Here is a 57,671-nt window from a genome sequence, read left to right as displayed (position 1 = left end):
CACGAGCCCGACCAGCCGGGCGCGCTCGCCGCGCAGCTGCGTGGGCCGCTCGTACCCGAGCACGTCGAGGGCGGTGAGCACGGACTGGCGGGTGGCCTCCGAGACGCCCGGCTTGCCGTTGAGCACCCGGCTGACCGTTGCCTCGCTGACCCCCACCTTCTTCGCCACTTGAGCAAGTCGTCGCGTCATGCGCGCAAGAGTAGCGCAAGAAATGCAAGTCGCTTGCGGGGAGGTGGGGCGCCCCCGGGAGTACCCCGGAGGCGCCCCGCCTCCCGTCTTCGCACCGCCGGGCTACGGCAGTTGGTTGATCCTGAACGTCGAGGTCGTGTTCCGTACGTCCACGGCGTTGTCGCTCGTCTTCAGGTTGTGGATGGTGACCTCACCGACCGCCGGACCCTGCCCCGCCTCGGGCATCTCGTTCGCCCAGAGCCCGAAGCCGGACTTGGCGTCGAAGGCGTCGCCGCTCTTCTTCGCCCCGGTGATGGTGATGTCCTTCAGGACGGTGTCCTTGATCGGGTTGACCGGCTGGCCGCTGACGTACTGCGTCTGGAACATGATGCCGCTGTAGGTCGGATCGACGATGTCGACGTTGTTGATCCTGATGCCCTGGAACACCTTCGAGGCCGAGAACAGCCAGATCCCGGGGAACGTCTGCGCGCCCCAGAAATGGCCGCCGGACCGGACGATCGAAACGTTCTCGAAGGTGGTCGGATCGGTGCCGAATCCGTTCATCGGGTACCCGAAGTCCAGCGAGCTGACGGTGACGCCCGAGTAGACGAGGGTGTCGGCGATGTGGATGTTGCGGAAGGTGTTGTCGTAGCCGCCGTAGACGGCGACACCGGCCGCGCGCCAGGTCAGGATCGCGGTCAGGTTCTCGTACAGGTTGTCCTTCATGTCCGCGCCGCCCGCGTCGATCGCGGAGAACAGCGCGAAGCTGTCGTCACCCGTGGACCGCGCCTCGTTGTTGGACACGAGGTTGTCCGTGCTGCCGTTGGTCATGTTGATGCCGTCGGCGAACGTGTCGCGGATCCGGGCGTTCTTGATGGTGATGCGGTCCGTGTTCGCGCCCCAGTAGAGGCACACGGTGTGCTCGTTCCAGACGTTGTCGATGGTGATGTCGGTGACGTTGGAGAAGTCGAACACCTTGCCGGGGCCGTCGATGCGCGAGGTGTAGTTGCCGAAGTAGGCGAATCCCGCGAAGGAAGAGCCCTTGGCGCTGGCCTCCGCGCGCCAGCCGACGTCCGTGTTGTCCTGCGTGGCCGGTGCGCGGAAGCGGGTGAACCAGGGTCCGGCGCCGAGCACCTGGACGGCCTTGCCGTACACCTGGAACTTGCTCGCCGTCTCGTACTCCCCCGGCGGCAGGTAGACGCCGACGAGCTTGCCGGTGGTGTCCATGCGGACCTTGTCCAGGGCGTTCTGCACGTCCTGGTGGGTGAATCCGGCGGGGACGGTGTACGTCGCCGGATCCGGGTTGGGTGTGACGACGGCCTGCTCCAGGCTGACGAAGTCGATCGCGTAGCTGGTGGTGTTGGCCGCGTCCTTCTGGAGGCGGATCCTGCTGCCCGCGGGGACGGTCTCGCCCAGCAGCAGGTTGGCCTCGTCGTAGATGTGCCGCGGGGCTCCCGAGCCCGGGGAGTTGCCCGGGGAGGCCTCGGCTCCGTACAGCCAGGCGTACTTCGAGGTCAGCGGCAGGGCCTTCTTGAAGGTGCCGTTGACGTAGACGTCGATGGTGGAGTCGATGCCGCCGCCGCCCGGGGCGTCCGGGATGGAGAAGCGGGTGACCAGGGTGTTGGTGGCGGCGCGGGTGGTGAACTCGACGTACTCGCCCGTCGCGTCGAGGTTGACGGCCTTGCGGCCGGAGGCCTCGCCCGCGATGTCGCCGATGGTGCGGTTGGGGCCGACGACGGTGGCTCCGCCGCCGACCGCCGCGTCCTCCGCCTCGTACATGTCGAAGGGCATGTTCGCCCCGCGGCCCACGAAGAAGGGCCTGGTGGAGGTGTTGTTCGCGCGCTTGACCGGCAGTTCGTTGGCGTCGTCGGCGAGGACCGCCTTGACCGTGTACTTGCCGTTCGCGGCCGGCCAGCCGCCGAGCGCGATCGGGGCGGTCGAGGCGCCGGGTGCCAGAGCGCCGCTGAAGGAGCCGGTGAGCGTACGGACGGTGGCGCCGGCCGCGTCCTGGAGGGTGAGCGTGACGCCGTGCGCGCCGGAGGCGGCCGCGACGGTGCCCTGGTTGCGGACGGTGACGGTGAAGTCGACCGGCTGCCCCGCGGACGGGGCGCTCGGGGACCAGCTCACGGCGGAGGCGACCAGGTCGGAGCTGTCGACCGGACGGACCACCAGCGGGGAGCCGGTGAAGGCGTTGTTGGTGTCGTTCTGCTCGATGACCGTGTTCGCCTCGTCGACGATCGCGCTCAGCGGGTAGGTGCCGGCGTCACGCGCGCCGATGCCGGCGGTGACGGTGGCCGTGGCGCCCGCGGCCAGGGCGGGCACGTTCGCCGTGCCCACCGGGCTGCCGCCGAGCTTGAAGGTGACGGCCGTGGCGGCCGCCGGGGCCGGGCCGCTGTTGCGGACGGTGGCGGACAGCGTGACGGAGTCCGATTCGACGGGGGCCGCCGGGGTGGCGCTCAGGCCGGTGACCTCCAGGTCCGGGTTGGGCGCGGGGACGCCGATGACCTGGAACTCGGCGATCTGGCCGTTGGAGGCCCCGGTGTTGGAGGTGAAGCGGAGCTGCACGTCCGCGACGCGGGCGTGCACCGGGATGGTGACGGTGTTGGCGCCGGACGCCGGGTTGAAGACGTAGTCCTTGGCGGCGACCAGGCCCGTTGCACCCGGGGCGCTCTGCTCCCGGCCCAGGACCTGGATGTTCTGGGTGCGGGTGCCCCAGCTGCTGTCCGGGTTGAGTTTGAGGACCAGCCGGTCGACGTCGGCGTTGGCGCCGAGCTTGACCGTGAGGGCGCTCGGGTAGGCCCCGGCCGCGCCCTCCCAGTAGGTGGAGGTGCTGTTGTCGTTGGCGTTCTCGGCGACGAAGGTGTGGATCACGGAGGAGCCGGTGATCGGCTTGCCGACGGCCAGGTTGGAGCCGCCGCCTCCGGTGCCGTTGCGGGTCACGGTGTTGCTGTCGCCGGAGCGGTTGCCCGCCGCGTCCTTGGCGCGCACGAAGTAGCTGACGGTGGCGTCGGCCGGCTGCGTGTCGGTGTACGTGGTGGCGCTGCCGGCCACCGTCGTGCGCAGCACGTTGTTCGCGTACACCTCGTAGCCCGTGACGCCGATGTTGTCGGTGGAGGCCTGCCAGGCCAGCTTGACCTGGCCGGCGGCCGGCTCGGTGAAGGTCAGGGCGGCCGGGGCGGTGGGTGCCTGGGTGTCCCCGGTGTCCGCGGCGCGGGTCACGCTGTTGCTGTCGGGCGACTGGTTGCCGGCCGCGTCCCGGGCCCGGACGCGGTAGGTGACGCTGGTGCCGGTGGGCTGGGTGTCGGTGTAGGTGGTGACGTCGCCGGCCACGGTGGTGCGCAGCTGGTCGTTCGCGTACACGTCGTAGCCGGTGACGGCCGTGTTGTCGGTGGCGGCCTTCCAGGTGAGCCTGATCTGGCCGGTGGCGGGCTCGGTGTAGGCGAGCTCGGCGGGGGCGGTCGGGGGCTGGGTGTCCCCGGTCTGCGGGCCGTAGATCTCCAGCTCGGACACCTGTCCGCCGGGCTGTACGGAGTTCGCCGAGATCAGGACCCGCAGGTGGCGGGTGGTGGCGGCGTCGAAGGTGATGGTCACGGCGTTGGCGCTCGCCGGGTCGAACGCGTACGTCTTCGACGCGGTCAGGTCGGTGAAGTCGGTGCCGTTGGCGCTGCCCTGGAGTTTCAGGGTCTGGGTACGGGCGCCCCAGCCCTCGGGCAGGCGCAGCACCACGCGGTCCACGCGGACGGAGGCTCCGAGGTCGGCCTGGAGCCACTGGGGCAGCGCGTTGTTGGCGCTCTCCCAGTAGCTGGCCGTATTGCCGTCGTTGGCGTTGGGCGGGAGGTAGGTCTGGGTGCTGCTGCTGGCGGTCAGGGTCTTGCCGAGGGCCAGGTTGGCCGAGGACTCGCCGGCGGCGCGTACCTCCAGCTCGGAGAGCTGTGCCGCCTGCCAGCCGGTGTTCGCGGTGATGTCGATCCGGACGTACCGGGTCTGGGCGGCCGGGAAGGTGATCGTGACCGTGTTCCCGCCGCCCTGACCGAAGGCGTACGTCGCCGAGCTCACCAGGGTGGTGAAGGCGGTGCCGTCGGCGCTGCCCTGGACGGACAGGGTCTGGTTGCGGCTCTCCCAGGCCGCGGGCAGCTTGAGCACCACCTGGTCGACGCGGGCGGTGGCGCCGAGGTCGGTCTGCACCCATTGCGGGAGGGCGCCGCCGGCGCTCTCCCAATACGTGGACTGGTTGCCGTCGGTGGCGTTGGCGGCCGTGTACGCCCCGTTGCTGCTGCTCGCCGCCGCGGGGCGGCCCGCCGCGATGCTCGGTCCGCCGGCGGCCTCGGCGGTCAGGGCGGGCCATCCCAGCATCAGCAGGGCCGTGGCGGTCAGGGCGGCCAGCGCCCGTCCTCTCCAGTGGAGCCTTCTCATATGTCCTCGTCCCTCGGCATGAGTTTTCTGAACCAGGTGAGATAGGAATTTGCGTCGTGCCGTGCGAGAGTTGCAGAGCTTTGCCGAGTCGTCTACTGCCCTGACCCACTTTTGTGCCGTCATCTCTTGCGCAAGCTGGACGCAAATCACGCAAGCCATTTGCGTAGACAGGGGAAATTCCGCTTCGGCCGAAGGCGACCTACCGTTGCTGGTCATGCGGTTCCTCCACATGAGCGCTCGGCGCCTCGGGCTGCCCAGACGGGCCGTCTCGCAGATCCTGCTCACCCAGCTGGCCATCGCCGCCGGGGTCGTCGTGCTGGCCACCGGGCTCTTCCTGGCCCCGCTCGGCGCGCAGCTCGACGACCAGGCCATGCGGCGCGCCCTGGCCATCGCCCAGAGCGCGGCGGCGGACCCGTCACTGGCCGCCGACCTCCTCAACTCCGGGCCGACGGCCGACAGCCCGGTGCAGGCCTCGGCGGAGCGGATCCGCCGGGCCACGGGCGCCGAGTACGTGGTCGTCATGGACCTGGACGGCATCCGCCGCTCGCACCCCGCCGCCGACCGGATCGGACTGCCCGTCTCCACCGACCCGAGCGACGCCCTCGCGGGCCGTGAGGTCATGGAGATCGACGAGGGCACGCTCGGCCGCTCCGCCCGCGGCAAGGTCCCGCTCATCGCGGCCGACGGGGAGATCGTCGGCGCCGTTTCCGTCGGCATCGCCTACGACAGCGTCCACGACCGGCTGCTCGGCGCCATCCCGGGCCTGCTCGCCTACGCGGGCGGCGCCCTCGCGGCGGGCGCACTCGCCGCCTACCTGCTCTCCCGCCGGATCCAGCGGCAGACCCGCGACCTGGCCTTCTCCGATATCGCCGGGCTGCTCGCCGAGCGCGAGGCGATGCTGCACTCCATCCGCGAGGGCGTGATCGCCCTCGACCGCGAGGGCCGGGTCAGGCTGGTCAACGACGAGGCCGCCCGGCTGCTGGGCCTCGCCCCGGACGCGGCCGCCACCGTCGCCGGGCGCCCGCTGGACGACGTACTGGGCGCCGGCCGCACCACCGACGTCCTCGCCGGCCGCGTCACCGGCCGCGATCTGCTCACCGTCCAGGGCCCCCGGGTGCTGGTCGCCAACCGGATGCCCACCGAGGACGGCGGCGCCGTCGCCACCCTGCGCGACCGCACCGAGCTGGAACACCTCGGCCGCGAGCTCGACTCCACCAAGGGCCTGATCGATGCCCTGCGCGCGCAGGACCACGAACACGCCAACCGCCTCCACACCCTCCTCGGCCTGCTGGAGCTGGGCCTGCACGAGGAGGCGGTGGAGTTCGTCACCGAGGTCGTCGGAGTGCACCGCACCACCGCAGAACAGGTCACCGAGAAGGTCCACGACCCGCTGCTGGCGGCCCTCCTGGTGGGCAAGGCGACCGTCGCGGCCGAACGCGGCGTCCCGCTGCGGCTCGCCGACGCCACCTTCCTCCCCGACGGCCTCATCGACCCCGGCGGGCTCGTCACCATCACGGGCAACCTGGTCGACAACGCCCTGGACGCGGCGGCGGGCTCCGCCGCGCCCCTGGTCGAGGTCGAGCTGCGCGCCGAAGGCCGTACGGCGATCCTCCGGGTACGGGACAGCGGCCCCGGCGTCCCGGCCGCCCGCCGCGAGGAGATCTTCACCGAGGGCTGGTCGACCAAGCAGCCCAAAGCCCACCGCGAGCGCGGTCTCGGTCTCGCGCTCGTACGCCGCCTCGCGGAACGCCAGGGCGGCACGGCCCGGGCCGGCGAGGCAGCGGACGGAGGGGCGGAGTTCTCCGTCGTACTCCCGGAGGCCCTGCGATGAACCAGACCCCGATCCACGACATCCACGTATTGGTCGTCGACGACGACATGCGTGTTGCCCGGATCAACGCGGCCTACGTGGCGAAGGTTCCCGGCTTCCGGGTCGTCGCCCAGGCCCATTCGGCGGCCGAGGCCCTGGCCTGCCTGGACACCCACCCCGTGGACCTGATCCTGCTCGACCACTACCTCCCGGACGAGAACGGCCTGGACCTCGTCCGCCGCCTGCGCCAGCTCGGCCACCGCACCGACGTGATCATGGTCACGGCAGCGCGCGACCTGGCCACCGTCCAGTCGGCCATGCGCCTCGGCGCCCTCCAGTACCTGGTCAAGCCCTTCACCTTCGCGGGTCTGCGCACCCGGCTGGAGGCGTACAGCTCCCTGCGCCGCACCCTGGAGACCGGCGGCGAGGCCGAACAGGCCGAGGTGGACCGGATCTTCGGCGCCCTCGCCGCGGCCGGCTCCCCGAACGAGATGCCCAAGGGACACTCCGCCACCACCGCCGAGCTCGTCCGCCAGGTCCTGCGCTCCGCCGAAGGCCCGCTCTCCACCCAGCAGATCGCCGACCGCGCCGGCATCAGCCGCCAGACCGCCCAGCGCTACCTGAAGCTCCTGGAGCGCACCGGCCGGGTCAGCCTGGCCCTGCGCTACGGCGAGACGGGCCGCCCGGAACACCGCTACTCCTGGCTCCCGTCCGAGAGCGCGTGACCCGGCGGACGGGGGACGGGGGGACGGGAGCCGCGCTCAGACGGCCCCGGCACCGGTCAGGGAACGGACCTCCGTCTCCGCGTACTTCGCGGTGTCCGCCTCCTCGGCCGAGGTGACCGTGCCCATCCAGCCCGCCAGGAAGCCCAGCGGGATCGAGACCAGGCCCGGGTTCTGCAGCGGGAAGAACTGGAAGCTCACGCCCGGGAAGAGGGAGTCCGGGCTGCCGGAGACCACCGGCGACAGGACGACCAGCACCACCGCCGGAACCAGGCCCCCGTACACCGACCAGACGGCGCCGCGCGTGGTGAAGGCCCCCCAGAACAGCGAGTACAGCAGCACCGGCAGATTGGCCGAGGCCGCCACCGCGAAGGCCAGCCCCACCAGGAACGCCACGTTCAGGTCCTGGGCGAGCAGCCCCAGGGCGATCGCCACCGCCCCGATCCCGACGGCCGCGACCCGGGCCACGGCGACCTCGCTGCGCTGGCGCGCGTGGCGCCGCTTGAGCGAGGCGTACAGGTCGTGCGCCACCGAGGCCGAGGAGGCCAGCGTGATCCCGGCGACCACGGCCAGGATCGTGGCGAAGGCGATCGCCGCCACGAAGGCGAACAGCACCGCTCCCCCGGTCGACTCCGCCCCGCCGCCCAGGAAGGCCGCGAGCAGCGGAACCGCCGTGTTCCCCGAGGCGTTGGAGGCCCGCACCTGGTCCGGGCCCAGCAGCGCGGCCGCCCCGAACCCGAGCACGATGGTCATCAGGTAGAAGCCGCCGATCAGCACGATCGCCCACACCACCGACCGGCGCGCCGCCCGCGCCGTCGGCACCGTGTAGAAGCGCGACAGGATGTGCGGCAGCCCGGCCGTCCCGAGGACCAGCGCGAGGCCGAGGCTCATGAAGTCGAAGCGGGAGGTCCAGTCGCCGCCGTACTTGAGCCCCGGGCTCAGGAACCGCCGCCCGTGCCCGCTGCGCTCGGCGGCGCTGGTGAGCAGCTGGCCGAAGTCCCCGTGGAAGCGCAGCAGTACGAGCACGGTCAGGGTGACGGCCCCGCCCATGAGCAGCACGGCCTTCACGATCTGGATCCAGGTGGTGGCCCGCATGCCGCCGAAGGACACGTAGACCACCATCAGCGCGCCGACCCCGATCACGGTCAGCGTCCGGGCGGCGGTGCCCGAATCGCCGAGCAGCAGGCCCACCAGGCTGCCCGCGCCGACCATCTGTGCGACGAGGTACAGCACCGAGACGGTGACGGAGGAGGCGCCGGCGGCGATCCGTACGGGCCGCTCGCTCATCCGGGCCGCGACCACGTCCGCGAGGGTGAAGCGCCCGCAGTTGCGGACCAGTTCGGCGACGAGGAAGAGCACGACGAGCCAGGCGACGAGGAAGCCCACCGAGTACAGCAGGCCGTCGTAGCCGAAGAGGGCGATCAGGCCGGAGATGCCGAGGAAGGAGGCGGCGGACATGTAGTCGCCGGCGATGGCGAAACCGTTCTCCATCGGGGAGAACAGCCGCCCGCCCGCGTAGAACTCCTCTGCGGAGCCGTGCCGGTTGCGGCTGACCCAGGTGGTGATGCCCAGGGTGACCGCGATGAAGAGGCTGAACAGGATCAGGGCGAGCGTCTGGTGTTCGGTGGTCACCGGCCGGCCCCCCGGCTCTGGTTCCGGTTCCGGCTGCGCTCCTGGTCGCGCTCCTGCTCGAAGACCGTCCAGCGCAGGTCGAGCGCGGCCCGGTCCCGGCGCAGCCGCGCGTGCCTGGCGTACGCCCAGGTCAGCAGGAAGGTGCTGAGGAACTGGCCGAGGCCCGCCACCAGGGCCACGTTGACGGCCCCGACCACGGGGCGGGCCATGATGCCGGGCGCCATGGTCGCCGCGACCACGTAGGCGACGTACCAGAGGAGGAATCCGGCGGTCGCGGGGACGACGAACCCGCGGTAGCGGCTGCGGACCTCCTGGAAGGCGGCGCTGCGCTGCACTTCCAGGTAGATGTCGGACGCCCCGGGCGCGGGGCGTCCCCCGGCGGCCGGACGCGGGGGCGGCGGATCCCCGCCCTCGCCCTCCCCCCAGCCGACGGCGAGCGCGTCGTACCAGGGGTCGTCGAGCCGGATCGTTCCGGCATCGGGACCTTCGTGCTTGTCCACCGAACTCTCCTTGTCCGCTGCCGCATTGGCCGCGTGCCACAAGGATGTGCGGTATGGACGTTTTCCGGACTGGTGTCCCGGCGCTCTTCACTCCAACAGGTGATGGAGCGAAGAGCACCGGTGTGCCGTGGTGCCGGTGTGCGTGCCGGTGTGCGTGCCGCTCAGGCGTCGATGCGCGAGCGGTCCAGGGTCGCCGCGGAGCTCGTGATGAACTCCTTGCGCGGCGCCACCTCGTTGCCCATCAGCAGGTCGAAGACCTGCTCGGCGGAGTCCAGGTCGCCGATGTTGATCCGGCGCAGCGTGCGGAACCGGGGGTCCATCGTGGTCTCCGCCAGCTGGTCCGCGTCCATCTCGCCGAGGCCCTTGTAGCGCTGGATCGAATCCTTGTACCGGACGTTCTTCCGCTGGAATTCGAGCAGGGTCTGGCGCAGCTCGTTGTCCGAATACGTGTAGACGTACTTGTCCTGGCCCTTCTTGGGCTGGACGAGTTCGATCCGGTGCAGCGGCGGCACCGCGGCGAACACCCGGCCCGCCTCGACCATCGGCCGCATGTACCGCTGGAAGAGCGTGAGCAGCAGGCAGCGGATGTGCGCGCCGTCGACGTCGGCGTCGACGAGCAGGACGATCTTCCCGTACCGCGCGGCGTCGATGTCGAAGGTCCGGCCCGAGCCGGCCCCTATGACCTGGATGATCGCCCCGCACTCGGCGTTCTTGAGCATGTCCGAGACCGACGACTTCTGGACGTTCAGGATCTTGCCGCGGATCGGCAGGAGCGCCTGGAATTCCGAGTTCCGCGCGAGCTTGGCGGTGCCGAGCGCGGAGTCGCCCTCGACGATGAAGAGCTCGCTGCGCTCCACGTCGTCGCTGCGGCAGTCGGCCAGCTTCGCGGGGAGCGACGAGGTCTCCAGCGCGGTCTTGCGGCGCTGCGCCTCCTTGTGCTGGCGGGCGGCGATCCGGGTCCGGGCGGCCGCGACGATCTTCTCCATCACGGCGCGGGCCTGCTGCTTGTCGTCGCGCTTCGTGCTGGTCAGGAAGGCCTTGAGCTCCTTGGCCACCACGGCCGCGACGATCCGGGCGGCCGCCGAGGTGCCGAGCACCTCCTTGGTCTGGCCCTCGAACTGCGGCTCGGCCAGCCGGACGGTGACGACCGCCGTCATGCCCTCCATCGCGTCGTCCTTGACCACGTCGTCCTCGGCGACGCGGAGCAGCTTCGCCGAGCGGAGCACCTCGTTCACGGTCTTGGCGACCGAGCGCTCGAACCCGGTGATGTGGGTGCCGCCCTTGGGCGTGGCGATGATGTTGACGAAGGACTTGACCTGGGTCTCGTACCCGGTGCCCCAGCGCAGGGCGATGTCCACGCCGAGCTCGCGGGTGACCTCGGTGGGGGTCATGTGGCCGCGCTCGTCGAGGACGGGGACGGTCTCCTTGAAGGTCCCCTGACCGGTCAGGCGCAGCACGTCGCAGACGGCCTTGTCCTGCGCGAGGTACTCGCAGAACTCGCTGATGCCCCCGTCGAAGCGGAACATCTCCTCCGTCTTGCCGGCACCGTCGATGGCCCGCTCGTCGCGGACGACGATGGTCAGGCCGGGGACGAGGAAGGCGGTCTGGCGGGCGCGCTGGTAGAGCGTCTCCAGGGAGAGCCGGGCGTCCTTGAGGAAGATCTGCCGGTCGGCCCAGTAGCGGACCCGGGTGCCGGTCTTGCCCTTGGCGACGCGCTTGGTCTTGCGCAGGCCGTTGGCGGGGTCGAACGGGCTGTCGGGGCCCTGCTCGGTGAACATCCCCGGGACGCCGCGGCGGAAGCTGATCGCGTGGGTGGAGCTGTTGCGGTCCACCTCGACGTCCAGCCGGGCGGAGAGGGCGTTGACCACGGAGGCGCCGACGCCGTGCAGGCCGCCGGAGGCCGCGTACGAGCCGCCGCCGAACTTGCCGCCGGCGTGCAGCTTGGTCATGACGACCTCGACGCCGGACAGCCCGGTCTTGGGCTCGACGTCGACGGGGATGCCGCGGCCGTTGTCGCGGACCTCGACCGAGGCATCCTCGTGGAGGATCACCTCGATGTGGTCGCAGTAGCCCCCGAGGGCCTCGTCCACGGCGTTGTCGATGATCTCCCAGAGGCAGTGCATGAGGCCTCGGGAGTCGGTGGACCCGATATACATGCCGGGGCGCTTGCGGACGGCCTCGAGGCCTTCGAGGACGAGCAGGTGCCGCGCGGTGTAGTTGGAGCCGTCCCGGTCTGCTCCGGACAGCAGCGCGCTGGAAGGCACGGACGTGTCGGCGGTCACGCAGTTCGCTCCTCGCTGAATTTCTTTTTCTGGCCCGTCGGGCGCAGGGTGGCTCGGTTGCCCGTCGAAGGGTACCGAGGCCTGGTAGAGCCGATGCAACGCCACCCTCGTGCCTTCATCAGCCTAGTGCAGGACCGCACGGGTGTTCGATCCCCCGGTCGGGTGAAGCAAACATCACGTTCCCTTCCAGGCATGAACCATTTAGGGTTCGGGCACGTCCTCATGAACAACCGGCACTCAGCCGGGGAGGACGGAACTGCGACAAGCGAACGACTGACAACGCGAAACCGTAAAGCAACGCAATACGGCTCCTTCGCCGCCAACCGGCAGCAGCCGGCCAGCTTCGGAAGGAAGTTTCGAGGAAAAGCCGCGAGCGGGAACGTTTTCGGCCTGGTTGGATGTTGACCCTGGTACGACAGCTCGTCGAGCTAGAGAAGAGGCGACGTGACTACTGTTCTGACACCCGCGACCCCGCTGACGGCCGCTGACCGATGCGACCGTTGCGGCGCCCAGGCATATCTGCGCGTCGTCCTGCTGAGCGGCGGTGAACTGCTGTTCTGCGCCCACCACGGGCGTAAGTTCGAGCCGGAACTCAAGAAGATCGCCGCGGATATACAGGATGAGACCGAGCGGCTCACGTCCGCTCCGACGGCCAATGCCGACACCGAGGACCGCTGACACAGGCCTATACCTCGCATCCGACGAGCCAGGACCGGCCAGGCCGGTCGACGGGCGGCACCCCTGAGACCCAGGGGTGCCGCCCGTCCTCACGTCCGGGTCGGCGCGGCTAGCGGCCTTCGGGCCGGTGTTTTCCCCCGGGCGCTCCCGCAGCCCCTTGTGGCTCTTGCGTCGCATGCCCCCGTACGGGCCGTGCTGCCGGTGCGGAGCCCCGTTCGGCACCCCATGCGATGTCGTGGCCGTCGCTTCGCCGCGGGGCCGCCTCCGGGGCCGTCACGAAGCCGGTGAGCGGCGCGATCTTCGTGTACACCCCCGGACTGTCCGGGCGCCCGCAGCCTCGCCCCCAGGACACCAGCCCGATGAGCCTGCCCTGGGCGACCAGCGGCCCGCCGCTGTCCCCCTGACAGGCGTCCCGGCCGCCGTCGCGGTGTCCCGCGCACACCATGGACTCCGGCCGGTACTGCCCGTCGGCGTCTCCCGGGTAGGCGCGCCCGCAGACCTCGTCCGCCAGCACCGTCACGCGCGCGGCGCGCAGCGCGTACGCGTAGTCGCCGAACCCGCTCGTGTCGCCCCAGCCGTACACGGCCGCCTCACCGCCCGGCGCGTAGCCGGGATGCCCCGCCCCGGCCATGGGGAGCACGTAGTGGGCCGGCACGGCCTCGGCGAGCTCCAGCACGGCGAGGTCCCCGGCATTGCTGCGGGCGTCGTACGCCGGGTTCACCCGGGCCGAGCGGATCGCGATCTCGTGGCCCTCGGCCGCCCGCAGCTCCGTACGCCCGGTGATCACCCGGAAGTCGCGGACGGACTCGACCGGGCCGCCCAGCACCTGGCGGCCCAGGCAGTGGGCCGCGGTCAGCACCCTGGTCGGGCCCACGATGACACCCCCGCAGAACTGGCCGCCCCGCGTACCCCCGAACCGGTCACGGCTGGCGAGGGCCACCACCCACGGGCTGTCGGCCGCCTTCACCGGCTTCCCGCCGATCACCACACTGTCCGCGGCTGCGTGCGGCGCCTGGGCCAGCGGCGCCGCGGCCGCCCCCGCCACCAGGGTCAGCGCGCCCGCCAGAGCACGGGAAAAGGGACGACGCATGAGGCCTCCTGACTCTGAGTGTGCATGACTCCACCCAGAGTGGGACGCCAAGTGGCCGTGCGCACCCGCGCACGGCCACCTCCGTACGGCCGCCGGCCCGATCGCCTCGGGCGCGGCCGGTGCGGGGATCAGTCCAGGTAGTCGCGCAGGACCTGGGAGCGCGACGGGTGGCGCAGCTTCGACATCGTCTTGGACTCGATCTGACGGATCCGCTCGCGCGTGACGCCGTAGACCTTGCCGATCTCGTCGAGGGTCTTCGGCTGGCCGTCGGTGAGGCCGAAGCGCATCGAGACCACGCCGGCCTCGCGCTCGCTCAGCGTGTCGAGCACCGAGTGCAGCTGCTCCTGGAGGAGCGTGAAGCTCACGGCGTCGGCCGGGACGACCGCCTCGGAGTCCTCGATGAGGTCGCCGAACTCGCTGTCGCCGTCCTCGCCGAGCGGCGTGTGCAGGGAGATCGGCTCGCGGCCGTACTTCTGGACCTCGATGACCTTCTCGGGGGTCATGTCGAGTTCCTTGGCCAGCTCCTCCGGGGTGGGCTCGCGGCCCAGGTCCTGGAGCATCTGGCGCTGCACGCGGGCGAGCTTGTTGATGACCTCGACCATGTGCACCGGGATGCGGATGGTGCGGGCCTGGTCGGCCATGGCACGCGTGATCGCCTGGCGGATCCACCAGGTCGCGTACGTGGAGAACTTGTAGCCCTTCGTGTAGTCGAACTTCTCGACCGCGCGGATCAGGCCCAGGTTGCCCTCCTGGATCAGGTCCAGGAAGAGCATGCCGCGGCCGGTGTAGCGCTTGGCGAGGGAGACCACGAGGCGGAGGTTGGCCTCCAGCAGGTGGTTCTTGGCGCGGCGGCCGTCCTCGGCGATGATCTCCAGCTCGCGCTTGAGCTTGGGCGCCAGCTTGTCGGAGTTGGCCAGCTTGTCCTCGGCGAACAGGCCCGCCTCGATGCGCTTGGCGAGCTCGACCTCCTGCTCGGCGTTGAGGAGGGGGACCTTGCCGATCTGCTTGAGGTAGTCCTTGACCGGGTCGGCGGTGGCGCCGGCCACGGCGACCTGCTGGGCCGGGGCGTCGTCCTCGTCGTCGGAGATGACGAAGCCCTTGCTCTCGCCGCCGTCCTCCTCCTCTTCGGCTTCCGCCTTGACCGCGCCGGGGCCCTCCTCGGAGGTCTCCTCTTCGCCGGCCTCGTCGGCGTCCTTCTTGGCGGCGGTCTTCTTCGCCGCCGTCTTCTTCGCGGCGGTCTTCTTGGCGGGGGCCGCCTTCTTGGCCGCCGTCTTCTTCGCCGCGGTCTTCTTCGCGGCGGGCTCGGTTCCGGGCTCCTCCGCGGGAGCGTCCACGGGCCGCTCCGGGTCCACCGTCTCGGCCGCGGGTGCCGCGGCGGCGACGGTCCGCGCGGCCGCCGTCTTCGCCGCGACGGTCTTCGTGGCCGTCCGCTTGGCCGGGGTCTTCGCTGCGACGCTCTTGCGGGTGGTGCGCTTGGGCGACTCCGCGGCACTGACCATCAGCGTCACACCCTCTTCCTCGAGGATCTGGTTGAGGCTGCGCAGAACATTCTTCCACTGGGTCGCAGGAATCTGGTCAGCCTCGAAGGCCCGACGCACGTCATCGCCGGCGATCTGCCCCTCGGCCTTGCCCCGCTCGATGAGCGCCATCACAGACTCGGAATCGGCGATCTCCGGCGGGAGCGTACGGGATGTGCTGGCCGACACGAACAACCTCTCGGAACGATGGGAACGGCTTCCGACCCCGGCCGGATGGTGCTGGACCGGAGCCGACGACCACCGACGGGGGATGGGCCGGGGGCGCGGGCAGGGGCCGGGGAGCTGCACAGCACCCGCAAGGGCTGCTGTCTTCCCTCCGTCGGCCATCACCTCTCTAGGTCATCGCTCGACCTCGCGGAGTGTTACGCCCAATCTTCGTGGCCCGAGTCACACCCCGACCGCCCGACCGCCCCGGCGCCCGCGCCGCCGTCCGTCCGCGGGTCAGTGTTCGCGCGGTGCGGGGACCACGCGCTCGACCTCAGGGTGCACCGTCAGGAGCTGGCGCATGGCGTTCTCGGCACCCACGGCGTCGCCGGCCGCGAGGGCCTCGACGATGCGCGCGTGGTGCGCGACGCACGTCTCGCTCGGGCGGTCGCAGGCGGTGACGGGGCTGCCGGAGACCTGGAGGGCCGAGGAGACGATGCCGGAGAGGTGCTCCAGCATGCGGTTGCCCGCGATCTGGATGAGGAGTGCGTGGAACTCGTTGTCGGCGCGGGCGAAGGTGATCGCGTCGCCCTGGCCGAGGGCGTGGCCCATGATCTCGACCATGTCGGCGAGGCGCTGCTGGATGTCCGGGCGTCCGTGGCCGGCGGCGAGGCGGGCGGCGAGGGGCTCGATGGTCCAGCGGAGTTCGTTGAGCTCGCGGCGCTGGTCGTCGCGCTGGGGGCCGAAGGCGCGCCACTCGATGATGTCGGGGTCGAGCAGGTTCCAGTCGGCGACCGGGCGGACGCGGGTGCCGACGTTGGGGCGGGCGCTGACGAGGCCCTTGGCCTCCAGCACCCGCAGCGATTCGCGGACCACGGTGCGGGAGACCTCGAAGCGCTGGCCGATCTCCTCGGGGACCAGGGGGCGGTCTGCGCCGAGGTCGCCGGAGACGATCATCTGGCCGAGCTGCTGGACGAGTTGGCCGTGCAGTCCGCGGCCGCGGCTGCCTGCCGCGCGGCGGCCTACCCGGCTCAACTCGACGTCGGCGCCGTCCCAGTGGGGCGCTGCGACGCGGTCGGTCCCGGAGGCCTCCGCGTAGGGGTAGCGGTCGAGTTCGCCCGGGCCGGCGAGGCCGGAGTCGGCGTGGCGGGCGGCGGTCATCATGGTGTGCGCAAGGGTACTCACGAATCCTTTGTCGGCCGTGCTCGGATGACCCTTGAGGTCTTTGGTGAAAAGCACACGAAAGGGTGATCGGTGCCACCTACGCAATTGACGACTTATCGTAAAGAACCGGGCTCTTTGCGCGGAGTTGTGGTCCGGTTCACGTGATGCGGACGGGATCGGTCCCCTTCGGACCTTCCCCGGTACCGGAACGATCACCAACGGTCCTTTACCAACGGGCGCGGCTGCGCAGTCCTGTGAACCCATAGGCGCACAACAGGACCATCAGCGACAGCAGAAGCGCCGTGCCGACGGGTTGGGCCATCACCCGCAGGGCGCCCAGGACCAGGCGGTCCGCCTCCGGGGGCCACTGCGCCCAGGCCAGACCGCGCAGCCGGGCCGCGAGCCCGCTTGCCGCGTACGCGGAGGGGCCGTCCAGCGCCTTGCGTACGAGCGGGACGACGATGACCGGTACGGCGAGCACGGCGGCCAGGCCCGCGACAGCCGACCGGAAGACACCGGAGGCCAGGACCCCGGCCCAGGCGCAGCCGATCAGCAGCCCGGCCCAACTCACCGCCGGGGAGAGCCATTCGCCGGGGGCGCGCAGCGGGCCGCGGTCGAAGACGAGCTTCAGGGCGGCGGCGTCGGCGGTGACCGCGAGGGCGCCGAAGGCCAGGGCGAGGGCGGCGCAGACCGCGAGCTTGGCGGCGAGCAGGCCCATACGGCGCGGCACGGTGCCGCGGTCGGCGGCGAGCGCGGGGTAGCGGTACTCCTCGCCGAAGGCCAGGGCGCCCAGCAGCCCGGCGCCGAGCGCGGCGGGGGGCAGGGGCAGCAGCTCGGGCCAGGCCGCGAGGAGCCGGTTCTGCGGGGTGCCGCCGGCCCGGGCCAGCACCAGGGCGGTGACGGCGGAGACGGCGACGACGACGGCCGCGGTGAGGACGGGTGTGGCGGTACCGAAGGCCCGGCACAGCTCGTAGCGCAGCGGCCGCAGCGGTCCGCCCACCCGGCGGACCCTGGAGGCCGGCCGCGTGCTGTGGGCGGCGGCGGTGGCGGCGGTCGGGTCCGCCGGGGCCGCGCCGCCCGGCTCGGTGCGCGCCTGCGGCACCGGCGGTACGGGCGGGCACGGCGCGCCGGCGTCCCCGGCCTCGTCGGCGAGCTGGTGGACCAGTACGCCGTGCCGGAACGCCGCCTCGCCCACCTCGGCGCAGCTGCTGCCGTACACCGAGAGGCGGCTGCCGCTCTCCTCCACGATCTCCACCGCGCGCTGGGCGGCCCGGGCCTCCCGGCCGAGTACGTCGGCCAGCCGGGCGGCGTACGGGCTGCGCACGGCGACCCGCGGCCGCAGCCGGGTACGGGCGAACTCGGCCGCGTCCTGGTCGGCGACGAGCCGGCCGGCCGCGATGCTGACGACCCGGTCCGCACTGCGGGCGGCCTCCTTGGCGTCGGCGGTGGTGAAGAGCACCGCTCCGCCGAGGGAGGCGTGTCCGCGCAGCAGCCCGTGGAGCCAGCCGCGTTCGCGGGGCGAGAGTCCGGCGGCGGGCTCGTCGAGGAGCAGCGTGCACGGGTCGGCGAGCAGGGCCGCGGCCAGCGCCACCCGACGCTCCATGCCGAGCGAGAGCGAGCCGAGCCGCTGGTCGCGCAGGCCCGCGATGCCGACGACCTCCAGCATGGTGTCGGCCCGGGAGGCCGGCACCCCGGCGGCGGCGCACAGCATCCGCAGCTGGCTCCGGACGGTCCGCGACGGGTTGCCGGGCACGTCGCCGAGCAGCACCCCGACCTCACGGCCGGGATACGGGATCCGATGCAGTGGTCGGCCGCGGAAGTAGGTGACGCCGCGGCCCGGTTCGAGTTCGAGCATGAGCCGCAGTGCGGTGGTCTTGCCCGATCCCGGTTCGCCGAGGAGGGCGGTCACGGTTCCCGGGCGGGCCTCGAGTGTGAGGTCGTCCACCAGGGGCGGGAGGTCTCGACGGGGGGTGCTGGTGAGTCCGATGGCCTGGAGCATCGCTTCTCTCGCGGGGTGTGAGACCGCACTGCGGCATTGTGAGTACCGCAAGCAAGATAACGCGATATGTCCGATTTTCTGGGTAGCCGGGGCGCGTTCGCGTCCGTGTCGACCCGTCAGACTTCGGGGCGCAGCATCGGCGGGTTGAGCAGGGGCGCCCCGCCGGCCCGGAACAGCTGGGCGGGCCGACCGCCCTGACGGGTCGTCGTCCCCCCGGCCGGGACCAGGAACCCGGGGGTCCCGGTGACCTTGCGGTGGAAGTTGCGCGGGTCGAGGGCCACGCCCCACACGGCCTCGTAGACCCGGCGCAGCTCGCCGACGGTGAAGGCGGGCGGGCAGAACGCCGTGGCCAGCGAGGAGTACTCGATCTTGGAGCGGGCCCGCTCCACGCCGTCGGCGAGGATCCGGGGGTGGTCGAAGGCGAGCCCCGATGCCGCCTGGTCCGAGGAGGCCAGGAGTTCGTCGACGGGGGCCCAGCGCGCGCTGTTGGCATCTCCGCCCGCCCGCGGGGCGGGCAGGTCCGGAGCCAGGACCAGATGCGCGACGCTGACCACGCGCATGCGCGGATCGCGCTTCGGATCCCCGTACGTGGCGAGCTGTTCGAGGTGCGCCCCGTTGTCCGCGCCCGGCGCGGCCGGGTCGTGAGCGCACAGGCCGGTTTCCTCGGAGAGCTCGCGGGCCGCGGCGGCGGCCAGGTCCTCGTCTCCGCGGACGAATCCGCCGGGCAGGGCCCAGCGTCCCTGGTACGGCTGCTCACCCCGCCGGACGACCAGCGCACAGAGCGCGTGACGCCGCACGGTGAGCACGACCAGGTCGACGGTGACAGCGAAGGGCGGATAGGCCGACGGGTCGTAGGGCGACATGCCGCGATCATAGTCGTCTGCCTGACGATAAACAGAGCTTTGGTGATCCTGGAGGCGGTGGCCGCGAGGCTACCCGCCCAGTTGGAGCGCATCGGCCGCCTCCTCCACCATGCCGAGGCCGAGCCGGCTGATCCGGACGGCGAACGGTTGCCCCAAGACCCGAAGGTCGCAGAAGCGCAGGGCTCCGAGGGGAGCGCCGGGCAGCGGGACGACGGCGACCGTGCCCGCGGGGGCGTCGGGGCGGAGCCCGGCGAGGGCGGTCAGCGCGTGCACCCCGGCGGCCGCGGCCACCGCGGCGGGGCGGCAGGCCGCCGGGTGCGGGAGCGGCGCGCTGCCCGCGGTGCGCTGCTCGGCGGCGTACATCTCCGGCATCCGGTACCCGAAGCTCTCCGCGGCGTCCAGCAGACCCCGCAGCAGACCGGCGGCCTCCTTCTCGAAGCCGGCCTGGGCCAGCCCGGCGACCGCCACGGCGCTCTCGTACGCCCGCACCGCGCCCGAGCGGTGACCGAAGGGGTTGTGGCCCGGCTCCCGGGACGCCATGCTCCGCAGCCCCCAGCCGGAATCCATGGCGGGGGCTCCGAGGAGGCGGGCGAGCTGCTCCGTGCGGACCCGGTCCAGCAACCCGGGGGCGAGCCGGCCGCCGCCCAGCAGGCCGGTGTCCAGGAGGTGGGCGGCGGCCCCCGTCAGCCGGGGCAGCGGCCGCCCGTCGGGGTGCAGGGCCGCGGCGGGCCGGCCGCCGTCCGGGCCGTCGACCCAGAACCCGTCCCGGAACCGCTTGCGGAGTGCGGCCGCCCACTCCTGCCACTCCTCGGCGCCGGGGCGCCCGCATCCGGCGAGCAGGTCGGCCCCGAGCAGCGCGGCCCGGTGGGCGTGGGCCTGGGTCTCGCAGCGCCGCGGCCCGGGATCGGGGTCGGCCAGGAAGCCGTCCGGCCCCAGGGCACCGCGCAGCCAGTCCAGGCACCGCTCGGCCGCCGGGAGGAGCCGGGCCACCTCCTCCTCGGGCAGCCCCCAGCGCCGGGCCTCGGCGAGCACGGCCGGGAAGGCGAGGGTCGCCTCGGTGCCGGTGCACCCGGGCGGCAGCTGCGGACCCGCCCCGCGCAGCGGCCCCGGGATCTTCCCGGCATCAGGGCCCCGGCCGCCGGTCTGGGTCCGGGCCAGGGTGCGCAGGGTGGCCGCCGCGAGCCCGGTGCCGAGCGGGAGCGCCATCCTGGCGGCCCACAGGGACTCCGCCGGAGCCAGCCCCAGCCGCCACGGCACACCGGCGGCGACGAAGGCGTCGGCCGGCTCCTCGCGATCCCGCATCAGCAGCGCACCGAGGTCCTCGACACTGCGGCGGAACCAGGTCTCGACCCTCGGGTCGTCCCCCTCGGCACGGGCGGCGGCCAGCGGGTTGGCCACCAGCCCGGCCGGGGCCCGTGAAATGCGGTCCTGCGTGGTCCGCAGCTCGATGGTGCGGGACTCGCCCGGCCCCAGTTCGAGCTGCCAGCGCAGCAGCCCCGCCGAGGCGAGGGCGTCGTCGGGGGCCGGCTCGGCGACGGTGATGGCCTGGGCCTCCCCGCTGCTCCAGCGCAGCCCGGCGGCGTGCACCCCCGCCGGCAGTTCGGGCCCGGCCCGGCCCGCGGCCACCGCGGCCAGCTCGGCCAGGTCGGTGCCGAGCAGCAGCTCCACCGGCAGGCGCAGCGGGCGGCCCGTGAAACTGCGCACCGTGATCCGCTCGGTGCCGTCCGCGTGCCGGACCCGCTCCACCCCGATGTCGGGATCGGGCCCCGCGTCGGCCCCGGTACGGACGGTCGCGGTGAAGGAGGCCCGGTCGGAGCCGAGGCTGCGCCCCTGGACGGCGACCGGGTCCCGGCCGCCGACCCGGAGCACGCAGCGGGAGAGCAGCCTGCGCCCGGAGCGGTAGATCCCGTCGATCCCCCGCCCGGTCAACTGGCCGTGCTCCGGCGAGATGACCAGGCAGGGCGCGGCGACGCAGATGACGGTGCCGTGCACGGGCGGCAACTCGGTCCTGGGGGCGGGCGGTACGGAGTGGGCCATGGGTCGCCTTGTCTGGGCTGTCTGCGCTCCGGCCTGCTTCGCTGGGCGGCGGCGCGGCCGGGCCCCCGCCACCCTCCAGCTGAACGGCCCCGCCCCCGCCCGGGTCACGGGCCCCGGTGGCGGCAGCGCCCGTACTGGGCCGTGCCGGTGACGGAGCCTGCGCCGCAGAGTGGCGACGGCGGCGTCCCGGATGCGCCGCGCGGAACTCCCCGCGCCCCGGCCCCGGTCCGGGCTCACTGCTCGCTCCCCGCGGTGCGGCGGGGCTCCCGGCGGGGCCGCGCCTCCCGGCGGCCCGGAGGGCGGGTGGTGGCCGCGGAGCGCTTGCCGCGCGGTTCCCGGCGCCGCCGCTCCTCCCGCAGACAGGCCCGCAGCCCCTCCGGGTCGATGCCCTCGTTGCAGGCGTGGTGGAGCAGTTGGGCGAAGCGGTAGTCGGCGTCGGCCCGCAGGGCCAGCCCCAGGGCGATCCGGGCCGTCGGCTCGTCCCCGGTGGACCACGAGACCCAGCCCGCGAGGGTGAGCGGGGCCGCCGCGTGCTCGCCGTAGGCCCCGACGCAGCGGCGGGCCAGCGCCCGCCACAGCCGCAGGGCGGGGGCCGCCTCTTCGCCCTCCATCCACTCGGCGGCGACGTCCCGGATCTCGCGGTCCTGGAGGCCGAGGATCACGGTGGCGGCCTCGTCGTGGCCGAGCAGCGCGTCGTCCCAGTCGTCGGCTCCCGGTCCGCCGTCCACGGGCGGGGCGAGGGTCATCCGCTGCATCAGGGTGCGGGCCAGCGTGACCGTCTCCGCGCCGACCTCCTCCCGGGTGGCCCCGTCGAGGATCTTCGGCACGAGGACGGCGGCCGCCCGGTCCAGGGCCCGCTCCATCTCCGCCACTGCACTCCCGCGCAGCGGTACCAGCCGGCCCTCGATCTCCCGGAGGGAGCCCCGGACCTGGAGTCCGGCGAAGGTCGCGGTCGCCGCCATCACCGAGGTGCCGGTCGCGGCCAGCGGGCTGCCCTCGGCGGGGCAGCACCGCTCGTCGGGACAGCAGTAGGACCAGTACCGGCCGGCGGAGATGCAGAGCGCCTCCATCACAGGCACGTCGAGGGCGCCACAGGCCAGCCGGATGCGCTGGGCCAGCGGCCGCAGCCGGGTCATGACCCGCTGGCCGCTCTCACCGTCCGCCGGGTCCTGGCAGAGGAAGACGACGATGCCGTCGGGCTTGGCACCGCGCCGCTCGCTGCCGCGGACCAGGCAGTCGGCGACCTGCCGGGCGGTGTCCTCCCATTCGGCCGGGGCCGTCGGGATGCCGACGCGGAGCCGGCCGCCGAAGCGCCCGCCCTCGCCGTGCACGGTGACCATGACGAGCGAGTCGGTCGGATGGAAGCCGAGCATGTAGGGCAGCGCGTCGGCCAGTTCGGCCGGGCTGCGCAGGGTGATCCGGGGGTCGAGGGCGGGTCCGGACGGGCTGATGGCGGGCCGGTCGGACGGGGTGCGTGAATCGCGGTCGTTCGTCATGCCCCGACGGTCCCGCGGACGATCAGATCCCGAAAGCCCTGTGGATAACTCTTGACCGTTCAACATCCACAGGTTCGGGCCGCACTTGACGTGCTGCCAGAGTCATCGGATTCCATGGGGGCATGAACACACATCCGTCACGTCCGCCACGCCCTACTTCCCGCCGACCGGCAGCCGGTCCAGGGCCGCCGGGAGTTCCGCGCGCCGGCGGATGCCGAGCTTGCGGTAGGCATGGGTGAGGTGGGTCTCGACGCTACGCCGGGCGAGGTGCAGGAGTTCGCCGATCTCGGAGTTCGTCCGGCCGCCCGCGGCGAGTTCCGCGATGCGCCGCTCACTGCCGGTCAGCGCGGCCGGGCCGGTGTACGACGTCGCGGTGCGGCCGCATCCCGTTCCGCATGGCGCCGCCCGCACTGGCGGGTGTCGTTCATCGCGGTGGGTACGGGCCCGCTCTCGCCCGAGGTGGCCCGGCGCCCGGGATCCCGCGAGGCCGGGCACTCGATGAACGTGTGGATCAGCCTGCGGGTTGACGAGGCGAAGGAGTTCGGCCTGCCGCTGCCGCCGGGGATGACGCCGGGGACTTCGTCGAGAAGCCGACGCAGACCGACGCGGACGGCAACGAGGTGGACGTCGAGCGCCACCTCCCCTTCGGCGGCAAGGGAGCCAACGTCGCGCTCAGCCGGCTCGACACCCGGCCCATGCTGCGGGCCGTGCTCGACCTGTTCACCACCGACCCGAGCCTGGCCGGCTATCTGCCCGCGTTCGGTGCCGCCGCGCCCGCCGAGAACACCAGCCGCGCGGAGTCCGAGGCCCAGCGGCGCAACTAAGCGGCCGCAGCAGTTCGCGGTCGGTGGGCGGACTGGTCCTCGGCCAGGCCGGCTCGTCCCCGGCGTGCTGTCGGGTTCGGCCCGCTACGAGCGGCACGGCATCGGCACCCGCCGCAACCAGGCGGGACCCACGGGCCGTACGGACATCGTCTCCAACGGCTCCGACACGGCGAGCGCCTTCGAGGCGGCCCTGAAGCTGGACGTGGACGTCACCGTGACCTCCCGGCCCCGCAAGCTGGCCCGGAGCCTCACGCCCGACACGCCGGGCCGATCGGTTCCGGACCCCGAGCCGGTGGCGTCGTTGGACCTCAGGGAGCAGGGCGTACGGCTGCTCACGCCGACCGAGTTCACGGTGGACCGGCGGGGAGGGACCGGATCGACTCGATCGCCACGGTCCGCCGGGCGCAGCCCGCCGCCGCGGAGCACGCCGTCAAGGCCGAGGGCATCGGCGATCTGGCCACGCTGCTCCTGCGGCCGTCCGTCGGCGAGCCGCTGCGGGACTGGCAGCTGGTCGAGACCCGGGGCGGAGAGCCGATCCGCGCCCTCGCCCTCCGGCTGCTGTCCCGGGCGGCCGCCGGCAACAAGGGCGTACGCGAGGACCCGGCGCTGGCGACGGAGGGGCTCGCGCCGCGGCTGGCGATCGAGGAGCGGTTCGGCGAGCGGGCGATCCAGGGGCCCTGCGGCAGGCCGCGTCCTCCGGCTGGGTGGTGAAGAACCTCCGCTACCCGCGGCGCCTCGCAGGCCTGAACGGCGCCGTCGGCACCCGGCTGGTACCGGCCAACCCGAGGCTGCTGCACAAGGGCGCGGGCCCGGGCACCGAGACCTTCGTGCTCGGCGGCCAGCAGTCCGGCGGGCAGCGGGGCAAGGTCACCACCCACACGGTGCAGTTCGGCGTCACCGCGCGCGGCTCGAGCACCGCGAAGGCCGGCACGACGCTGCCGGCCGCGGCGGGAGTCTGGCTGACGGAGGCACAGCTGCCGCCGCAGATACGGGAACAGGTGCGCAAGCGGAAGCCGGTACCGGCCGCCACGGCCCCCGCCCCGGCCCCGGCCACCCCGAGCACTCCGCCCCCCGCGCTCCACCGGGACCGCGCCCTCGGATTCGGCATGATCGAGGAACCGCCCGACTTCGTCCCGCTGCTCGAGAAACTGCGTACGAGCCTCGCCGGGGGGACGCGCCCGGACCTCGTGCACCATCTGCTGCCCCGGCCGCAGCTCAAGGACCGCAACGACAACGTGCAGCGGCTGCTGCGCGTCCTGGACCGGGACGGTTCCGCCGGGCTCCTGTCCAGCGCCATGGACGGCGGCGCCACCGTCGAACTGTTCGACGGCCGCGACACCCCGTACTGGGCGGTGTTCGGGATCGAGCGCACGGGCGACGGCACGTACGCGCAGGACGCGGACGACGGCCGCGACATGGAGTACATCACCTCGGCCGTCTCGCAGCAGGCCGCCTCCCACGACAAGGCCTCCGTCGCCGGAGTCGAGGGCATCGTCGGCGGATCGGCCAGACCGGACAACGGCCCCGGGCAGTCGAAGAGCCTGGGCGGTGCGGGCGGTCTCGGGTACGCGAGCGGCAACTCACGGCGCAGCGGCGCCGTGAGCCGCGGCCAGCTCGGCATGAAGTCCGCCGCGGGACGGCTCTGCGAAGTCGGCGAGGATGAACCTGCCGATCCGGGCGAAGCTCGAACTGTACAAGGGCGACACCCGGTTGGCGCTCGCCCGGATGAACGGCCTGAAGCTGACCCACCGCATCCTGCGCAAGGACCTGGAGGCGCTCTCCCGCGTGCGGCCGGTCCCGGCGGCGCCCCTCGTCGCGCCGCCCGGCGCCGCCGGCGGCGCGGTCCGGCTCAACCAGCTGCTGGCCAACGGGGGCGGCTCGGGCGGCGCGACCGACGCGGCGGCGAACTCCGCCGGCTCGCTGCCGCCGCACAAGCCGAAGACGAAGGCGGTCCTGGTCCAGTTCACGGTGGACGTGGGGGTGGTGGCCACCGTGACCGACAGGCTCACCGGGAAGCTGGGCGCCGCGGCCACGGCGGTACGGGAGACCACCCCGTCGCAGCCGGCGGTGATGCGCATGCCGGAGCCCGTGGTCCGCCGCATGCTGGCCGCCCAGGGCGACCGCGTACGGGACCCCGGAAACCACCTGGCCCCGGCCGCACCCCACCCGCCGCCCATGAGGTCGTGCGCCGCGCGCTGTCGCTCAGCCGGCCGTCGCGAGGATCAGCGGGAGCACCTGGCCGCCGCCCGCCCGGCGAAGCAGGCGGGCGGCGACCGCCAGGGTCCAGCCGGAGTCGGAGTAGTCGTCCACGAGGAGGACGGGCCCGGGCGACTGCGCCAGGGCGGCGGCCAGTTCCTCGGAGACGGCGAACGTGTCGGACAGCGCCTTGAGCCGCTGGGCGGAGTTGCTGCGCCGGGCCGCGTGCGCGCCGCCCGGCCCGGTGTACGTCAGGGTGCCCAGGTACGGGAGGCGGCCGATGCTCGCGATCCCCTGCGCGAGGGAGCCGACGAGCTGCGGGCGGGCGAGGGACGGCACGGCGACGACGCCCACGGGCCGGTCGGAGGCGTCCGGGACACCGGGGGCCCAGCCGCCCGCGGAGCGCGCCCAGTCGGCGAGCACGGCCACCGCGGCGTGCAGGACGTCTTCGGGGACCGGCCCGTCGGGGGCGTTCTCGGCGAGCAGCGGGCGCAGCCGGTTGCCCCAGCCGATGTCCGAGAGCCGGCCCAGGGCCCGTCCGGTGGAGCACTGCTCCCCGGCCGGGATGCGCCCCTTGACGTTGACGCCCAGGGCCGCCATGCCGGTCGGCCACATCCGGCGCGGCTCCACCTCCACCCCCGGGCGCTCCAGTTCCTTCGCCGCGCCGGTCAGGGTCTCCGCCGACACGGAGGAATCGGCCCAGGCGCCCGCGCAGTTGTCGCACCGGCCGCACGGGGCCGCGCCCTCGTCGTCCAGCTGCCGGCGCAGGAACTCCATGCGGCACCCGGACGTGCTGACGTAGTCGCGCATGGCCTGCTGTTCGGCGGCCCGCTGGCGGGCGACCCAGGCGTACCGCTCGGAGTCGTACGTCCACTCCCGGCCGGTGGAACTCCAGCCGCCCTTGACCCGCTTGACGGCTCCGTCGACGTCGAGCACCTTGAGCATGGTCTCCAGCCGGGTGCGCCGGAGCTCCACGGCCGCCTCCAGCGCGGGCACGGACAGCGGCCGTCCGGCGTCGGCGAGGGCCGACAGGGTCTGCCGTACCTGGGCCTCGGGCGGGAAGGCGGTGTCGGCGAAGTAGCGCCAGATGGCCTCGTCCTCCTTGCCCGGCAGCAGCAGGACCTCGGCGTGCTCCACGCCTCGCCCGGCGCGGCCGACCTGCTGGTAGTACGCGATCGGCGAGGACGGCGAACCGAGGTGGATCACGAAGCCCAGGTCGGGCTTGTCGAAGCCCATGCCCAGAGCCGAGGTCGCGACCAGCGCCTTGACCCGGTTCGCCTGGAGGTCGTCCTCGGCCTGGAGGCGGTCGGCGTTCTCCGTCTTGCCCGTGTACGAGGCCACCGGGAAGCCGCGCTGGCGCAGGAAGGCGGCGGCCTCCTCGGCCGCGGCCACCGTCAGCGTGTAGATGATCCCCGAGCCCGGCAGCTCGTCCAGGTGCTCGGCGAGCCAGGCCAGCCGGTGCGCGGCGTCCGGCAGCTCGACCACGCCCAGGCGCAGGCTCTCCCGGTCCAGCGGGCCGCGCAGCACCAGGGCCTCGCCGGCCCCCGTGCCCAGCTGCTCCGCCACGTCCGCGGTGACCCGGGCGTTGGCGGTCGCGGTGGTGGCCAGGACCGGGACGCCGGGGGCGAGCTCGGCGAGCATGGCCCGCAGCCGGCGGTAGTCGGGGCGGAAGTCGTGGCCCCAGTCGGAGATGCAGTGGGCCTCGTCGACCACGAGCAGACCGGTCGTGGCCGCGAGCTTGGGCAGCACCTGCTCGCGGAAGTCCACGGAATTGAGGCGTTCGGGGCTGACGAGGAGCACGTCGGTCTCGCCGCGCTCGACCTCCCCGTAGATGGCGTCCCACTCCTCCGGGTTGGCCGAGTTGATGGTCCGGGCCTGAATACCGGCCCGGGCCGCCGCCTCGACCTGGTTGCGCATCAGCGCCAGCAGCGGCGAGATGATCACCGTGGGTCCGGAGCCGCGCCGGCGCAGCAGCGCGGTGGCGACGAAGTACACCGCCGACTTGCCCCAGCCGGTGCGCTGCACCACCAGAGCCCGCCGACGCTCCTCCACCAGGGCGGCCACGGCCTGCCACTGGTCCTCCCGAAGCCGCGCCCCGCTCCCCGGGGCGCCGACGAGCTCGGCGAGGATGGCATCGGCTTCGGTGCGGAGCTCCAGGTTGTCCATGCCCCCATGCAACCGGATGGCACGGACAATCGGCCAATTCACCCAGCGTGAGAAGATCGTCGCGGACGGTCCACGTGTCGGACGGGCGCTCCACCCGGCCTCGACCCTGTCCTCGAAGGGGTGTTTCCGCTGGTACTGGGGCTTCCACCGCAGTCGAATGAGTCATCTTCGCCCTGACGGGGCAAGGATATGAACGGCATACCGGCGAATTCCGGTCGGCGGCGCCAATTGCTCGTTGCCGCATGCTCACGGGCCACGCGAGAATTGGGCTGCTCCCGCCCGGCTCGACGGCGCTCTTCAGGGCCTCGCCGCGGCGCGCCCGTACGACAGCTGTGCCCGTCTGCGGGCGTGTACCCGAAGGGAGGACCGTGGCCTTCGGATTCGCCCCGCCCTCGTCGTCGTCACTGACAACGGCAGCCGGCGGCGCCAGCCGGCACGGCAGACTGGTGGAACCCGCCGAGTGGACGGCGGCGGGCATCCCCCTGCTGCGCAATCCGCGCGAGGTCGTCCACGGGCTGCACTCCCGGCACGGCCCGGCCCCCTCGACCGCGGTGATCGCCGTGCTCGGCCCCGAGGAGCGGCTCGTCGCGAGCGCCTCCTTCACCCGGCGCTCGGCCTCGGCCGACGGCTGGGAGTACCGCAACGCCCTGCTCGCCGCGCTGCGCCGGGTCATCCCGCACGACCTGCGGCGCCGGACCCCGGTACGGACGGCGGTGCTGCTGTACTGCCGCGAGGGCGACGAGCGGTGGACCGAGGAGGACGGCGCCTGGATGTGGGGACTGCGGGACGCCTGCACCCTGCACGGGCTGCGCTGCGGCGCGTACATCACGCTGACCCGCGGCGGCTGGCAGGTGCTGGGCGAGGGCCGGGGCGGCCGGCATCCCAGCTCCGACTCGCGACCCGAGCACCTCGGCGACGCCGTGTCCGAATTCCCCCCGGTGACCCTGCGCACCGGCGGCGGCGCGACCGAGGTCCTGCGGCGCCGTACCGCCGCGCGCTGAGGTCCCGCGGCGCGCCGGAGCCCGCCGTACGCGAAGGCCGCCGTACGCCGGAGCCCGCCGTACGCGAAGGCCGCCGTACAGCGAAGCCCGCCCGCGCGCCGCACCCGTACGACGGCCCGCACGCGGGCAGCCCCCGCGGCCGCACACCCTGGATCGGGCGTACGGCAGGTCAGGCCTCGGGCTTCAGCGGGGCCGGTCCGACCGACCCCGCCCCTTGCCCGCGCCGGGTACGGGGCGTCAGACGCCCGTGCCCAGCACGGAGTTGATCTGCTGCGGGTCGCCGCACACGATCAGCAGCGCGCCGGCCCGCGCGAGCGCGGTCGGCAGGGCGGCGGCGGTCGCACCGGCCGCTCCGCCGTTGGCCGCGAAGACCACGACGGGACGGCCCGCGGCGCGCTCGGCCTGCGCCGCGTCCGCGTAGAAGACGTCGTCCCCGGCGTCGTGCAGGGCCCAGTACGCGGCCTCGCCGAAGGACAGCTCGTGCGCGGCCCACGGGTGCGGGTCGCCGGTGGTGAGCACCAGGATGTCGCCGGGCGCGCGCCCGGTGTCGAGCAGCAGGTCGACGGCCTCTTCGGCCGCGTCCAGCGCACCCTCCGCGGAGGCCGGGATCAGCTGGATCTGGGGCACCGCCGCGGAGACGGACGGTGCGGTGGGGGCTACGGGTCCAGGGGTGGCCTGCGGCGCACGCTGCGCGGGCGGTGCGGGCCTGGGAGCCCCGCCCGTACGGCTCGCCGCCGCGGGGGAGGGACCGGGGCGCCCGGGCCGCGGAACGGCGGCGGGACGCGGACCAGGTACGGGGCGGGGGGTCTGCGCGGTGCGGCTCGCGGCCGGCGTGACGCGGGGACCCTGGGCACTCTCGTGAATCTGAGGCTCCTCGGGGGTGAGAGGCATGAGTTGATGTCTATCAAACACCGGTACGAAACGTACCGGTGGGTGGCACGTGGGTGCGATCAGAAATCGAAGCCGAGTTGGCCTCCGTTTTCCAGCTCCGTCGCTTCCTCGCTGCGCCGCACCTTCTTGAGGTGGCGCCACTTGGGCAGCCCGTCGAGGTACGACCACGAGAGCCGGTGGTGCGGGGTGGGCCCCAGCTCCTCAAGTGCGGCCCGGTGCACCGGCGAGGGGTATCCGGCGTTGTCGCCGAAGGCGAACTCCGCACACCCGCCGCCCTGTCGGCCGAGCTCGGCCATCATCCGGTCGCGCCTGACCTTGGCGATCACCGAGGCCGCGGCGACGGCGACGCAGGACTGGTCGCCCTTGATCACCGTACGGACCCGCCAGGGCGGGCCGAGATAGTCGTGCTTGCCGTCGAGGATCACCGCGTCGGGCCGCACGGGCAGCGCCTGAAGGGCGCGCTCCGCGGCGAGCCGCAGCGCGGCCGTCATCCCGAGTGCGTCGATCTCCTCCGGGGAGGCGTGCCCCAGCGCGTACGCGGTGACCCAGTCCTCCAGGACGTCGAGGAGCGCGTCGCGTCGTTTCTGGGTGAGCAGTTTGGAGTCGGTGAGACCTGCGGGCGGCCGGCGCAGACCGGTGATCGCCGCGCACACGGTGACGGGACCGGCCCAGGCCCCTCGTCCGACTTCGTCGACCCCGGCGATGACCTTGGCGCCGGTGGTTGCACGGAGGGAGCGTTCGACGGTGTGGGTGGGTGCTTCGTACGGCATGGCGCCAGCAAGGGTACGCCGCCCCGCGTCGCCTGCACACCCCGCCCCGGGTGGAGTCCGTACGGCGTCTCACGCCCTGAGCAGCGGCACCATCACCTGATCGATCATTTCCGTGATGTCCGCATCCGTCCATTCGCTCCCGCACACCTTCGCGCGGTACATCATCATGGCCGGAATGACGTCGGCGACGAACGGACTCGCCGCATCCGGCCGTACGTCACCCCGCTCGATCCCGCGCTGCACAAGCTCCCTGATCAAGTGGTGGGCGGGCTCGTGCAGCCCGGCCCGGACCACGTCGTGGAACCGGCCCGCATGGGCGTGGTCGCATTCGTGAAGGACCGCGCGCAGCGCCTGACCGGCGCGTGACTCCATCACGTCACGCATCCGCAGACACAACCGGAGGAAGTCGCCCCGGAACGATCCGCCGTCGGCGATCTCCCCGATCGGCGGCAGCCCCGCCCGCAGCACCTCGGCCACCAGGTCGGCCTTCGAGGGCCACCGCCGGTACACCGCCGCCTTGCCGGTGTGCGCACAGGCCGCGACGCCCTCCATCGTGAGCCCGTTCCAGCCGACCGTGCTCAGCTGCTCCAACGCCGCGTCGAGAATCGCCCGTTCGAGTTCCGGACCGCGCCTGCGGCCCGGTGACGCAACTGACCAGCGCGAACCCACCATCACCCTCCACCTCCGACCGATCCACGCGCCCCTCGCACGCGTTTTCAGCCTTAGTGAACGGTTGCGTTCACTAACCCGGGGCTCCTACCGTGGTGCCGCAGTGAACGGCTGCGTTCACTATTTCACTATGGGGGGATCCTCGGTGAAAAGCTCTCCACTCGCCACGCCCCGGATACCGGGCGCGGCCCGCCGGGAAGGGCGGCCCGGCGTGGCACTCGCGGTCATCGCCGCCTGTCAGCTCATGGTCGTCCTCGACGCGACGATCGTGAACATCGCACTCCCGCACATCCAGACCGCCCTCTCCTTCTCCACCACCGACCTGTCCTGGGTGATCAGCGCCTACACCCTGGCCTTCGGCGGCCTCCTGCTCCTCGGCGGCCGGGCCGGCGACATCCTCGGCCGGCGCCGCGTGTTCCTGACCGGCATCCTGCTCTTCACCCTGGCCTCCCTGCTCGGCGGCTTCGCCGAGGAGCCCTGGCAACTGCTGGCCGCCCGCGCCCTCCAGGGGGTCGGCGGCGCGATCGCCTCGCCGACCTCGCTCGCCCTGATCACCACGACCTTCGCCGAAGGCCCCGAACGCAACCGCGCGTTCGGCGTGTTCGCCGCCGTCTCCGCGGGCGGCGGCGCGATCGGCCTGCTGACCGGCGGCATGCTGACCGAGTGGCTCGACTGGCGCTGGGTGCTCTTCGTCAACGTGCCGATCGGCCTGCTGATCGCCGTGCTCACCCCGCTCTACATCACCGAGTCCGAGCGCCACCCGGGCCGCTTCGACGTCGCGGGGGCCCTCACCTCCACCGGCGGCATGGCCTCGCTCGTCTACGGGTTCATCCGCGCCTCCGAGGACGGCTGGCGCGACACGGGCACCCTCGTCTCCTTCGCCACGGCCGTCGTCCTGCTCACGCTCTTCGTGGCCATCGAGTCGCGGGCCCACGATCCGATCATTCCGCTGCGGATGTTCGCCGACCGCAACCGCTCCGGCACCTACCTGATCATGCTCGGTCTCGCCGCCGCGATGTTCGGGATGTTCTTCTTCATCGTCCAGTTCGTACAGAACGTGCTGGGCTTCTCCCCCATCCAGTCCGGGCTCGGCTTCCTGCCCGTGACCGTCGCGATCGTCACCGCCGCCGGGCTCTCGCAGCGCTTCCTGCCGCGCTTCGGCCCCAAGCCGTTCATGGTCGCCGGATCCGCCCTCACCGGCATCGGCCTGGCCTGGCTGACCTTCATCCGCACCGACAGCTCGTACGTCTCCGGGGTCCTCGGGCCGATGCTGCTCTTCGGCTTCGGCATGGGCCTGAACTTCGTGACCCTCACCCTCACCGCCGTCTCCGGAGTCGCCCAGCGGGAGGCAGGGGCGGCCTCCGGGCTGCTCAACGCCAGCCAGCAGGTGGGCGGCTCGCTCGGCCTGTCGATCCTGGTCACCGTCTTCGGCACGGCCAGCCGGAACGAGGGCGCGAAACAGATGCCGGACTTCCTGGAGCACGCGGACCCCGACCAGATGGCGGCCTTCAACGAGACCAAGCGGATGGCCGACCCCTGGGGGGACATCGTCCTCACCCAGGGCATCTCCACCGCGTTCATCGCGGCCGTCGCCATGGCCGGACTCGCCCTGGCCACCGCCCTGCTGGTGATCCGGGTGCGCAAGAGCGACCTGGAGGCCCTGAACGGCGCCGTCGCGGAGGCCGGTCCGGCGGCCTGAGGCGTGCGGGGCGGCGTACGGGGCTCCCGGCGCGGGAGGTGGTGTCGCGCCGGGGTCCTCGTACGGGATCGGGCTGGCGTCCGGCTGCTTCCGCCGGCCGCTACTCGGTGCGGCTGTGGAAGGTGCCCAGGCTGCGGCACACCTCGTACGAGGCCGTCACCGGGCGCTCACGGAGGATCTGGCGGGCCCGGTACTCGCCGAGGCTCATCGCGTACCAGGGCACCTGACCGCGGCTCGCCAGCTCGTTGTTGATCCCACGCAGGGCGCAGGAGCGGCGGGGTTCGGGCAGCCGGTCCAGCGCGGGCACGGCGTCCGCCGACAGGGACTGGAAGTAGGCCAGGTCGAGCGTCTCGGCCCGGTCGAGCTCGGCGGCCTGCTCGAAGCGGGCCACGTTCTTCTCCGCGACCAGCCCGTCCGGGGACAGCAGCCCGAAGGCCAGGACGGCGGCGGCCGCCCCGGCCGCGACCGCGCGCGGCAGCCAGCGGGCGCCGAACACGCCCGCGGCCATGATCAGTACGACGACCAGCCCGAGCCAGAGCTCCATCGCGGCCACCGACACGCGCAGCCGGGTCAGCCCGTACGCGTCCACGTACAGGTCCATCCGGCGCAGCGCGGAGGCGACCACGACCAGGGTCAGGGCGCACAGCGTGCCGAGGACGACGCGGACGAACCGCCGGTCGCCGGCTCCGGCGCGCGGGGCCCAGCGCAGGGCGAGCGCGATCACGACGAGGGTGAGCAGGGTGGCCCAGAGCAGCTGCCAGAAGCCCTGGCGGACGTACGCGGCGTAGGTGAGCCCGGTGCTCTCCAGGACCTTGTCGTAGCCGCCGAACAGGACGGCCAGCTGGACGGCGTTGAAGCCGGCGAAGAGCAGGTCGAGCACGATGAGCGGAAGGGCCCATTCGACGCGGGAGCGCGGCTTTCCGGGCGCGATCCGGATCCGGTCCCAGCGCGAGGGCGCGGCGGCGGCGCGGGCGGCGGCGAGCGCGAGTACGGCTCCGAGCAGGAAGAGAACGAAGCGCACCGGTCCGTCGCCGAGGGAGATCTCCGGGGTGAGCGCGTCCAGCAGGTCGGCGAAGGCCGCGTCGGCGGAGGCGAACAGGGTGCCGAAGAGCACCAGCAGGACGAGGGCCACGGCGGCGGCCTTGGCCACGGGCAGCCAGCGGGCGCGGTCGACCCCGCTGCCGCGCGAGCGCAGGCCGCTCCAGGCCCAGCGGATCCCGAGCACGGTGGAGTCGACGAAGCCGAGCGGGCTGAGCAGCACGCCGGGCCAGGTGCGGCTGCCGTGCAGGGCCAGCGCGCCGAGCAGGACGGCGGCGAGCAGTGCGAGGGTGGCGGGCCAGCCGGCGTCGCGCAGCGCGGGTACGGCGAGGAGGGCGGCGCAGCCGACCGCCCAGGCCACGCTCCAGGGCCGCGCGCGCCGCCGGGCGGCCCGGGCGGCGAGGTACGCACCGGCCATGGCGGGCACGAAGGCGATCAGCAGCCCGGGGCCCAGGCCGTCACCGAGGAACAAGGCCGAGGCGAGGCCGGCCGCCACGGCGGCGAGCAGGACGGCGGTGGGTATGGGTGCGGCCCGGGCGGGGCGCGCGGCCTCGGCCCACGCGAGCGGTACGACGGACCAGGCCCCGGACTTCGCCCGCTGCTGGCGGACTTGATAGGCCTGCCACGCCTTGGGCTCCCACCCGGGCGGCGCCCCCGCGCCGGGCCCGTCGGCCGCCCCGCCGGCAGACCCGCCCGTGTGCCTCCCGGCGGCCTGCGCCGGGGCTCCCGTCGGCGCGGCACCCGTCGGCGCGGCCCCCGCGCCGGTGTCCGCGACGGTGTCCGCGACGAGCCCTGTGGGCGGGTCGGCGGGCGGGCCTCCGGTCGCGTCGCCGGGCGCGCCGTCGGTGTTCTCTGGCATCGGGTTCCCCTCCCCTGTCGGCCGGCCGCGTCGTCACGACGGAGGCGGCAGCGCGGTCAGGTTAGGCCCGTGACGTGCGGGTTCAGCCCGACGGGAAAGCCCCTGTGGCAGGACCGTGACAATCGAAACGGCCCGTATCGCCCGGCCGCGCGCCCCACCCGCGCGCCGCCCGGACACCCCCTAGTGCGCCGCCGTCTCCGGCAGCCAGGCCGGCAGGGCCTCCGTACGGGCCAGCCAAGCGGCGGGCAGCACCGCGTCGCCGCGCGCGCCCAACACCCCGCCGACAATGGCGCAGGTCGTGTCCACGTCCCCGCCCACCTGCGCGGTGGTCCAGAACGCCCGCTCGTAGTCGTCCAGCGACCGCGCCGCCGACCACAGAGCGAACGGCACGGTGTCGTGCGCGCTCGTACGCCGCCCGCAGCCCAGCACCGCCGCGACCGTCGTCGCGTCCCCGTAGTCCAGCATGTCCCGCGCCCGCCGCAGCCCCGCGCCCACCGCACTGCGCGGCACCAGCGCGATCACCCCGTCCAGCAGGTCCCCGGCCTTCGGCGGACCGGCCGGGGCCGCCGCCAGTGCGGCCGCCGCCGCCACGGCCATCGCCCCGCACACCGCCTCGCGGTGCTGGTGCGTGGTGTAGGCGGAAATCTCCGCCTGGTGCGTGGCCTGCTCCGGATCGTCGGCGTACCACGCACCCAGCGGCGCGATCCGCATGGCCGCGCCGTTGCCCCACGAGCCCTGCCCGTTGAACAGCTCGGCGGCCAGCGTGCGCCAGTCCTCGCCCTCCCGGACGAGGCGGAGCATCCGGTTGACGGCGGGCCCGTAGCCGCGGTCGAAGTCGTGGTGGTGGGCGAAGGAGCTCGCCAGGGCGTCCTGGTCGATGCGCCCGTGCGCGGCGAGGACGGCGACCACCGAGCAGGCCATCTCGGTGTCGTCGGTCCACTGCCAGGTCCCGGTGCCGACGGGCAGCTCGCGGCGCTTGAGGAGGGGGTAGTTCACGGGGACGAAGTACTGGGAGCCCAGGGCGTCACCCAGCGCCAGCCCGCGGAGGCTGGCCATGGCGCGTGTGTAGCGCCTTTCGGAAACGGAGTCAGCGGTCATCCCGCGTCAGTTTAGCCGTCCAGGTCATAAGGCTCCGGTGTGGTCCACCTCTCAAATGGGCGGTCCATGCGGTAGCGGCCGTCCGGACCCAGCAGGAGCACCCGGAACTCACCGTTCCCGGGGTTGGACAGGGCCTCGAACTCCGCCACCGACCAGTGGAACCAGCGCATGCAGAAGAGCCGCATGGTCAGCCCGTGCGTCACCAGCAGCACGTTCGGCGGGTGGTCCGGGGCCTCGAAGCTCCGGTAGAGGCTCTCCAGGAAGGACCCGACCCGGTCGTACACGTCCGCGCCGGACTCCCCCTGCGCGAAGCGGTAGAAGAAGTGCCCGTACGCGTCGCGGTACGCCTTCTGCAGTCGTACGTCGTCCCGGTCCTGCCAATTCCCCCAGTCCTGCTCGCGCAGCCTCGGCTCCTCGCGCATCCGGACGCTCGCCGGGTCCAGCCGCAGCTCCCGGAAGGTCTGGAGGGTGCGGCGGTACGGGGAGACGTACGCGCTGATGGCCTCGTCCCCGAACAGCTCGCGCAGCCGTACGCCGGCCTCGGCGGCCTGCTCGCGGCCCTGGCGGGTCAGCCGCAGGGCGTGGTCGGGCTCCCGTTCGTACACCGTGTCATCGGCATTGCCCTCCGATTCCCCGTGCCGGACAAGGACGATGCGCCGTGGTCGTGCCATTCCCCGACCCTATGCGGCGGCCGGCGGACCGGGCATCCGGGGCTCGCCGGTCGGCCCGCCGATCGTCGTACGGTCATACCGTCCAGGACGATTCGAGGTCGACGACGTCCCCCGTGAGGGCTTCCACGTCGGCCTCGGTCTGGGCGCGCAGCGAGAGCCGCTCGACCCGCTCCTGCCGGTATTTGCCGTGCTCGGCGGCGGCATGCCACATCGAGAGCACCAGGAACTCCCGGCCCGGCGCCTCCCCGAACAGGCCCCGGATCATTCCGGGTGAGCCGGCCATCGCCGGGTTCCACACCTTCTCCTGCATGAGGGCGAAGTGGTCCACGCGGCCCTCGCGCACCCGGGTGTGGGCCACCCGCACGACATCCGCGTCGGTGAAGCGCGGCTCGAAGCCGGTCTTCACGTCGAAGCGGTGGTCGAAGAGCGTGACCCGCGCGTTCGTGTAAGTCCCGGTCTGGGACGCGGCCAGCCGATCGTGCGAGCGGGCCATGAAGGAATCGTAGAAGGAACGGCTCTCCCAGAACGCGAAAACATGCGCGACCCCCTGCCGCCCCCGGCTCCAACCGCCGCCCTGTCCCCGGAATCCCGGCTCGCCAGGCAGCCCCGCCCATTTACGCTGCCCGCGCTCGAACCCGCGTCGGTCCGTCACCGTGCAGCGAATCCACTTGACCAGCACCGCGCCATCGTACGGGCCCGGCGCGGCCCCGGTCAGTCCCCAGCGCGGTTGATCCGCACCAGTTCCTCCGCATCCCGCCCGGACAGCCGAAGCCCGAACTCCCGGTCGAGCAACGGGAGCAGCTCGTCGGGGTCCACGCAGCGCCGCTCGACCCGCCCGTCGGCAAACAGCCGGGTGAACTCCCGCCCCACAAGCGCCCGGCGAACGGGGTGGTGGACGCGGTCGCCCGGCTGCTGGACGACGATCCGCCCGACGAAGACGGAGCGCGGGTGGGAGGAGCTGTAGTGGTTGAGCAGGACGTAGTCGACGGGGTGGTAGCGCTGCGGGGAGAACGCGTACAGGTCCCGCCAGGTGCCGTCGCGCAGCATGGACAGCGCGAGGATCCCCTCGTCCTCCTCGCGGACGGCGTACGTCCACTCCCCCTGCACCACTTCGGCTCCGGGCCGCGCGAGCGGGACGGGCTCGCGCGGGCCCTGGTGGCCGAACCCGGCATCGCACAGCCAGGGTTCGCCCTCGACGGTGACGACGAGGACGGCGTGCGTCACCGCGAGCAGGGAGTCCCCCCGGGTGCGGTTGCGAGCGCCGCGCCCGGAGACCTCGAAGCCGACCCGCTCCAGGGCGGCGGCCAGCAGCGAGTTCTGCTCGTAGCAGTAGCCGCCGCGGCGGCCGTGCACGAGCTTGTCCTCCAAGGCCTTGACGCCCAGCTCGACGGGGCGGCCGAGCAGCACGTCCAGGTTCTCGAAGGTGATGGCACCGACGTGGGCCCGGTGCACTGCGTACAACGTCTCGAGGTCCGCCCGGAGTTCCCCGTCCTCCCCGACCGGTCCGTCGTATCCGATCCGCGCCAGATAGGCGTCCAGATCCAGCTGGTCACCGCTCCACATGTCTCCCCCGTTCCCGGCTCCCGTTCGAGAACCTGTCGACGAAGGGGACCGGCCTGCGGCCGGTCCCCTTCGTGTACTGCCGTTCAGCTGTTGTCAGCTACGAGCGCAGGCTACGCCCGGCGTCAGCTGCAGCCGCTGGTCGAGCCGCAGCCCTCGCAGATGTAGCAGGAGCCGGCGCGCTGCATCTTCGTACCGCACGAGAAGCAGAGCGGGGCGTCGGCGGAGACGCCGAGCTGCATCTCGACGAGTTCGGCGTTGGAGTGCGCCGTCTTCGGGGCCTGGACCTCGACGACCGCGACCGGCTTCGGGGCCGCCGGGACGGCGGCCAGCGGGGCCGACTGGGCCAGGGACTCCGTGTCGAGGTCGTCCTCGAGCGGCTCGTACGAGCCGGTGTCCAGGTGGCGCTGACGCTCCTCGGCGGTGTGGATGCCGAGCGCCGAGCGGGTCTCGAAGGGCAGGAAGTCCAGCGCCAGGCGGCGGAAGATGTAGTCGACGATCGACTGCGCCATCCGCACGTCCGGGTCGTCCGTCATGCCGGCCGGCTCGAAGCGCATGTTCGTGAACTTCGAGACGTACGTCTCCAGCGGGACGCCGTACTGCAGACCGACCGAGACGGCGATCGAGAAGGCGTCCATCATGCCCGCGAGGGTCGAACCCTGCTTGGACATCTTCAGGAAGACCTCGCCCAGGCCGTCGTCCGGGTAGGAGTTCGCGGTCATGTAGCCCTCGGCGCCACCGACCGTGAAGGAGGTGGTGATGCCCGGGCGGCCCTTGGGGAGGCGCTTGCGGACCGGGCGGTACTCGATGACCTTCTCGACCGCCGCGCGGATGGTGTCCTCCGCCTTGGCGGTGACCTCCTCCTTCTCCTCTTCCTTCTTCTTCGCGGAGAGGGGCTGGCCGACCTTGCAGTTGTCGCGGTAGATCGCGAGCGCCTTGACGCCCATCTTCCACGCCTCGAAGTAGATCTCCTCGATCTCCTCGACGGTCGCCGTCTCCGGCATGTTGACCGTCTTCGAGATCGCGCCGGAGATCCAGGGCTGGATCGCGGCCATCATGCGGACGTGGCCCATCGCGGAGATGGAGCGCTCGCCCATGGCGCAGTCGAACACCGAGTAGTGCTCGGTCTTCAGGCCCGGGGCGTCGACGACCACGCCGTGCTCGGCGATGTGGGCGACGATCGCCTCGATCTGCTCCTCCTGGTAGCCCAGGCGGCGCAGGGCCTGCGGGACGGTGCCGTTGACGATCTGCATCGAGCCGCCGCCGACGAGCTTCTTGAACTTGACCAGGGCCAGGTCCGGCTCGACACCGGTGGTGTCGCAGGACATCGCGAGACCGATGGTGCCGGTCGGCGCGAGGACGGAGGCCTGGGAGTTGCGGAAGCCGTTCTTCTCGCCGAGGCGGATCACGTCCTGCCAGGCCTCGGTGGCGGCGGCCCAGATCGAGTTGTCCAGGTCCTCGGTGCGCGGCGCGACGGCGTTTGCGTCGGCGTGCTGCTTCATGACGCGCTTGTGCGCCTCGGCGTTGCGGGCGTAGCCGTCGTACGGGCCGACGATGGCGGCCAGCTCGGCGGAGCGCTTGTACGCGGTGCCGGTCATCAGCGAGGTGATCGACGCGGCGAGGGTGCGGCCGCCGTCCGAGTCGTACGCGTGGCCGGTCGCCATCAGCAGGGCGCCGAGGTTGGCGTAGCCGATGCCGAGCTGGCGGAAGGCGCGGGTGTTCTCGCCGATCTTCTGCGTCGGGAAGTCCGCGAAGCAGATGGAGATGTCCATCGCGGTGATGACGAGCTCGACGACCTTGGCGAAGCGCTCGGCGTCGAAGGACTGGTTGCCCTTGCCGTCGTCGTTGAGGAACTTCATCAGGTTCAGCGAGGCGAGGTTGCAGGACGTGTTGTCCAGGTGCATGTACTCGCTGCACGGGTTCGACGCGGTGATGCGGCCGGACTCGGGGCAGGTGTGCCAGTTGTTGATCACACCGTCGTACTGGATGCCCGGGTCGGCGCAGGCCCACGCGGCCTCGGCCAGCTTGCGGAAGAGCGCCTTGGCGTCGACCTTCTCGATGACCTCGCCGGTCATGCGGGCGCGCAGGCCGAACTCGGTGCCGTTCTCGACGGCCGTCATGAACTCGTCGTTCACGCGGACGGAGTTGTTGGCGTTCTGGTACTGGACGGACGTGATGTCGTCGCCGCCCAGGTCCATGTCGAAGCCCGCGTCACGCAGGGCGCGGATCTTCTCCTCTTCCTTCACCTTGGTGGCGATGAAGTCCTCGACGTCCGGGTGGTCCACGTCCAGGACGACCATCTTGGCCGCGCGGCGGGTGGCGCCGCCCGACTTGATCGTTCCGGCGGACGCGTCGGCGCCGCGCATGAAGGAGACCGGACCGGAGGCGTTGCCGCCGGAGGAGAGGAGCTCCTTGGAGGAGCGGATGCGGGAGAGGTTCAGGCCGGCGCCGGAGCCGCCCTTGAAGATCATGCCCTCTTCCTTGTACCAGTCGAGGATCGACTCCATGGAGTCGTCGACGGCGAGGATGAAGCAGGCGGAGACCTGCTGCGGCTGGGGCGTGCCGACGTTGAACCACACCGGGGAGTTGAAGCTGAAGATCTGGTGCAGGAGGGCGTAGGTCAGCTCGTGCTCGAAGATCTCCGCGTCGGCGGGGGACGCGAAGTAATCGTGGTCCTCGCCGGCCTTCGTGTACGTCTTCACGATGCGGTCGATGAGCTGCTTGAGACCGGTCTCGCGCTGCGGGGTGCCGACCGCGCCGCGGAAGTACTTGCTGGTGACGATGTTGACCGCGTTGACCGACCAGAAGTCGGGGAACTCGACGCCACGCTGCTCGAAGTTCACCGACCCGTCACGCCAGTTGGTCATGACGACGTCACGGCGCTCCCAGCTCACCTCGTCGTACGGGTGCACGCCGGGGGTGGTGTGGATGCGCTCGATCCGAAGGCCGCTCTTGGCAGTCTTGGTCCCCTTGGCGCGGGAACCTCGTGCCGAGCCGCTCGCCGTCTCTGTCATGCCGCTTCCTCCCATATGCGGGCAAAAACGCCCTAAAGTGCCAGCGTTATTCCGCGGCACGGCCTGTCTTGTATCTACGTTTCTTCGCCTGGCTGTCCCGGGCTGCGGCCGCGCTCCACTGCGGCCGCCCGGTCAGTCGGCGGCGGAGGCGGGCACGGGGACCGGAGCGGTCCCCCCGGGCTCGCACTCTTGGGGGTGAGGCCGCGGCACGCGGAGTTCCGCGATGGCGGTCTCGAAGTCTTCGAGCGTGTCGAACGCCTTGTAAACGGACGCGAACCGCAGGTACGCGACCAGGTCGAGCTCCTGCAACGGGCCGAGTATGGCCAGACCCACGTCGTGGGTGGTCAGCTCGGCGCTTCCGGTGGCGCGCACCGCCTCCTCGACCCGCTGGCCGAGCTTGGCGAGGGCGTCCTCGGTGACCGGCCGTCCCTGGCACGCCTTGCGCACGCCGGAGATGACCTTGGTACGGCTGAAGGGTTCGGTCACCCCGCTGCGCTTGATCACCATCAGCGAGGCCGTCTCCACCGTCGTGAAACGACGGGAGCAGTCGGGGCACTGACGGCGCCGACGGATCGACGTGCCGTCGTCCGTGGTGCGGCTGTCGACGACGCGGCTGTCGGGGTGCCTGCAGAAGGGGCAGTGCATGGTTCCCTCACCCTCCCTCTTGGCACGACTGAATCACCTCGCGGGGCCCCTGAACGACCGAGACGGGTCTCTGTCGGGGGCTCGCGAAGCAGCCACCAGCATATGCGATGCCGAGGGCCTCGGCGGACCGGGGACCACAACTTCTGGGCGGCAGCGCTCATCCAACCACTAGATCTTGGGTTGTGGTGGATTTACTTCGTTCCGCGTGTCGCTGGGCGCGATGCCCGGACGGCGGCATTTCCGGTGCCACACTGGGCACAGGACCGGAAGGTGGCGATCCGACCGGGAAGGGTACCGTAAGCGGCGGACGCCGGACCGAACCCGCGTTCGGCGGACCGATCGTCCATACACCCCTCGATGTGCCCAGGTTGGACGATCCGCGTTTTTTCACTCGAACGTGTGTTTGGCGCAACCTTTCGAAAGCTACTACCGTTGTCCAGCTAGGGAGAACATTTCGAGAGGGGCCGCCGACGTGACCACCACCGCAGACAGTGCCACCATCACTGCCCAGAACCGCTCCCAGAGCCGACTCGAGCCGGTGCATCCCATGAACGACGCAAGTCTGAACCCGGAGGCGGAGCCCGCGCGCCCCGCGCGCTCGCTGCCAGGGCGACCTCCAGGCATCCGCGCCGACAGCTCCGGGCTCACGGACCGGCAGCGGAGGGTCATCGAGGTCATTCGCGACTCGGTGCAGCGGCGCGGCTACCCGCCGTCGATGCGGGAGATCGGCCAGGCGGTCGGCCTGTCCAGCACCTCGTCGGTCGCCCACCAGCTGATGGCCCTGGAGCGCAAGGGCTTCCTGCGCCGGGACCCGCACCGCCCCCGGGCGTACGAGGTCCGCGGCTCCGACCAGCCCAGCTCGCAGCCCACGGACACCACCGGCAAGCCCGCCGCCTCGTACGTACCCCTGGTCGGCCGGATCGCGGCCGGCGGCCCGATCCTCGCCGAGGAGTCGGTGGAGGACGTGTTCCCGCTCCCCCGCCAGCTCGTCGGTGACGGCGAGCTCTTCGTCCTCAAGGTCGTCGGCGACTCGATGATCGAGGCCGCCATCTGCGACGGCGACTGGGTCACGGTCCGCCGCCAGCCGGTCGCGGAGAACGGCGACATCGTGGCCGCGATGCTCGACGGCGAAGCCACGGTCAAGCGCTTCAAGCGCGAGGACGGGCACGTCTGGCTGCTCCCGCACAACGCCGCCTACCAGCCGATCCCCGGCGACGAGGCGACCATCCTCGGCAAGGTCGTCGCGGTACTGCGCCGGATCTGACCCTCGTCGCTTCCTAGCCAGCCCCCGGGACCCACTGCGCCGGTCCCGGGGGTTGTTTTGTACCCCGTTCTACTTGCCGTCGGCCTTGGCCTTCGCGTCGATCGCGGCGAGGGAACGGCGGGCCTGGTTGCGGTCCGTGGTGTACCAGAAGTCCGGCAGCGTGGCCCGCAGGAAGCTCCCGTACCGGGCCGTGGCCAGCCGGGGGTCCAGGACCGCGACGACACCCCGGTCGCCGGAGGCCCGTACGAGCCGGCCCGCACCCTGGGCCATCAGCAGCGCCGCATGCGTGGCCGCGACGGCCATGAAGCCGTTGCCGCCGTGCTCCTCGACCGACTTCTGCCGGGCGCTCATCAGCGGATCGTCCGGGCGCGGGAACGGGATGCGGTCCATCACCACGAGCTGGCAGCTGGGGCCCGGCACGTCCACCCCCTGCCAGAGCGACAGCGTCCCGAACAGGCAGGTCTTCGGGTCCGCCGCGAAGGCCTTGATCAGCTCGCCCAGCGTCTCCTCGCCCTGGAGCAGGATCGGGTTGTCGAGCCGGCCGCGCAGCTCCTCGGCAGCCGCCTTGGCGCCCCGCATGGAGGAGAACAGACCGAGGGTGCGGCCCCCGGCCGCCTCGATCAGCTCGGCGAGCTCGTCCATCATGTCGCCGCGGGTGCCCTCCCGGCCGGGCGTGGCCAGGTGCTTCGCGACGTACAGGATGCCCTGCTTGGGGTAGTCGAACGGCGAGCCGACGTCCAGGCCCTTCCAGACCGGGGCGTCCTCCCCCTCGACCCCTTCGGGGGACAGGCCCAGCGAGGCCGCGACCCCGTTGAAATCGCCGCCCAGCTTGAGGGTCGCCGAGGTCAGGACCACCGAGCGGTCCTCGAACAGCTTCTCGCGCAGCAGCCCGGACACCGACAGCGGGGCGACCCGCAGCGTGGCCCCGAACCGGTCGTGCCGCTCGTACCAGACGACGTCGTACTCGGAGCCGAGCAGGATCCGCTCGGCCACCCCGTGGACGCTCTCCACCGCGGCCAGGGCCTGCTTGCGGACGGCGTCCTCGTCGTGGACGGACTTGTCGCGGGTCGCGCCGATCGCGGAGATGACGTTGCGAGCGGCGTCCCGGAGGGCCGCCAGCGCGTACCCGAGGTCCTCGGGGACTTCCTCCAGCCGGCCCGGAAGGGCCAGCTCCATGACCCGCTCGAACGACTCGGACGCGGTCTGGAGCGAATCAGCGGTCTTCTCGTCGACCAGCTTGGCCGCGCGCTTCACGGCGCGGTTGACCTGGCCCGGGGTGAGCTCGCCGGTGGCGACCCCGGTCACCCGGGAGACCAGCTCGTGCGCCTCGTCCACGATCAGCACCTCGTGCTGCGGCAGCACCGGGGCGCCCTCGATGGCGTCGATGGCCAGCAGGGCGTGGTTGGTGACGACGACGTCGGCCAGCTTGGCCCGCTCGCGGGCGGCCTCGGCGAAGCACTCGGCGCCGTACGCGCACTTCGTCGCGCCCAGGCACTCCCGGGAGGAGACGGAGATCTGCGACCAGGCCTTGTCCGAGACGCCGGGCGTCAGGTCGTCCCGGTCGCCGGTCTCGGTCTCGTCCGCCCAGTCGCGCAGGCGCAGCAGGTCCTGGCCCAGCTTGCTGGTGGGGGCGGCCGCCTCGAACTGGTCGAAGAGGCCCTCCTCCTCGTCCTGCGGCGCGCCCTCGTGCAGCCGGTGCAGGCACAGGTAGTTGGATCGGCCCTTGAGCATGGCGAACTGCGGGCGGCGGCGCAGCTGCGGATGCAGCGCGTCCACCGTCCGGGGCAGGTCGCGCTCGACGAGCTGCCGCTGGAGGGCGAGGGTGGCGGTGGCCACGACCACGCGCTCGCCGTGCGCGAGGGCCGGCACCAGGTAGCCGAGGGACTTGCCGGTGCCGGTGCCCGCCTGGATCAGGCGGTGCGTGTTGTCGTCGATCGCTTCGGCGACGGCTTCGGCCATGGCCACCTGGCCGGGCCGCTCCGTGCCGCCGACGGCGGATACGGCGGCGTGCAGCAGGTCGGGGAGGGAGGGCTTCGTCATAGCAATGACAACCCTACGGGGCGCCGCCGACAGTGGCCGCCACGACGGTGGTTCACGGCCGGTACAAGGGGTTGGGCACGGTGCCGTACTCCACCGCGTGCGGGCGGTCGGAGCGGTCGCGGTAGCCGTCCTCGTACAGCCGGTTCCGGTTCAGGCAGAGCCGCCCGATCCGCTCGCCGAGCAGGTCGAAGATCTCGTGGCGCTCCTTGAGCTCGGGGAAGCGGGCCTGCTGGCGCAGGATCTCCGCCCGTACGAGGGACCAGAACTCCTCCTCGGGGACGCCGAGGCGGTCCTCGCAGAGGGCGGAGAGGTAGCGGAAGACGCCGACGAAGAGACCGGAGTGGATGTACTGGGGCAGGAAGTCCGCGGGCTTGTCGCGCAGCGCGGCACGCACCTCGGCGGGCACGGACGCCAGCTCGGGCAGCGGCTCCCGGCAGATGTTGATCTCGTCCACGAAGTCCTTCAGGGCGATCCGGACCGGGACCTCGTGCTCGTCGAAGATCACGGTGGCGTTCTCGCCGTGCGGGGAGAAGACCGTGCCGTAGCGGTAGAGGAAGTGGAGCAGCGGGGGCAGCAGGGCGGCGAAGAGCCGTTGCAGCCAGCGGGCCGGGGTGAGCCCGGACCGGGCGACGAGCTCGGCGGTGAAGGACCGGCCGCGCGGGTCGACGTGGAGGAGGGCGGCGAGCGTACGGGCCCGCTCACCGGGGGCGAGCCGGCTGGTCAGGGGCTCGCGCCAGATCGCCCCGAGGAGCTCCTTGTACTGGTAGGGGGCCTCGGGGAGCTCGTCGTAGACGGGGTGGCGGACGGTGACCGAGGCGACCTCGCCGAGGAGGACCACGCGGCATTCCTCGCGGAGGAAGGGGTCGGCGTCGTGGAGGGAGCGGATCCAGGCGGTGACGGCGGGGGCGGCGGCGCAGTGGTCGGAGGGCAGGCCGCGCCAGACGAGGGTGTTGAAGACGGAGAGCGGCAGCTTGACGCTGTGCCGGTCGGGTCGGGTGAGGTTGAGGAAGGTGCGGACGGACTGCTGCGGGATGCGTATGTCGGGGTCGGCGGGGAGCGGGACCAGGGCGCCCGAGGCCAGGGCCGGGGCGAAGAGGGGGAGCACGACCTCGTCCCATTGCCAGGGGTGGACCGGGAGGTAGAGGTATCCGAGCGGGTCGAGGCCTCGGGCGCGCAGGGCCTGGTCGAAGGCGGCGCGGGTGACGGGGTCGAGTTCTTCGGCGTAGAGGCGGGCCGGATCTTCCAGGCCGGCCGTGCCGCGGTAGGCCGCGAGGGAGGTGTGGGCGGCGAGCCAGGGCAGCCGCTGGCGGGTGCGGGCCTCGGGGGCCCAGGCGGCGGTGTCGGCGGCGGACAGTCCTATGCGGCCCTTGTTGAGGACGAGCCAGGGGTGGCCGGTCTGATGGCCTTCGAGCTCGGCGTGGTCGAGATCGGCGAGGACGTCGGCGGTGAGCGCGGTGTGGTCGATGCGGGCGTCGGCGGCGAGGGTGGCGCTGAGCTCGCGGACGAGGTGGCCGAGGGTGGAGCCGTCGAGGCTGAGGAGGGTGCGGGCACGGATCAGGAAGGCGTACGGGTCCCCGAAGGCGGTCGGGGGCTCCATGGAGGGGGGCGGAGGGGTGAGCGTGATGGTGTCGTGGGCGACGTGCCAGCTGCCGTACGCGCGGCGGCGGGCCCGGAAGCCGAGGGTGCTGCCGTCGTCGAGGGTCAGCTGCCAAGCGTCTCCGGCGGCGGTCGCCGGGGCGGGGGCCCGGAGGGGGCTGATGATCTCCTCGTAGGCGAACTCGGCCAGCATCTTGGCGAGCAGTCGGCGGGCGGCGGACTCCCAGGTCGCGGTGGTGAGTTCGGGGGGCGTGCAGGGGTGTTGGGGGGACGGTGGAACGGAAGCTTCCGAGCAATGGCGGCCGGCGGAGTCGGGGGCGGCGGGGAAATTCGGCACGGGACTCCTCGGGGATCGGGAACTTTGCTGCGTGGCGCAGAGTTTTCGAAGGGTGAGGCGTGAACGGGGCGACTCGGACGGGGCGACTCGGACGGGGAGGGTCGGATGGGGAGGCTCGGATGGATCAGATGAGGTTGCGCAGGGCCCGCTCCCGGATCATCAGCGCGGCCCGCTTCCCGGGAAGGTCGATCTCCGCGGAACAGCGGAATCCGGAGTTGAGGAAGGCTGATACGGAGGGGGTGTTGCGGATGTCCGGTTCGGCGATGACGCGGGTGCAGCGCGGGCGGTTGTCGAGCACCAGGTTGGCGACGGCGCGCAGCAGGACGGTGCCCAGACCTCGGCCGCGGTTCGTGCCGTCCCCGATGAGCAGGTGGATACCCGTGTCGTGGGGGCGCGCCGGGTAGTGGCGGGAGAGCGGGTCGAGGTCGGCCCGGTAGACCTCCCAGTAGCTCATCGGTGTGCCGTCGAGGACGCCGAGGCAGGGGATGCTGTGGCCGTTCCCGTCGAGCTGGGACCGTACGTGGGCGGCGGTGACGGCGGCGGGGCCGGCGAGCTCCCAGTACGCGGCCACATCGGGGTCGTTCATCCACCCGGTCAGCAGCTCCAGGTCGCGGCCCAGGCGTACGGGTTCGAGGCGGAAGGCACCGGCCGGGGTGGCGGTGGTGCCCCAGCCGGCCGGTGAGTCGAGCAGTTCGGCCTCGGCGAGCAGGGGCAGCAGCCGGGCGGTGAGACGCCGTCCGGGGATGCGGGCGGTGGCGCCGGCGGCGGTGGCGAAGTCGAGGGCAGTGGCAGCGGTGGCGGTGGTTGCGTAGCGGGACGTGTCGGTGGAGGGCATCGGCACTCAATCGTGGAGGGGGTTGGCGATGGTGACGTAGACGGACTGGGAGTCCACGGGGCCGACGAGCTCGTCGAGGCCGCCCAGGCGGGTGAGCAGGTTCGCCTTGCAGCGCAGGGTGGGCGAGTCGAGCAGCCGTGCGGGGACCGGTCCGAGTCCGGAGGCCTTGCCGAGGAAGCGGCGGAAGGCGGCGAGCAGGACGCGTTCGTCGGCGAGTTGCTGGGATCCGAAGGCGCCGATGAGGCCGAGCACGTTGTTGATGCCGAGGTAGTAGGTGAAGCGTTCGTCGGTGACGGCGTCGGAGACGAAGGTGTCGCTGGCGCTGCCGATACCGGGGAGCCGGCGCTCCAGTTCCGCGCGGTGGGAGGCGCGGAAGTAGTAGCCCTGGTTGTCGCGGTAGCGGCCGCCGACCGGCCAGCCGGCCGGGTCGAGGAGGACCAGCGTGTTCTGCTGGTGCGCTTCGAGGGCGATCCCGGCGAGCGCGTCGAAGGCCAGGATCGGCAGGACGACGTGGTCGAGGTAGCGCAGGAACCACTCGGCGGCGACGGCGGCCGTCGGGCGCCCGGTGGCGGCGGCGAGCCGGGCGACGGTCTCGGCGAGCCGGGAGCGCATGGTGGTCCGGCCCGGCCACGGGCGGGGCGAGGTGAGTGCGGCGACGCAGACGGCGTCGTCGTGGGAGCGGAAGGGGTTGTGCCGGAGCACGGCGTCGAGTCCGGGGACGGGAGTGCCGTCCGGGGCGTCGACGGCGATCCAGGCGGGGTCGCGCACGATGTCGAAGCCGGGGTGGGCCGCCTGCCACTGTTCCGCGAGGCCGGTGCGGAGCAGCCGGTGCACCTCGACGCCGCGGTGGAGTTCCTTGCGGAGGTTCTCACGGCGGGAGTTGGTGATGCGCACGCCCAGGGAGAGCTTGAGCATCGCGGGGGCGCCGGGGCGGTGGACGGTGCGGACGGAGGAGGTGGGGTGCCAGGGCTCTCCGAACGGGCCCAGGTCGTGCAGGAGTCCCGCGTCGCGGAGGGCGGCGACGGTGGGGCGCTGGAGCAGGTCCCGGGCCTGCCAGGGGTGCAGGGGGAGGGGGGTCGTGCCGTCGGGCAGCGGGAGCCCGGGGGTGAGCCGGCCGAGGAGCCGGGCGGCGGAGACGGGGCGGCCGCGTTCGGTCCAGGCGGAGTCGGTGGCGAGGGCGGAGGGGGCGACGGCGAACCAGTGCAGGGGGAAGGAGCCGTGGAGTTCGGGTGAGTAGCGGCGGATCTCGGCTTCGGAGAGTCCTTCGCGGCTCTTCGGGTCCGGCTGAAGGGGGTGGCCGAGGAGGAGGGACTGTTCGGCGGTGAGGAAGAGGTCACCGGCGACGGGTTCGGGCGGGGTGGGCCGTTCGCGCCGGTCGGCGATGAACTCGGCGGTGCGGCGCACCGAGTCGGCGACCCGGCCGACGAGGTCGGCGCCGCCGCGGCCGCGGGGGTCGCCCTCGCGGGCGAGCAGCGCGGCGAGGGTGACGGCGTCCAGGGCGGCGGCGTGGGCGGGCGCGCCTTCGAGCCGGGCGGGGCCGAAGCGGTGCCAGCCGGTGGCGGACCAGTACCGGACGTCCACCGTCAGGGCGGTGCCGGACGTGGGGAGGGGGATGCGCAGCACGCTCCCGACAGCCCCGCCGGAACCCCCGGTCCCGCTCTCCCGGACCCAACACCGCAGCAGGTTCTCCACGGCGGCGCCCTCGGCGGCGACGCCCGGGTCGGGGTGATCCAGTGCCTCGGCCTCGGCCGACACCCCGGCCCCGGTGCCGGCCCCGGCCTCGGTGCCGGCCCCGGTGCCGGCTCCGGCTCCGGCCGCGGTGCCGGTCCGGGCCCGCGGGACGCCGTCATGCTGCCTCGGCACGCCGCCGCCCCCGCCGTCCCCGGCATCGGGGCTGCCGGTTCTGCCGGTTCTACCGGGAGCGCCGGACCCGGGGGTGGGCCACGGGGTGGCTGCGGCGATCGCCGGCGTCGCGGTGCCGGGGGCGGCGGTCGGGGCGGGGTGGGTGGCTTCGGGCATGCGGGGGTCCTTGTGGTCAGTGGGGGTGGTGGGAGGCGGCGGCGGGGATGGCGTCGGACAGGCGGTCCAGGACCGCCGCCGCCTGTTCGTCGGTCAGGGTCAGCGGGGGCAGCAGCCGGACCACGCTCGCGTTGCGGCCGCCGAGTTCGACGATCAGGCCGCGGTTCAGGCACTCCTGGCGGACCGCCGCGGCGAGGGCCTGCGCCGGGGCACCGGTGTCCGGGTCGACGAGTTCGACGCCGATCATCAGGCCGCGGCCCCGGACATCCCCGATGCAGGGGTGCGCGGAGGCCAGGCCGCGCAGGGCGGTCAGCATCCGCTCGCCCAGGGCCCCGGCGCGCTCGGCGAGACGGTTCTTCCGTACGTACGCCAGGGTCGCCGCCCCGGCCGCCATCGCCAGCTGGTTGCCCCGGAACGTGCCGGCATGGGCTCCCGGTGCCCAGACGTCCAGGCCCGACCGGTACACGATCACCGCCAGCGGGAGGCTGCCGCCGATCGCCTTGGACAGGACCATCACGTCCGGCACCACCCCGGCGTGGTCGACGCCCCAGAAGGCGCCGGTACGGCCCACTCCCGTCTGCACCTCGTCCGCGATCAGCGGGATCCCCCGGGCCTCGGTGATCTCACGCATCCGGCGCAGCCACGCGTCGGGGGCCGGGAAGACCCCGCCTTCGCCCTGCACCGGCTCGACGATCATCGCCGCGGGCGAGGGCACCCCGCCCTTGGGGTCGTCCAGCAGGCTCTCGGTCCAACGGGCCCCGAGCCGCGCGCCCTCGGGGCCGCCGACCCCGAACGGGCAGCGGAAGTCCTGCGGGAACGGGAGCCGGGTCACCCGTACGTCCGGCGCTCCGCCCGAGGCGCCCAGGGCCCCGGCGGTCATCCCGTGGTAGGCCCCCGTGAAGGCCAGCAGCCCCGAACGCCCGGTGGCGGTCCGGACCAGCTTGAGCGCGGCCTCGACCGCATCCGTGCCGGCGGGCCCGCAGAACTGGATGCGGGCATCGGCGGCCAGGGCCGGCGGGAGGCAGGCGAACAGCTCCGTGGTGAAGGCGTCCTTGACCGGGGTCGCGAGGTCCAGGACGTGCAGCGGGGCTCCGGAGTCGAGGACGCCCCGTACGGCTTCGAGCACCACGGGGTGGTTGTGGCCCAGGGCGAGGGTGCCGGCCCCGGAGAGGCAGTCGAGGTAGCGCCGCCCGTCGGCGCCCTCGATGGTCAGCCCCCGGGCGCGCACCGGGACGATGGGCAGCGAGCGCGCGTACGTCCGGGCGGCGGACTCCCGCATCGCCTGCCGGCGCAGGATGCCCTCCACCCCGCCGTGCTCCACTGCCCGAGTTCCCTGTGTCGGCACCTGTGACGGCGCTTGCGACGGCACCGGCGCGGCAGCCGCGCCCTGCTCGGTCAAAGCCACGACTCTCGGACCTCCCGCACGGACTGCTCCATCGGATTGCTCCTCGAACATGAACGCCGCCCCCCATCCCCCGTACGTACCAACGACGGTGGCGGCGGCGGATCACGGGTGGCCCGAAGATCCTTGTCCCGCCGGGACTTCGTCCCGGATTCGCCGGGACTCGGCGGCTTCCGCCGGTCCCGGAACCGCGGCCCCGGGCTGTGCCGTCCCCAACGACAGCGGCATAGTGGGGTGCTGCACTTGGCGGCACGCGCCTCGCGTGCCCCACGCACCTCAACTGCACCGCGTCTGACACCCAGAATCACCAGGGGGATTCACGACATGCGACCGAACCGACCGGTCACCGCGATCCTGTGCGCGGCGGCACTCGCCCTGACCGCCGCGGCCTGCGGACCCGGCGACGGGGAGGCCGGCGGCGACGCCAAGCCGACCGTGGCGGCGAGCCTCCCGTCCGGAGCCGACGGGATCAAGATCCCGGACCAGCTCAAGGAGAAGCTCAAGCAGCACGGCATCGACCTGGAGAAGTGGAAGGGGGGTGCGTGGAAGAACTGGAAGCAGGAGGACTGGCTCCGCGAGGCGGGCGACTACATCAACCCGATCATCGAGGACCTCTGGGACCCGGACCGGATGCGTGAGGCCGACAAGACCCCGCAGCCCCCGGCCGTCGACCAGGACGCCGGCAAGGACCAGGGCATCACCGACCCGACCCCGGCGCCGGTGCAGGCCAAGGCCGCCAACGCCCCGTACCACACCAGCGTTCCCGTCTCCGGCAAGGTGTTCTTCGACGGCCCCGAGGGCTCCATGGTCTGCTCGGCGACCGTGGTGAAGGACCCGGCCCACCCGGGCAAGTCCAACATGGTCTGGACGGCCGGCCACTGCGTGCACGCGGGCAAGTCCGGCGGCTGGTACCGCAACATCGCCTTCGTCCCCTCGTACAACAACGCGGGCAAGCCTGCCGCGCAGCTCAAGGGCGCCCCGCGCGAGCAGGTGGCCCCGTACGGCGTGTGGTGGAGCGACTGGGCGCAGACCTCGGACCAGTGGATCGCGAACGGCGGTCCGACCGGTGGCGCGGGCGCCCCGTACGACTTCGCGGTGCTGCACGTGACCCCGGAGAAGAGCAGCGGGAAGTCCCTGGAGGAGACGGTCGGCGCGGCGCTCCCGGTGGAGTTCAACGCCCCGGCGGTGCCGAAGGTCGCGAGCATCACGGCGACCGGCTACCCGGCGGCGGCCCCGTTCGACGGCCAGAAGGCCTTCCAGTGCGCCGACAAGCCGGGCCGGCTGTCGCTGGCCGCGAACGCCCCGGTGATGTACCGGATCGGCTGCACGATGACCGGCGGCTCCTCCGGCGGCGGCTGGGTGGCCGCGGGCAGTGACGGCAAGCCGGCGCTGGTGTCGAACACCTCGATCGGCCCCGCCAAGGCGGGCTGGCTGGCCGGACCCCGGCTGGGCCCGGAGGCCAAGGGGATCTTCGACGCCGTGAGCGCCAAGTTCAAGTAGTCGTCGTCCCGTGCGCGTAAACGAAAAACGGAGGGCCCCCTGCACCGCAGGGGGCCCTCCGCCTTGTATCCGGTTGCGCGTTACCGCTTCGCCGGCACGTACGGCGCCAGGTCCGACGCCAGTTCCTGGTGGACCCGCACCTTCAGCAGGGTGCCCTCCGGGGTGTGCTCCTCGGAGATCACCTCGCCCTCGGCGTGGGCCCGGGCGACCAGCGAGCCGCGCGTGTACGGCACCAGCGCCTCGACCTCGACCTCGGGCCGCGGCAGCTCGGAGTCGATGAGCGCGAGGAGCTCGGCGATGCCCTGTCCCGTGCGCGCCGAGACGGCGATGGAGTGCCGCTCGATGCGCAGCAGCCGCTGCAGTACGAGCGGGTCCGCGGCGTCGGCCTTGTTGATCACTACGATCTCGGGCACGTTGACCGCGCCGACCTCGCGGATGACCTCGCGGACGGCCGCCAGCTGCTCCTCCGGGGCCGGGTGCGAGCCGTCCACGATGTGCAGGATGAGGTCGGAGTCGCCGACCTCCTCCATCGTGGAGCGGAACGCCTCGACCAGGTGGTGGGGCAGGTGCCGGACGAAGCCGACCGTGTCGGCCAGGGTGTAGATCCGGCCGGACGGCGTTTCGGCCCGGCGCACGGTCGGGTCGAGGGTGGCGAACAGTGCGTTCTCCACCAGCACGCCCGCGCCCGTGAGGCGGTTGAGCAGCGACGACTTGCCGGCGTTGGTGTAGCCGGCGATGGCGACCGAGGGCACCTTGTTGCGGCGCCGCTCCTGCCGCTTGATGTCGCGGCCGGTCTTCATCTCCGCGATCTCCCGGCGCATCTTCGCCATCTTCTCGCGGATCCGGCGCCGGTCCGTCTCGATCTTGGTCTCACCGGGGCCGCGGGTGGCCATGCCGCCACCGCCGCCGCCACCCATCTGCCGGGACAGCGACTGACCCCAACCGCGCAGACGCGGCAGCATGTACTGCATCTGCGCGAGGGCGACCTGCGCCTTGCCCTCTCGGGACTTGGCGTGCTGGGCGAAGATGTCGAGGATCAGGGCGGTCCGGTCGACCACCTTGACCTTGACGACGTCCTCGAGGGCGATGAGCTGGCCGGGGCTGAGCTCGCCGTCGCAGACGACGGTGTCGGCTCCGCTCTCCAGCACGATGTCGCGCAGTTCGCGGGCCTTGCCCGAGCCGATGAAGGTGGCCGGGTCCGGCTTGTCACGGCGCTGGATCACACCGTCGAGTACGAGGGCGCCCGCCGTCTCGGCGAGGGCCGCGAGCTCCGCGAGGGAGTTCTCGGCGTCCTGCACCGTTCCGGAGGTCCAGACGCCCACCAGCACGACGCGCTCCAGGCGCAGCTGCCGGTACTCGACCTCGGTGACGTCTTCGAGCTCGGTGGAGAGGCCGACCACGCGGCGCAGCGCCGCGCGCTCGGAGCGCTCGAACTGCTCACCGTCCCGGTCTCCGTCGACCTCGTGGCTCCAGGCGACGTCCTCTTCCATCAGGGCGTCGGCCCGAAGGCTCTCGGTGAAGCTCTGCGAGTCCGGCACGTCCCGTGCGTCCCGCGCGTCCTGGGAAGGGGAAGAAGAGGAGGTCATTGGATCCTTACGTCGAAATCGAATGCGGTCATGTCACGCATGGCGGGCCAGGCGTAACAGTGACTCTCACACTGTCACGTCCAACGTGTCACATCGCCGGGAGATTCCCCCGGCCTGCGGCTCCGTCGATCGGCCCTGTCGATGGTGACATGCCCGCTCCCCGGCGGTCACACCCTTTTCGGCCCGCCCCACTCCGGGTGCCCGGGCATCGCCGGGGTCGTCTTGCCGTACAGCCACGGCGTCAGGAAGGCCGTGAGGTCCCGTCCCGCCACCTCCGAGGCCAGCCGCACGAAGTCCTCCGTGCCGGCGGTGTCGTCCTTGTGCTCCGCCACCCAGCGCCGCTCGACCCGGTCGAAGGCCTTCTCGCCGATCTCCTGCCGCAGTGCGTACAGCGCCAGCGCGGCCCCGTCGTAGACCGCCGGCCGGAACAGTCCGACCTTCTCCCCGGGGGCGGCGGCCTTCGGTGCGGCCGGGGGCCCGCCGGCCGCCCGCCACTGGTCGGAGCGCTGGTACGCCTCGCGCATGCGCCGCTCCATGGAGTACTTGCCGAGGCCGTCCGCGTACAGGGCCTCGTACCAGGTGGCGTGCCCCTCGTTGAGCCACAGGTCGGACCAGGTCCGCGGGGTGACGCTGTCGCCGAACCACTGGTGGGCCAGCTCGTGGACCATCACGGACTCGACGTACCACGCGGGGTAGCCGGTCCCCGAGAAGAGGCCGCTCTCGAAGAGCGAGAGGGTCTGCGTCTCCAGCTCGAACCCGGTCTTCGCCTTGGCGATCAGCACCCCGTAGTTCTCGAAGGGGTAGCGGCCGACGCGCGCCTCCATCCACTGGACGTGCCCGGCCGTCTTCTTCAGCCAGGGCTCCAGGCGCCCCCGGTCCGCGGCCGGGACCACGCTGCGCAGCGGCAGACCGTGCGGACCGGCGGCCTCCACCACGGCCGAGTCGCCGATGGAGACCTGCGCAAGCTCAGTGGCCATCGGGTGCAGGGTGCGGTACGTCCAGGTGGTCGCGCCTGCGGCGCGGGGGGCCGGGAGGGCGCCGGCCACTCCGTTGGCGACGGCGGTCAGACCGGCCGGGGCGGTGATCCGGAAGGTGAAGTACGCCTTGTCCGCGGGGTGGTCGTTGCACGGGAAGACCCGGTGGGCGGCGTCGGCCTGGTTGGCCATGGCCAGCCCGTCCTCGGTGGGCAGCCAGCCTCCGTCGGCGATGCCGCGAGGATCGCTGGTGTGCCGGATCTCGATGTGGAGCGGCACGTTCGCCGCGATCGGGCCGGCCGGCGTGAGCACGAGGTCCTCCCCGGCGCTCTCGAACTGCGCCGGCTCGCCGTTGACCTGGGCTGACGCCACCGTGCCGTGGGTGAAGTCGAGGTTGATCCGCTCCAGCGGCTCCAGCGCGCGGGCGTCGATGACGGTGACCGCGTCGAGCGGGCTCTTGTTGTCCTTGTACGTGAAGGACAGGTCGTACGAGAGGACGTCGTACCCGGGGTTCCCGAGCTCCGGGAACAGCGTGTCGCCGATGCCCAGCGGCTTCGGCGGGGGCAGCACGGCGGCGACCAGGGTGAGGGAGGCCGCGGCCAGCAGGGCGGCGCGCAGGCGCGGGGAGGAGAGCTGCATCCCCCACCGCTTACCAGCGCCCGCCGCGCCACCGCGTACGGCGCGCGACGGTTCCACCCGAACGGGACCTTCCGCGGCCGCGCGCTCGGACCTGGGGCCGCGACGACGGGACTACGGCACGGCATGATCCAGGCGCTGCCTAGGCCCGGCGCACGTCGTAGACCCCCGGCACCTCCCGCATCGCCCGCATCAGGGCCGGCAGCCCGGTCGCGTCGGGCAGTTGCAGGGTGTACGTGTGCCGGACCCGCTGCTCGACGGGCGGTTCCACGGTCGCGGAGACCACCTCGACCCCCTCGCGGGCGATGGCCTCGGTCAGGTCGGCCAGCAGGTGCGGGCGGCCGAACGATTCGGCGAGCAGCGTGACCCGGCAGTCCGCCGTGGCCCGCCAGTGCACGGCGACGGAGGTCCGCCCCAGCGCGCGCATCTGGGCCACCGCCGCGCAGTGGATGCGGTGGACGGTGACGGCCCCGCCCCGTACGACGAACCCGGCCACGGCGTCCGGCGGCACGGGCGTGCAGCAGCCGGCCAGCCGTACGGTGGCGTCGGGCAGGTCGGCTACGGCATTGCCGCCGCCGCCCCGGGCGCCGACCACGGACAGCGGTGCCCGGGCGGGCGTGGCGACGGGCTTCACGGTGTCGGGGTGCGCCTGGAGCCAGCTGCCGATGGCGATCCGGGCGGCCGGGGTCCTGGCGTGCTCCAGCCAGTCGGCGGCGGGCCCGGAGGAGGCGTCCTGGGCGAGCAGCAGCTGGACGGTGTCCCCGTCGGACAGCCGGGAGGACAGGGAGGTGAGGCGCCCGTTGACGCGGGCGCCGATACAGCCGTGGGCCGCCTCGCCGTGCTGCGCGTAGGCGGCGTCGATACAGCTGGCCCCGGCGGGCAGGCTGAGCGGGCCGGAGGACCTGCCGCCCTCGCTGAACACGGTGATCTCCCGGTCCTGGGCCAGCTCGGCGCGCAGCACGCTCCAGAAGGTGTCGGGGTCGGGCGCGGACTGCTGCCAGTCGAGGAGGCGCGAGAGCCAGCCGGGCCGGGTCGGGTCGACCCGCTCCTCGTCGCAGTCGGGGGCGGCCTCGGCGGCCGGGGCGGTGGTGTACGGATTGCCGAGGGCGACGACCCCGGCCTCGGCGACCCGGTGCATCTGGCGGGTGCGGACGATGACTTCGGCCACGTACCCCTCGGGGGTGGCGACGGCGGTGTGCAGCGACTGGTAGAGGTTGAACTTCGGGGCGGCGATGAAGTCCTTGAACTCCGAGACGACCGGGGTGAAGCAGGTGTGCAGCTCGCCCAGCACGGCGTAGCAGTCGGCGTTCTCGCCGACGAGGACGAGGATGCGGCCGAAGTCGGAGCCGCGCAGCTCGCCGCGCTTGAGGGCGATGCGGTGCACGGAGACGAAGTGCCGGGGGCGTACGACCACCTCGGCGGCGATCCCGGCCTCCCGCAGCACGCCGCGTACGGACTCGGCGATGGCGGGCAGCGGGTCGCGCTCCCCCGCGTGGGCGGCGATGAGCGCGCGGGTGTGCTCGTACTCCTCGGGGTGCAGGATCGCGAAGACGAGGTCTTCCAGCTCGGTTTTGAGGGCCTGTACGCCGAGCCGTTCGGCGAGCGGGATGAGGACGTCGCGGGTGACCTTGGCGATGCGCGCCTGTTTCTCGGGGCGCATCACGCCGAGGGTGCGCATGTTGTGCAGCCGGTCGGCGAGTTTGATGGACATGACGCGGACGTCGTTGCCGGTGGCGACGAGCATCTTGCGGAAGGTCTCGGGCTCGGCGGCGGCCCCGTAGTCGATCTTCTCGACCTTGGTGACGCCGTCGACGATGAAGCAGACCTCGTCGCCGAATTCCGCGC

The 57,671-nt window shown here is 72.6% G+C and carries 40 protein-coding genes and 1 pseudogene (2 of these 41 only partly in view); 8 read left to right on the top strand and 33 right to left on the bottom strand.

The genetic code is table 11. The features are described 5' to 3' along the window. Together IF02_RS0106545 and IF02_RS0106540 are read right to left on the bottom strand one after the other, a co-directional pair. Positions 1-189: the 5' portion of a LacI family DNA-binding transcriptional regulator gene (locus tag IF02_RS0106545; RefSeq protein WP_030154312.1), read on the bottom strand. The gene continues 822 nt to the left of window position 1, outside the view; the window shows 189 of its 1,011 coding nt (coding positions 1-189); its start codon is at positions 187-189; the stop codon falls past the left edge of the window. A gap of 102 nt (positions 190-291) precedes the next feature. Beyond that, a complete protein-coding gene (locus IF02_RS0106540; RefSeq protein WP_030154311.1) occupies positions 292-4,581 on the bottom strand; it encodes a discoidin domain-containing protein in 4,290 nt (1,429 codons plus the stop codon). Between the two features lie 229 nt (positions 4,582-4,810). Between IF02_RS0106540 and IF02_RS0106535 the strand changes: the two genes are divergently transcribed. Both IF02_RS0106535 and IF02_RS0106530 read left to right on the top strand, forming a co-directional pair. Beyond that, complete coding sequence (locus tag IF02_RS0106535) at positions 4,811-6,412, top strand: sensor histidine kinase (RefSeq protein WP_030154310.1); 1,602 nt, start codon at positions 4,811-4,813, stop codon at positions 6,410-6,412. Then, complete coding sequence (locus IF02_RS0106530; RefSeq protein WP_030154309.1) at positions 6,409-7,116, top strand: DUF7342 family protein; 708 nt, start codon at positions 6,409-6,411, stop codon at positions 7,114-7,116. Before IF02_RS0106535 ends, IF02_RS0106530 begins: the two co-directional genes overlap by 4 nt. Positions 7,117-7,152: 36 nt before the next feature. On the opposite strand, the gene IF02_RS0106525 is transcribed toward IF02_RS0106530, so the two are convergent. The 3 genes from IF02_RS0106525 to IF02_RS0106515 all read right to left on the bottom strand — a co-directional run bounded on the left by IF02_RS0106525 (position 7,153) and on the right by IF02_RS0106515 (position 11,527). Further along, a complete protein-coding gene (locus IF02_RS0106525) occupies positions 7,153-8,745 on the bottom strand; it encodes a cation acetate symporter (protein WP_030154308.1) in 1,593 nt (530 codons plus the stop codon). Next, positions 8,742-9,245: a DUF485 domain-containing protein gene (locus IF02_RS0106520; RefSeq protein WP_037835690.1), complete on the bottom strand. Its 504-nt coding sequence runs from the start codon at positions 9,243-9,245 to the stop codon at positions 8,742-8,744. The genes IF02_RS0106525 and IF02_RS0106520 overlap by 4 nt, the downstream gene beginning before the upstream one ends. Positions 9,246-9,406: 161 nt before the next feature. Continuing rightward, positions 9,407-11,527 (bottom strand): DNA gyrase/topoisomerase IV subunit B, encoded by a 2,121-nt coding sequence (locus IF02_RS0106515; RefSeq protein WP_030154306.1) that lies wholly within the window; start codon positions 11,525-11,527, stop codon positions 9,407-9,409. Between the two features lie 444 nt (positions 11,528-11,971). On the opposite strand from IF02_RS0106515, the gene IF02_RS0106510 reads away from it, so the two are divergent. Then, complete coding sequence (locus tag IF02_RS0106510) at positions 11,972-12,205, top strand: DUF7455 domain-containing protein (RefSeq protein WP_030154305.1); 234 nt, start codon at positions 11,972-11,974, stop codon at positions 12,203-12,205. Between the two features lie 109 nt (positions 12,206-12,314). On the opposite strand, the gene IF02_RS0106505 is transcribed toward IF02_RS0106510, so the two are convergent. From IF02_RS0106505 to IF02_RS0106470, 8 genes and pseudogenes are all read right to left on the bottom strand, one after another. After that, positions 12,315-13,295, bottom strand: a complete 981-nt coding sequence (locus IF02_RS0106505) for a serine protease (RefSeq protein WP_078621925.1) — start codon at positions 13,293-13,295, stop codon at positions 12,315-12,317. 128 nt (positions 13,296-13,423) lie between these two features. Then, entirely contained in the window at positions 13,424-15,007 is a 1,584-nt protein-coding gene (locus IF02_RS0106500; RefSeq protein WP_037835689.1) for an RNA polymerase sigma factor, read from the bottom strand. Positions 15,008-15,274: 267 nt separating this feature from the next. Continuing rightward, on the bottom strand, positions 15,275-16,216 hold the full coding sequence (locus IF02_RS0106495) for a FadR/GntR family transcriptional regulator (RefSeq protein WP_324603756.1): 942 nt from the start codon (positions 16,214-16,216) through the stop codon (positions 15,275-15,277). A 151-nt stretch (positions 16,217-16,367) separates the two neighbouring features. Beyond that, positions 16,368-18,140, bottom strand: a complete 1,773-nt coding sequence (locus tag IF02_RS0106490; RefSeq protein ID WP_030154301.1) for an ATP-binding cassette domain-containing protein — start codon at positions 18,138-18,140, stop codon at positions 16,368-16,370. 116 nt (positions 18,141-18,256) lie between these two features. Next, a complete protein-coding gene (locus tag IF02_RS0106485; protein WP_030154300.1) occupies positions 18,257-19,003 on the bottom strand; it encodes an NUDIX hydrolase in 747 nt (248 codons plus the stop codon). 69 nt (positions 19,004-19,072) lie between these two features. Then, positions 19,073-21,040 (bottom strand): glycogen debranching N-terminal domain-containing protein, encoded by a 1,968-nt coding sequence (locus IF02_RS0106480; protein ID WP_030154299.1) that lies wholly within the window; start codon positions 21,038-21,040, stop codon positions 19,073-19,075. A 233-nt stretch (positions 21,041-21,273) separates the two neighbouring features. Further along, a complete protein-coding gene (locus IF02_RS0106475) occupies positions 21,274-22,536 on the bottom strand; it encodes a DUF4192 domain-containing protein (protein ID WP_234318113.1) in 1,263 nt (420 codons plus the stop codon). Positions 22,537-22,689: 153 nt separating this feature from the next. After that, positions 22,690-22,896 (bottom strand): annotated as a pseudogene (locus IF02_RS0106470) (helix-turn-helix domain-containing protein); the annotation flags it as partial. A 260-nt stretch (positions 22,897-23,156) separates the two neighbouring features. Here IF02_RS0106470 and IF02_RS0106465 point away from each other — a divergent pair. Then, entirely contained in the window at positions 23,157-23,360 is a 204-nt protein-coding gene (locus tag IF02_RS0106465) for a hypothetical protein (protein WP_030154296.1), read from the top strand. Between the two features lie 1,580 nt (positions 23,361-24,940). Here the strand turns inward: IF02_RS0106465 and IF02_RS0106450 are convergent. Together IF02_RS0106450 and IF02_RS0106445 are read right to left on the bottom strand one after the other, a co-directional pair. Next, a complete protein-coding gene (locus tag IF02_RS0106450) occupies positions 24,941-25,462 on the bottom strand; it encodes a hypothetical protein (RefSeq protein ID WP_158708462.1) in 522 nt (173 codons plus the stop codon). A 100-nt stretch (positions 25,463-25,562) separates the two neighbouring features. Further along, positions 25,563-27,722, bottom strand: coding sequence for a RecQ family ATP-dependent DNA helicase (locus tag IF02_RS0106445; RefSeq protein WP_030154293.1), 2,160 nt, complete (start codon positions 27,720-27,722; stop codon positions 25,563-25,565). A 368-nt stretch (positions 27,723-28,090) separates the two neighbouring features. Between IF02_RS0106445 and IF02_RS0106440 the strand changes: the two genes are divergently transcribed. After that, the gene (locus tag IF02_RS0106440) at positions 28,091-28,723 is read left to right on the top strand and encodes a hypothetical protein (protein WP_030154292.1); all 633 of its coding nucleotides are present in this window, start codon (positions 28,091-28,093) and stop codon (positions 28,721-28,723) included. 237 nt (positions 28,724-28,960) lie between these two features. On the opposite strand, the gene IF02_RS0106435 is transcribed toward IF02_RS0106440, so the two are convergent. The 3 genes from IF02_RS0106435 to IF02_RS0106425 form a co-directional block, all read right to left on the bottom strand. After that, a complete protein-coding gene (locus IF02_RS0106435; RefSeq protein WP_030154291.1) occupies positions 28,961-29,614 on the bottom strand; it encodes a hypothetical protein in 654 nt (217 codons plus the stop codon). A 59-nt stretch (positions 29,615-29,673) separates the two neighbouring features. Further along, positions 29,674-30,384 carry a ribonuclease HII gene (locus tag IF02_RS0106430; RefSeq protein ID WP_030154290.1) on the bottom strand — a complete coding sequence of 237 codons (711 nt, stop codon included), beginning with the start codon at positions 30,382-30,384 and terminating at the stop codon, positions 29,674-29,676. 69 nt (positions 30,385-30,453) lie between these two features. Continuing rightward, entirely contained in the window at positions 30,454-31,056 is a 603-nt protein-coding gene (locus IF02_RS0106425; RefSeq protein WP_030154289.1) for a TetR/AcrR family transcriptional regulator, read from the bottom strand. Positions 31,057-31,198: 142 nt separating this feature from the next. Between IF02_RS0106425 and IF02_RS0106420 the strand changes: the two genes are divergently transcribed. Then, positions 31,199-32,752 carry an MFS transporter gene (locus tag IF02_RS0106420; protein ID WP_078621940.1) on the top strand — a complete coding sequence of 518 codons (1,554 nt, stop codon included), beginning with the start codon at positions 31,199-31,201 and terminating at the stop codon, positions 32,750-32,752. A gap of 100 nt (positions 32,753-32,852) precedes the next feature. Here IF02_RS0106420 and IF02_RS0106415 read toward each other — a convergent pair whose 3' ends face one another. The 7 genes from IF02_RS0106415 to nrdR all read right to left on the bottom strand — a co-directional run bounded on the left by IF02_RS0106415 (position 32,853) and on the right by nrdR (position 41,637). Continuing rightward, positions 32,853-34,649: a DUF4173 domain-containing protein gene (locus IF02_RS0106415; protein ID WP_051695904.1), complete on the bottom strand. Its 1,797-nt coding sequence runs from the start codon at positions 34,647-34,649 to the stop codon at positions 32,853-32,855. A 180-nt stretch (positions 34,650-34,829) separates the two neighbouring features. Beyond that, positions 34,830-35,747 (bottom strand): ADP-ribosylglycohydrolase family protein, encoded by a 918-nt coding sequence (locus IF02_RS0106410; RefSeq protein WP_030154286.1) that lies wholly within the window; start codon positions 35,745-35,747, stop codon positions 34,830-34,832. 11 nt (positions 35,748-35,758) lie between these two features. Beyond that, positions 35,759-36,418, bottom strand: a complete 660-nt coding sequence (locus IF02_RS0106405; RefSeq protein WP_030154285.1) for a histidine phosphatase family protein — start codon at positions 36,416-36,418, stop codon at positions 35,759-35,761. A 73-nt stretch (positions 36,419-36,491) separates the two neighbouring features. After that, positions 36,492-37,097, bottom strand: a complete 606-nt coding sequence (locus IF02_RS0106400; RefSeq protein ID WP_030154284.1) for a YdbC family protein — start codon at positions 37,095-37,097, stop codon at positions 36,492-36,494. 32 nt (positions 37,098-37,129) lie between these two features. After that, positions 37,130-37,981: an arylamine N-acetyltransferase family protein gene (locus IF02_RS0106395; RefSeq protein ID WP_030154283.1), complete on the bottom strand. Its 852-nt coding sequence runs from the start codon at positions 37,979-37,981 to the stop codon at positions 37,130-37,132. Positions 37,982-38,103: 122 nt separating this feature from the next. Beyond that, positions 38,104-40,992, bottom strand: a complete 2,889-nt coding sequence (locus tag IF02_RS0106390) for a vitamin B12-dependent ribonucleotide reductase (protein ID WP_030154282.1) — start codon at positions 40,990-40,992, stop codon at positions 38,104-38,106. 132 nt (positions 40,993-41,124) lie between these two features. Further along, the gene (nrdR, locus tag IF02_RS0106385; protein ID WP_030154281.1) at positions 41,125-41,637 is read right to left on the bottom strand and encodes a transcriptional regulator NrdR; all 513 of its coding nucleotides are present in this window, start codon (positions 41,635-41,637) and stop codon (positions 41,125-41,127) included. A gap of 472 nt (positions 41,638-42,109) precedes the next feature. On the opposite strand from nrdR, the gene lexA reads away from it, so the two are divergent. Then, complete coding sequence (gene lexA / locus IF02_RS0106380; RefSeq protein ID WP_030154280.1) at positions 42,110-42,901, top strand: transcriptional repressor LexA; 792 nt, start codon at positions 42,110-42,112, stop codon at positions 42,899-42,901. A 69-nt stretch (positions 42,902-42,970) separates the two neighbouring features. On the opposite strand, the gene IF02_RS0106375 is transcribed toward lexA, so the two are convergent. The 5 genes from IF02_RS0106375 to IF02_RS0106355 all read right to left on the bottom strand — a co-directional run bounded on the left by IF02_RS0106375 (position 42,971) and on the right by IF02_RS0106355 (position 51,184). After that, complete coding sequence (locus IF02_RS0106375) at positions 42,971-44,941, bottom strand: ATP-dependent DNA helicase (RefSeq protein WP_030154279.1); 1,971 nt, start codon at positions 44,939-44,941, stop codon at positions 42,971-42,973. 52 nt (positions 44,942-44,993) lie between these two features. Next, positions 44,994-46,874 (bottom strand): IucA/IucC family protein, encoded by a 1,881-nt coding sequence (locus IF02_RS0106370; RefSeq protein ID WP_030154278.1) that lies wholly within the window; start codon positions 46,872-46,874, stop codon positions 44,994-44,996. 124 nt (positions 46,875-46,998) lie between these two features. Beyond that, a complete protein-coding gene (locus tag IF02_RS0106365) occupies positions 46,999-47,709 on the bottom strand; it encodes a GNAT family N-acetyltransferase (RefSeq protein ID WP_030154277.1) in 711 nt (236 codons plus the stop codon). Positions 47,710-47,715: 6 nt separating this feature from the next. Next, positions 47,716-49,728: an IucA/IucC family protein gene (locus IF02_RS0106360; RefSeq protein WP_051695902.1), complete on the bottom strand. Its 2,013-nt coding sequence runs from the start codon at positions 49,726-49,728 to the stop codon at positions 47,716-47,718. 16 nt (positions 49,729-49,744) lie between these two features. Then, positions 49,745-51,184: a diaminobutyrate--2-oxoglutarate transaminase family protein gene (locus tag IF02_RS0106355; protein ID WP_078621921.1), complete on the bottom strand. Its 1,440-nt coding sequence runs from the start codon at positions 51,182-51,184 to the stop codon at positions 49,745-49,747. A gap of 270 nt (positions 51,185-51,454) precedes the next feature. Between IF02_RS0106355 and IF02_RS0106350 the strand changes: the two genes are divergently transcribed. Next, complete coding sequence (locus IF02_RS0106350; RefSeq protein WP_030154274.1) at positions 51,455-52,630, top strand: trypsin-like serine peptidase; 1,176 nt, start codon at positions 51,455-51,457, stop codon at positions 52,628-52,630. A gap of 80 nt (positions 52,631-52,710) precedes the next feature. Here IF02_RS0106350 and hflX read toward each other — a convergent pair whose 3' ends face one another. The 3 genes from hflX to IF02_RS0106335 form a co-directional block, all read right to left on the bottom strand. Further along, positions 52,711-54,216 carry a GTPase HflX gene (gene hflX / locus IF02_RS0106345; RefSeq protein ID WP_030154273.1) on the bottom strand — a complete coding sequence of 502 codons (1,506 nt, stop codon included), beginning with the start codon at positions 54,214-54,216 and terminating at the stop codon, positions 52,711-52,713. A 167-nt stretch (positions 54,217-54,383) separates the two neighbouring features. Continuing rightward, the gene (locus tag IF02_RS0106340) at positions 54,384-55,829 is read right to left on the bottom strand and encodes a M1 family metallopeptidase (RefSeq protein ID WP_030154272.1); all 1,446 of its coding nucleotides are present in this window, start codon (positions 55,827-55,829) and stop codon (positions 54,384-54,386) included. 139 nt (positions 55,830-55,968) lie between these two features. Beyond that, a protein-coding gene (locus tag IF02_RS0106335; RefSeq protein WP_030154271.1) for a RelA/SpoT family protein crosses the window boundary here: on the bottom strand, positions 55,969-57,671 show its 3' portion. It continues 391 nt past the right edge of the window; the window shows 1,703 of its 2,094 coding nt (coding positions 392-2,094); the start codon falls outside the window, past its right edge — the gene reads right to left on this strand; its stop codon occupies positions 55,969-55,971.

Origin of the sequence: Streptomyces sp. NRRL S-244 (assembly GCF_000717915.1) — a bacterium.
Classification (GTDB): Bacteria; Actinomycetota; Actinomycetes; order Streptomycetales; family Streptomycetaceae; genus Streptomyces.
The sequence above is the reverse complement of the archived record's forward strand: the minus strand, read 5'-3'. Positions and strand labels throughout refer to the sequence as shown.

Coding starts and splice junctions, on each gene's coding strand:
- IF02_RS0106350 (WP_030154274.1), top strand. CDS start 51,455: ATGCGACCGAACCGACCGGTCACCGCGATCCTGTGCGCGGCGGCACTC.
- IF02_RS0106445 (WP_030154293.1), bottom strand. CDS start 27,722: ATGGACAACCTGGAGCTCCGCACCGAAGCCGATGCCATCCTCGCCGAG.
- IF02_RS0106535 (WP_030154310.1), top strand. CDS start 4,811: ATGAGCGCTCGGCGCCTCGGGCTGCCCAGACGGGCCGTCTCGCAGATC.
- IF02_RS0106375 (WP_030154279.1), bottom strand. CDS start 44,941: ATGACGAAGCCCTCCCTCCCCGACCTGCTGCACGCCGCCGTATCCGCC.
- IF02_RS0106425 (WP_030154289.1), bottom strand. CDS start 31,056: ATGGTGGGTTCGCGCTGGTCAGTTGCGTCACCGGGCCGCAGGCGCGGT.
- IF02_RS0106395 (WP_030154283.1), bottom strand. CDS start 37,981: ATGTGGAGCGGTGACCAGCTGGATCTGGACGCCTATCTGGCGCGGATC.
- IF02_RS0106480 (WP_030154299.1), bottom strand. CDS start 21,040: ATGGCCCACTCCGTACCGCCCGCCCCCAGGACCGAGTTGCCGCCCGTG.
- hflX (WP_030154273.1), bottom strand. CDS start 54,216: ATGACCTCCTCTTCTTCCCCTTCCCAGGACGCGCGGGACGCACGGGAC.
- IF02_RS0106365 (WP_030154277.1), bottom strand. CDS start 47,709: ATGCCCTCCACCGACACGTCCCGCTACGCAACCACCGCCACCGCTGCC.
- IF02_RS0106340 (WP_030154272.1), bottom strand. CDS start 55,829: ATGCAGCTCTCCTCCCCGCGCCTGCGCGCCGCCCTGCTGGCCGCGGCC.
- IF02_RS0106390 (WP_030154282.1), bottom strand. CDS start 40,992: ATGACAGAGACGGCGAGCGGCTCGGCACGAGGTTCCCGCGCCAAGGGG.
- IF02_RS0106435 (WP_030154291.1), bottom strand. CDS start 29,614: ATGCCTCTCACCCCCGAGGAGCCTCAGATTCACGAGAGTGCCCAGGGT.
- IF02_RS0106430 (WP_030154290.1), bottom strand. CDS start 30,384: ATGCCGTACGAAGCACCCACCCACACCGTCGAACGCTCCCTCCGTGCA.
- nrdR (WP_030154281.1), bottom strand. CDS start 41,637: ATGCACTGCCCCTTCTGCAGGCACCCCGACAGCCGCGTCGTCGACAGC.
- IF02_RS0106410 (WP_030154286.1), bottom strand. CDS start 35,747: ATGACCGCTGACTCCGTTTCCGAAAGGCGCTACACACGCGCCATGGCC.
- IF02_RS0106450 (WP_158708462.1), bottom strand. CDS start 25,462: ATGCGGCGGACCACGGGCTCCGGCATGCGCATCACCGCCGGCTGCGAC.
- IF02_RS0106490 (WP_030154301.1), bottom strand. CDS start 18,140: ATGCTCCAGGCCATCGGACTCACCAGCACCCCCCGTCGAGACCTCCCG.
- IF02_RS0106360 (WP_051695902.1), bottom strand. CDS start 49,728: ATGCCCGAAGCCACCCACCCCGCCCCGACCGCCGCCCCCGGCACCGCG.
- IF02_RS0106505 (WP_078621925.1), bottom strand. CDS start 13,295: ATGCGTCGTCCCTTTTCCCGTGCTCTGGCGGGCGCGCTGACCCTGGTG.
- IF02_RS0106485 (WP_030154300.1), bottom strand. CDS start 19,003: ATGTCGCCCTACGACCCGTCGGCCTATCCGCCCTTCGCTGTCACCGTC.
- IF02_RS0106530 (WP_030154309.1), top strand. CDS start 6,409: ATGAACCAGACCCCGATCCACGACATCCACGTATTGGTCGTCGACGAC.
- IF02_RS0106475 (WP_234318113.1), bottom strand. CDS start 22,536: ATGACGAACGACCGCGATTCACGCACCCCGTCCGACCGGCCCGCCATC.
- IF02_RS0106415 (WP_051695904.1), bottom strand. CDS start 34,649: ATGCCAGAGAACACCGACGGCGCGCCCGGCGACGCGACCGGAGGCCCG.
- IF02_RS0106405 (WP_030154285.1), bottom strand. CDS start 36,418: ATGGCACGACCACGGCGCATCGTCCTTGTCCGGCACGGGGAATCGGAG.
- IF02_RS0106540 (WP_030154311.1), bottom strand. CDS start 4,581: ATGAGAAGGCTCCACTGGAGAGGACGGGCGCTGGCCGCCCTGACCGCC.
- IF02_RS0106355 (WP_078621921.1), bottom strand. CDS start 51,184: ATGTTCGAGGAGCAATCCGATGGAGCAGTCCGTGCGGGAGGTCCGAGA.